Source organism: Bradyrhizobium sp. Arg816 (genome assembly GCF_029989365.1).
Lineage (GTDB): Bacteria > Pseudomonadota > Alphaproteobacteria > Rhizobiales > Xanthobacteraceae > Bradyrhizobium.
This window is the reverse complement of the sequence record NZ_JAPRAQ010000036.1, coordinates 1-56571: the sequence shown is the minus strand read 5'-3', so window position 1 is coordinate 56571 and position 56571 is coordinate 1. Positions and strand designations below refer to the sequence as shown.

At 65.5% G+C, this 56571-nt stretch carries 51 protein-coding genes and 1 other RNA gene (1 of these 52 only partly in view); 18 read left to right on the top strand and 34 right to left on the bottom strand.

Annotation, left to right across the window (positions count from 1 at the left end):
• The 13 genes from OWC48_RS42750 to rsmH form a co-directional block, all read right to left on the bottom strand.
• Positions 1-870: the 5' portion of a cell division protein FtsQ/DivIB gene (locus tag OWC48_RS42750; RefSeq protein ID WP_282525397.1), read on the bottom strand. It extends 159 nt beyond the left edge of the window; the window shows 870 of its 1029 coding nt (coding positions 1-870); the start codon lies at positions 868-870; the stop codon falls past the left edge of the window.
• A gap of 350 nt (positions 871-1220) precedes the next feature.
• Positions 1221-2207 carry a D-alanine--D-alanine ligase gene (locus OWC48_RS42745; protein WP_282525396.1) on the bottom strand — a complete coding sequence of 329 codons (987 nt, stop codon included), beginning with the start codon at positions 2205-2207 and terminating at the stop codon, positions 1221-1223.
• Between the two features lie 22 nt (positions 2208-2229).
• Positions 2230-3150 (bottom strand): UDP-N-acetylmuramate dehydrogenase, encoded by a 921-nt coding sequence (gene murB / locus OWC48_RS42740; RefSeq protein WP_282525395.1) that lies wholly within the window; start codon positions 3148-3150, stop codon positions 2230-2232.
• A 193-nt stretch (positions 3151-3343) separates the two neighbouring features.
• Positions 3344-4747 (bottom strand): UDP-N-acetylmuramate--L-alanine ligase, encoded by a 1404-nt coding sequence (murC, locus tag OWC48_RS42735; protein ID WP_282525394.1) that lies wholly within the window; start codon positions 4745-4747, stop codon positions 3344-3346.
• A 120-nt stretch (positions 4748-4867) separates the two neighbouring features.
• The gene (gene murG / locus OWC48_RS42730) at positions 4868-5968 is read right to left on the bottom strand and encodes an undecaprenyldiphospho-muramoylpentapeptide beta-N-acetylglucosaminyltransferase (protein ID WP_282525393.1); all 1101 of its coding nucleotides are present in this window, start codon (positions 5966-5968) and stop codon (positions 4868-4870) included.
• A 114-nt stretch (positions 5969-6082) separates the two neighbouring features.
• Positions 6083-7234: a putative lipid II flippase FtsW gene (gene ftsW, locus OWC48_RS42725; protein ID WP_282525392.1), complete on the bottom strand. Its 1152-nt coding sequence runs from the start codon at positions 7232-7234 to the stop codon at positions 6083-6085.
• A 234-nt stretch (positions 7235-7468) separates the two neighbouring features.
• Entirely contained in the window at positions 7469-8869 is a 1401-nt protein-coding gene (gene murD, locus OWC48_RS42720; RefSeq protein WP_282525391.1) for a UDP-N-acetylmuramoyl-L-alanine--D-glutamate ligase, read from the bottom strand.
• A 7-nt stretch (positions 8870-8876) separates the two neighbouring features.
• A complete protein-coding gene (gene mraY, locus OWC48_RS42715) occupies positions 8877-9980 on the bottom strand; it encodes a phospho-N-acetylmuramoyl-pentapeptide-transferase (RefSeq protein ID WP_028156369.1) in 1104 nt (367 codons plus the stop codon).
• A gap of 160 nt (positions 9981-10140) precedes the next feature.
• A complete protein-coding gene (murF, locus tag OWC48_RS42710; protein WP_282525390.1) occupies positions 10141-11520 on the bottom strand; it encodes a UDP-N-acetylmuramoyl-tripeptide--D-alanyl-D-alanine ligase in 1380 nt (459 codons plus the stop codon).
• Positions 11517-12989 carry a UDP-N-acetylmuramoyl-L-alanyl-D-glutamate--2,6-diaminopimelate ligase gene (locus OWC48_RS42705; RefSeq protein ID WP_282525389.1) on the bottom strand — a complete coding sequence of 491 codons (1473 nt, stop codon included), beginning with the start codon at positions 12987-12989 and terminating at the stop codon, positions 11517-11519. The genes murF and OWC48_RS42705 overlap by 4 nt, the downstream gene beginning before the upstream one ends.
• 84 nt (positions 12990-13073) lie before the next feature.
• Positions 13074-14828, bottom strand: a complete 1755-nt coding sequence (locus OWC48_RS42700; RefSeq protein ID WP_282525388.1) for a penicillin-binding protein 2 — start codon at positions 14826-14828, stop codon at positions 13074-13076.
• Positions 14825-15217 carry a hypothetical protein gene (locus OWC48_RS42695; protein ID WP_282525387.1) on the bottom strand — a complete coding sequence of 131 codons (393 nt, stop codon included), beginning with the start codon at positions 15215-15217 and terminating at the stop codon, positions 14825-14827. The genes OWC48_RS42700 and OWC48_RS42695 overlap by 4 nt, the downstream gene beginning before the upstream one ends.
• A 3-nt stretch (positions 15218-15220) precedes the next feature.
• The gene (gene rsmH, locus OWC48_RS42690; protein WP_282525386.1) at positions 15221-16210 is read right to left on the bottom strand and encodes a 16S rRNA (cytosine(1402)-N(4))-methyltransferase RsmH; all 990 of its coding nucleotides are present in this window, start codon (positions 16208-16210) and stop codon (positions 15221-15223) included.
• A gap of 426 nt (positions 16211-16636) precedes the next feature.
• Between rsmH and OWC48_RS42685 the strand changes: the two genes are divergently transcribed.
• A complete protein-coding gene (locus tag OWC48_RS42685) occupies positions 16637-17500 on the top strand; it encodes an N-acetylmuramoyl-L-alanine amidase (protein WP_282525385.1) in 864 nt (287 codons plus the stop codon).
• 106 nt (positions 17501-17606) lie between these two features.
• Here the strand turns inward: OWC48_RS42685 and OWC48_RS42680 are convergent, their stop codons facing one another.
• The 3 genes from OWC48_RS42680 to OWC48_RS42670 form a co-directional block, all read right to left on the bottom strand.
• Positions 17607-18842: an RNA polymerase sigma factor gene (locus OWC48_RS42680; protein ID WP_404979910.1), complete on the bottom strand. Its 1236-nt coding sequence runs from the start codon at positions 18840-18842 to the stop codon at positions 17607-17609.
• Positions 18839-19189, bottom strand: coding sequence for a YciI family protein (locus OWC48_RS42675; RefSeq protein WP_011089353.1), 351 nt, complete (start codon positions 19187-19189; stop codon positions 18839-18841). Before OWC48_RS42675 ends, OWC48_RS42680 begins: the two co-directional genes overlap by 4 nt.
• A gap of 100 nt (positions 19190-19289) precedes the next feature.
• The gene (locus tag OWC48_RS42670) at positions 19290-19640 is read right to left on the bottom strand and encodes a YciI family protein (protein WP_282525384.1); all 351 of its coding nucleotides are present in this window, start codon (positions 19638-19640) and stop codon (positions 19290-19292) included.
• Between the two features lie 148 nt (positions 19641-19788).
• Here OWC48_RS42670 and rnpB point away from each other — a divergent pair.
• Positions 19789-20205: RNase P RNA component class A (gene rnpB / locus OWC48_RS42665), an RNA gene on the top strand.
• Positions 20206-20428: 223 nt separating this feature from the next.
• Here the strand turns inward: rnpB and OWC48_RS42660 are convergent.
• Entirely contained in the window at positions 20429-21142 is a 714-nt protein-coding gene (locus OWC48_RS42660; RefSeq protein ID WP_282525383.1) for an alpha/beta fold hydrolase, read from the bottom strand.
• A 74-nt stretch (positions 21143-21216) separates the two neighbouring features.
• The gene (locus OWC48_RS42655) at positions 21217-21648 is read right to left on the bottom strand and encodes a DUF983 domain-containing protein (protein ID WP_282525382.1); all 432 of its coding nucleotides are present in this window, start codon (positions 21646-21648) and stop codon (positions 21217-21219) included.
• A 79-nt stretch (positions 21649-21727) separates the two neighbouring features.
• On the opposite strand from OWC48_RS42655, the gene OWC48_RS42650 reads away from it, so the two are divergent.
• A complete protein-coding gene (locus OWC48_RS42650; RefSeq protein ID WP_282525381.1) occupies positions 21728-23098 on the top strand; it encodes a PLP-dependent aminotransferase family protein in 1371 nt (456 codons plus the stop codon).
• 7 nt (positions 23099-23105) lie between these two features.
• On the opposite strand, the gene OWC48_RS42645 is transcribed toward OWC48_RS42650, so the two are convergent.
• Positions 23106-23366, bottom strand: coding sequence for a hypothetical protein (locus tag OWC48_RS42645; protein WP_282525380.1), 261 nt, complete (start codon positions 23364-23366; stop codon positions 23106-23108).
• A gap of 231 nt (positions 23367-23597) precedes the next feature.
• On the opposite strand from OWC48_RS42645, the gene OWC48_RS42640 reads away from it, so the two are divergent.
• Positions 23598-24341, top strand: a complete 744-nt coding sequence (locus tag OWC48_RS42640) for a sulfite exporter TauE/SafE family protein (RefSeq protein WP_282525379.1) — start codon at positions 23598-23600, stop codon at positions 24339-24341.
• On the opposite strand, the gene OWC48_RS42635 is transcribed toward OWC48_RS42640, so the two are convergent.
• From OWC48_RS42635 to OWC48_RS42615, 5 genes are all read right to left on the bottom strand, one after another.
• Positions 24338-25618: an O-antigen ligase gene (locus OWC48_RS42635; protein ID WP_282525378.1), complete on the bottom strand. Its 1281-nt coding sequence runs from the start codon at positions 25616-25618 to the stop codon at positions 24338-24340. The two genes, OWC48_RS42640 and OWC48_RS42635, sit on opposite strands and share 4 nt — an antisense overlap.
• A gap of 90 nt (positions 25619-25708) precedes the next feature.
• Positions 25709-27115, bottom strand: coding sequence for an MATE family efflux transporter (locus OWC48_RS42630; protein ID WP_282525377.1), 1407 nt, complete (start codon positions 27113-27115; stop codon positions 25709-25711).
• A 57-nt stretch (positions 27116-27172) separates the two neighbouring features.
• Positions 27173-28972, bottom strand: a complete 1800-nt coding sequence (locus OWC48_RS42625) for an ABC transporter ATP-binding protein (protein WP_282525376.1) — start codon at positions 28970-28972, stop codon at positions 27173-27175.
• A 500-nt stretch (positions 28973-29472) separates the two neighbouring features.
• A complete protein-coding gene (locus OWC48_RS42620; protein ID WP_282525375.1) occupies positions 29473-31056 on the bottom strand; it encodes a DHA2 family efflux MFS transporter permease subunit in 1584 nt (527 codons plus the stop codon).
• Between the two features lie 29 nt (positions 31057-31085).
• Positions 31086-32402 (bottom strand): HlyD family secretion protein, encoded by a 1317-nt coding sequence (locus OWC48_RS42615; RefSeq protein ID WP_282525374.1) that lies wholly within the window; start codon positions 32400-32402, stop codon positions 31086-31088.
• A 200-nt stretch (positions 32403-32602) separates the two neighbouring features.
• Here OWC48_RS42615 and OWC48_RS42610 point away from each other — a divergent pair, with 200 nt between their 5' ends.
• Positions 32603-33238 carry a TetR/AcrR family transcriptional regulator gene (locus OWC48_RS42610; RefSeq protein WP_282525373.1) on the top strand — a complete coding sequence of 212 codons (636 nt, stop codon included), beginning with the start codon at positions 32603-32605 and terminating at the stop codon, positions 33236-33238.
• A gap of 54 nt (positions 33239-33292) precedes the next feature.
• Positions 33293-33634 (top strand): DUF6665 family protein, encoded by a 342-nt coding sequence (locus tag OWC48_RS42605; RefSeq protein WP_282525372.1) that lies wholly within the window; start codon positions 33293-33295, stop codon positions 33632-33634.
• A gap of 18 nt (positions 33635-33652) precedes the next feature.
• Here OWC48_RS42605 and OWC48_RS42600 read toward each other — a convergent pair whose 3' ends face one another.
• From OWC48_RS42600 to OWC48_RS42590, 3 genes are all read right to left on the bottom strand, one after another.
• Positions 33653-34234 (bottom strand): histidine phosphatase family protein, encoded by a 582-nt coding sequence (locus OWC48_RS42600; protein ID WP_282525371.1) that lies wholly within the window; start codon positions 34232-34234, stop codon positions 33653-33655.
• A gap of 98 nt (positions 34235-34332) precedes the next feature.
• Complete coding sequence (locus tag OWC48_RS42595) at positions 34333-35538, bottom strand: extensin family protein (RefSeq protein WP_282525370.1); 1206 nt, start codon at positions 35536-35538, stop codon at positions 34333-34335.
• A gap of 342 nt (positions 35539-35880) precedes the next feature.
• Positions 35881-36165 (bottom strand): hypothetical protein, encoded by a 285-nt coding sequence (locus OWC48_RS42590; RefSeq protein ID WP_282525369.1) that lies wholly within the window; start codon positions 36163-36165, stop codon positions 35881-35883.
• Between the two features lie 463 nt (positions 36166-36628).
• Between OWC48_RS42590 and OWC48_RS42585 the strand changes: the two genes are divergently transcribed.
• Positions 36629-37363: a DUF2147 domain-containing protein gene (locus OWC48_RS42585; protein WP_282525368.1), complete on the top strand. Its 735-nt coding sequence runs from the start codon at positions 36629-36631 to the stop codon at positions 37361-37363.
• Between the two features lie 311 nt (positions 37364-37674).
• Entirely contained in the window at positions 37675-39135 is a 1461-nt protein-coding gene (locus OWC48_RS42580; RefSeq protein WP_282525403.1) for a FecR domain-containing protein, read from the top strand.
• 197 nt (positions 39136-39332) lie between these two features.
• Here OWC48_RS42580 and OWC48_RS42575 read toward each other — a convergent pair whose 3' ends face one another.
• Together OWC48_RS42575 and asd are read right to left on the bottom strand one after the other, a co-directional pair.
• Complete coding sequence (locus OWC48_RS42575; protein WP_282525367.1) at positions 39333-39890, bottom strand: NUDIX hydrolase; 558 nt, start codon at positions 39888-39890, stop codon at positions 39333-39335.
• A gap of 68 nt (positions 39891-39958) precedes the next feature.
• Positions 39959-40822, bottom strand: a complete 864-nt coding sequence (gene asd / locus OWC48_RS42570; protein ID WP_282525366.1) for an archaetidylserine decarboxylase — start codon at positions 40820-40822, stop codon at positions 39959-39961.
• A 35-nt stretch (positions 40823-40857) separates the two neighbouring features.
• Between asd and OWC48_RS42565 the strand changes: the two genes are divergently transcribed.
• The gene (locus tag OWC48_RS42565) at positions 40858-42522 is read left to right on the top strand and encodes an aminotransferase class III-fold pyridoxal phosphate-dependent enzyme (protein ID WP_282525365.1); all 1665 of its coding nucleotides are present in this window, start codon (positions 40858-40860) and stop codon (positions 42520-42522) included.
• A 344-nt stretch (positions 42523-42866) separates the two neighbouring features.
• On the opposite strand, the gene OWC48_RS42560 is transcribed toward OWC48_RS42565, so the two are convergent.
• The 3 genes from OWC48_RS42560 to OWC48_RS42550 all read right to left on the bottom strand — a co-directional run bounded on the left by OWC48_RS42560 (position 42867) and on the right by OWC48_RS42550 (position 45544).
• On the bottom strand, positions 42867-43526 hold the full coding sequence (locus tag OWC48_RS42560) for a hypothetical protein (RefSeq protein ID WP_282525364.1): 660 nt from the start codon (positions 43524-43526) through the stop codon (positions 42867-42869).
• Between the two features lie 240 nt (positions 43527-43766).
• Complete coding sequence (locus tag OWC48_RS42555; protein ID WP_282525363.1) at positions 43767-44456, bottom strand: class I SAM-dependent methyltransferase; 690 nt, start codon at positions 44454-44456, stop codon at positions 43767-43769.
• Between the two features lie 35 nt (positions 44457-44491).
• Complete coding sequence (locus OWC48_RS42550; RefSeq protein WP_282525362.1) at positions 44492-45544, bottom strand: glycosyltransferase family 1 protein; 1053 nt, start codon at positions 45542-45544, stop codon at positions 44492-44494.
• 275 nt (positions 45545-45819) lie between these two features.
• On the opposite strand from OWC48_RS42550, the gene OWC48_RS42545 reads away from it, so the two are divergent.
• Together OWC48_RS42545 and OWC48_RS42540 are read left to right on the top strand one after the other, a co-directional pair.
• Positions 45820-46530 (top strand): L,D-transpeptidase, encoded by a 711-nt coding sequence (locus OWC48_RS42545; protein WP_282525361.1) that lies wholly within the window; start codon positions 45820-45822, stop codon positions 46528-46530.
• A 110-nt stretch (positions 46531-46640) separates the two neighbouring features.
• Positions 46641-47060 (top strand): cytochrome c family protein, encoded by a 420-nt coding sequence (locus OWC48_RS42540; protein ID WP_282525360.1) that lies wholly within the window; start codon positions 46641-46643, stop codon positions 47058-47060.
• Between the two features lie 89 nt (positions 47061-47149).
• Here the strand turns inward: OWC48_RS42540 and OWC48_RS42535 are convergent, their stop codons facing one another.
• Positions 47150-47416, bottom strand: coding sequence for a hypothetical protein (locus OWC48_RS42535; protein WP_282525359.1), 267 nt, complete (start codon positions 47414-47416; stop codon positions 47150-47152).
• The gene (locus OWC48_RS42530; RefSeq protein WP_282525358.1) at positions 47409-48203 is read right to left on the bottom strand and encodes a DUF899 domain-containing protein; all 795 of its coding nucleotides are present in this window, start codon (positions 48201-48203) and stop codon (positions 47409-47411) included. The genes OWC48_RS42535 and OWC48_RS42530 overlap by 8 nt, the downstream gene beginning before the upstream one ends.
• 150 nt (positions 48204-48353) lie before the next feature.
• On the opposite strand from OWC48_RS42530, the gene OWC48_RS42525 reads away from it, so the two are divergent.
• From OWC48_RS42525 to OWC48_RS42495, 7 genes are all read left to right on the top strand, one after another.
• Complete coding sequence (locus OWC48_RS42525) at positions 48354-49574, top strand: helix-turn-helix domain-containing protein (protein ID WP_282525357.1); 1221 nt, start codon at positions 48354-48356, stop codon at positions 49572-49574.
• A gap of 28 nt (positions 49575-49602) precedes the next feature.
• Positions 49603-50241 (top strand): PQQ-binding-like beta-propeller repeat protein, encoded by a 639-nt coding sequence (locus OWC48_RS42520; RefSeq protein ID WP_282525356.1) that lies wholly within the window; start codon positions 49603-49605, stop codon positions 50239-50241.
• 137 nt (positions 50242-50378) lie between these two features.
• Entirely contained in the window at positions 50379-51947 is a 1569-nt protein-coding gene (locus OWC48_RS42515; protein WP_282525355.1) for a DUF4403 family protein, read from the top strand.
• A 128-nt stretch (positions 51948-52075) separates the two neighbouring features.
• Positions 52076-53200, top strand: coding sequence for an ABC transporter ATP-binding protein (locus OWC48_RS42510; RefSeq protein ID WP_282525354.1), 1125 nt, complete (start codon positions 52076-52078; stop codon positions 53198-53200).
• Between the two features lie 55 nt (positions 53201-53255).
• Positions 53256-54314, top strand: coding sequence for an ABC transporter substrate-binding protein (locus OWC48_RS42505; RefSeq protein ID WP_282525353.1), 1059 nt, complete (start codon positions 53256-53258; stop codon positions 54312-54314).
• Positions 54315-54348: 34 nt separating this feature from the next.
• On the top strand, positions 54349-55611 hold the full coding sequence (locus tag OWC48_RS42500) for an ABC transporter permease (protein WP_282525352.1): 1263 nt from the start codon (positions 54349-54351) through the stop codon (positions 55609-55611).
• Entirely contained in the window at positions 55608-56438 is an 831-nt protein-coding gene (locus OWC48_RS42495; protein ID WP_282525351.1) for an ABC transporter permease, read from the top strand. Before OWC48_RS42500 ends, OWC48_RS42495 begins: the two co-directional genes overlap by 4 nt.
• The last annotated feature ends 133 nt before the right edge of the window (positions 56439-56571 follow it).

The window sequence follows — 56571 nt, the reverse complement described above, 5'->3', positions numbered from 1 at the left end:
GGACAGCGTCGCGAGGGCGTTGCCGACGTCCTGCTCGGGCAGACGGATGTCGAGGCCATCCTTGAGCCTCAGGTTCCAGCGCCGCTCGCCGACATAGATCGCGGCCTTGGTCACCGAATTGATCTGCGGATAGCGCGCCAGCAGCGCCAGGAAATCGCGCGCCTGGGTGTCGGCGCCCTTGCCGACCACGAGCGGCAGCGACAGGAACCGGCGCGAGACGTAAGGCTCGAGTACGGCGCCGTCATCGGCGATGACGGAGAGCCGGCCGGCCTCCTGCCACAGCGCGAACGCCTGGCGCTCGGTGATGTCGATCATGAGCCGGCCCGGATAGAGCTTCAGTACGGTCGCATCCGCAATCCAGGGATTGGCCTTGAGCTTGTCGCGCACGACGTCGGCGTCGAGGAACAGCAGCGAGGAGCGGCCGCTGACGCCGCCGACCGCGAGGATCTCGTCCTGGCTGAGCTGCTTGCGGCCGTTGATCACGACCGAGGTGATGCGAAAGCCCGCGGAATTGGCCAGCGCGTTGCGGGCATCGCTGACCGCGGCGATGAAATCCTGGAGGTGGCCGCCCCTTACGATGCCGAAGCCGCAGCTTCCGACCAGCAGCAGAACGGTCATGGTGATCCCGACCCGGCGCGGCGCATAGCGCTCGACCAGCGCGACCACGCGCGGCGGCGGCTCGCGCTCGACGACGGGCTTGGCTTTGGTCTTGGACCTGATCTTGTTCTGGGCGACAGCGCGCTTCTGCTCACGTTTTTCTTGCACCCACTCGCGCAGAAGCACGACCGCTCCGATAGCGGCCGCCTTCAGGTCAGCTTGGGGCCTCAGCGATCTCAGAAACGACCGGGTGAGGCTTCCTGCACCATCCATTGCACGAGCTCGTCAACAGTTAGCCCGCGACATCGCGCGGGTCCTGGCGAACATGACGTCTCGGACTTGCCGGGCCGGGTGCTGGTCTTCAGAAGAAGAAAACCTCTCCCCTTCAAAGCGTTCGCTGGAGGTGACATCACCCGCAACAGCCCACGCGCCGGCAGCCAAAGCGTCATATGCGCCGCCAGCGTTAACCTTCGGACGTCCTGGTAAACAAAAGGTAAACTTCGTTAACGCCGGATGCGTTTTGCCCAGGCATGTGAGGCATTTATGCCGCGATGTCCGGCATTTTACCGGTTTTGGGTTCCAAAACCGGCCATTTCGCCGGTTCGGCCGTTAACCAGTCCTAATTATTTTCTTACGCCCCGACCGGCGAGCTCGACCAGGCCGCGCAGGAAGTCGACGAACTCGATGCCTTCGGCTTTCAGCGCCTTGGGGTAGAGCGAGGACTTCGTCAACCCGGGCAGCGTGTTGGTTTCGAGATAGATCAGGCCCCTGTCGGAGACGATGAAGTCCGAGCGGGAATAGCCGGTGCAGGACATCGCGCGATGCGCCAGCATCGCCTGCTCCTTCAGCGCAGCGGTGATCTCGGGCGAAAAACGGCCGGGGCAGATCTCCTGGGTCGACTTCAGGAGATATTTTGCGGCGTAGTCGAAATTGCCCTCGCCCGGAATGATCTCGATCGGCGGCAGCGACATGATCGAGCCGTCGGTGCGCTCCAGCACGCCGCAGGTGGCCTCGACGCCCGCGATGTAGGGCTCGATCACATAGTCTTCGTGCTTCGCCGCATTGCGGACGGCGACGAGATCCTGCCTGGCGTTGACGAAGATCAGGCCATAGCTCGAGCCGTCGCGCGCCGGCTTTGCGATCAGCCGGCCGTATTCGGCGAAGGCCTCGTCGATCTTGTCCAGCGCAACGTTGGCCGGCGGCGTCACGCCGCCGAGCGCGGCGAAATGCTTGGCCGCGATCTTGTCGAAGGCGAGATGCGAGGAGGCCGAGCCCGATCCGGTGAAAGGCACGCCACGCGCCTCGCACATCACCTGCAATTCGCCGTTCTCGGCGCGCCCGCCATGCAGGCCGAGCACCAGCACGCGGCCCTCCGCCTTGGCCTGGTCGAGCGCCTGCCCCAGCGGAATGCCTGATGTGCCGGGCTTGAACTCGTCCTCGAACGGACGGGCGTGTTCGAGCAGTTGCTTCGACTGCACGACATGCACCTTGTCCTCGACGTCCCACCACCAGAGATCGGCCTCGGGCAGCGCCTGATGGAGCGCCTGGGCTGAGGCGACCGAAACCAGACGCTCCCGGTTGGAGCCGCCGAAGAGGATGGTGATGCGCATGTTCTCTCGTCGCCTGTCCAGGTTAGCCGGGAATTCCAATCCGCTTGATTTCCCAATGTAGCTCAATTCCGGAGTTTGCCTTCACCCGTTCGCGCACGGTCTCGCCCAGCGTCTCGATGTCGTGCGCGGTGGCATCGCCCGTGTTGATCAGGAAATTGCAGTGCATCTCCGAGACCTGCGCACCGCCGACGCGCAGGCCGCGGCAGCCGGCGGCGTCGACCAGCTTCCAGGCGGAATGGCCGGGCGGGTTCTTGAAGGTCGAGCCGCCGGTCTTTTCGCGGATCGGCTGCGCGGTCTCGCGATGGCTCTGCACCTCCGCCATCCGCGCGCGGATCGCATCAGTATCCCTGATCTCGCCGCGAAAGCGCGCGGAGGTGAAGATGATGGAGGGATCGACGCCGCTGTTGCGGTAGACGAACTTCATGTCGGCATTCGAGAACACGTGCTTGCTGCCGTCCCTCGCAACGCCGGTCGCCTCGATCAACACGTCCTTGGTCTCGCCGCCATTGGCGCCCGCATTCATGCGCAGCGCACCGCCGATGGTGCCGGGAATGCCGAAGTAGAATTCGAGCCCGCCGATATTGGCGGAGGCCGCCACTTCCGCCACGCGCTTGTCGAGCGCGGCAGTTCCAGCGGTGACGACATCGCCGTTCGCGCTCGCCTCGCCAAAGGCGCGCGGCGCCAGCCGAATCACCACGCCCGCAATGCCACCGTCGCGCACGATCAGGTTGGAGCCGACGCCGACGACATAGACGGGAATGTCGGCTGCAAGATGCGCGAGGAAGTAAGCGAGATCGTCCTCATCCGCCGGCGTGAACAGCACCTGCGCGGGACCACCGACCCGAAACCAGGTGAGTTCGGCCAGCGACTGGTTGGCCAGCATCCGGCCGCGCAGCTCCGGCATCGCGGCTTTGAGTGAGGGTGTGATGTCGGGGAAGGTCATGCGGAGATGCTCGCTTCGCGTGAGGGGCGCACGCTGCCTCTGTTCCCTCCCCCCTTGCGGGGGAGGGTTAGGGAGAGGGGTGGCCCCAAGCGAGATCGGAGTTCGTGGCCACCCCTCTGCCCCGCCCTCCCCCGCAAGGGGGGAGGGAGCGCGGTGTGCCGTGTGGCAGCAGAGGAGTTACACAAGCGCATGTTCACCCCAGCGCCTTCAATTCGCCGGGCAGCGCATACGCCCATTGCGTGATGTTGCCGGCGCCCAGGCACACGACGAGATCGCCCGACTTCGCCAATCCCTTGACGATACCCGCGAGCTCCGGCGCTGCCGGCAGGCCGATCACCTCGCGGTGGCCATGGGCGCGCAGTCCCGCGACGAAATGATCGCGGTCGATGCCGTCGATCGGCGCCTCGCCGGCGGCGTAGACATCGGCGACAACAACCGCATCCGCATCGTTGAAGCAGGTGCAGAATTCCTCGAACAGCGATTGCAGGCGGGTGTAGCGATGCGGCTGCACCACGGCGACGATCTTGCCGTTGGTGGATTCCCGCGCCGCCTTCAGTACGGCTGCGATCTCGACGGGGTGATGACCGTAATCGTCGATCACCGTGACGCCGTTCCACTCGCCGGTCTTGGTGAAGCGGCGCTTGACGCCGCCGAAACCTGCGATCGCCTTGCGGATCGCCTCGTCCGACACGCCGAGCTCGCGCGCGACCGCAATCGCGGCCGTCGCGTTCGAGGCGTTGTGGCGTCCCGGCATCGGCAACATGAGATCGGCGATCTCGTGCACGGCGCCGGTCTTGCGGTCACGAAACTCGACCTTGAACTTGGAGCCACCGCCCATCGGGGTGAGATCGACGAGCCGCACATCGGCCTGCGGATTCTCGCCATAGGTGATGATGCGGCGATCCTCGATCCTGCCGATGAGGCTTTGCACGACGGGATGGTCGATGCACATCACGGCGAAGCCGTAGAACGGCAGGTTCTCGACGAAATGCCTAAACGCGTCCTGCACCGCCTCGAAGGTCTTGAAGTGATCGAGATGCTCGGGGTCGACATTGGTGACGATCGCGACATCGGTCGGCAGCTTCAGGAACGTACCGTCGCTCTCGTCCGCTTCGACCACCATCCAGTCGCCGGCACCGAGGCGCGCATTCGAGCCATAGGCATTGATGATGCCGCCATTGATCACGGTGGGATCGAGGCCGCCGGCATCGAGCAGCGTTGCGACCATCGTGGTCGTCGTGGTCTTGCCATGGGTGCCGGCGATGGCGACGCAGCTCTTCAGCCGCATCAGCTCGGCCAGCATCTCGGCGCGGCGCACCACGGGAATGCGGCGTTCGCGCGCCGCCATCAGTTCCGGATTGTCGCGCTTGATCGCGGTGGACACGACGACGACCGCAGCGCCGTCGACATTCTCGGCCTTGTGACCGACCGAGACCGTTGCGCCCGCCTTGCGCAGACGGTCGAGATTGTAATTGTCGGAGGCGTCCGAGCCCTGCACGGCGTAGCCGAGATTGACCAGCACCTCGGCGATGCCGCTCATGCCGATCCCGCCGATCCCGACGAAGTGGATGGGTCCGATCTCGCGCGGCAGTCTCATGCTCTGTTCCCTGACCTTGCCGCCGGAAAGGCGGCATCTGGCGAAGGTCACGGCCAAATCAGCCGCGCCGTTCTTACTGGATGCCCCGCTTTGGAAGGCCAAGACAAGGGCTTTTTCGCGTCAGATTCTCGCGACTTTGATCACCAGATCGGCCAAACGTTCGGCCGCATCGAGCCGCCCCGCCCCCTTCGCGGCTGCGGCCATGGAGGCAAGACGCGCGGGCTCTGCGGCGAAACCCGAGATCTCGGACGTCAGCCGGTCGGAGGTGAACTCGGTCTGCGGGATCCGGATCGCGCCGTCGACCTTGGCCAGCACGCCGGCATTGGCGAACTGGTCCTGGTCGATCGAGCCGGGCAGCGGCACCAGGATCGAGGGCCGTCCGATCGCGGCGAGTTCGGCGACCGTGCCGGCGCCGGAGCGCGACACCACCAGATGGTTGGAGGCGAGCCGCGCCGGCAGATCGGTGAAGAACGGCGCGAGCTCGGCATTGATCCTGAGCTTGTCGTAGACCGCGCGCACGCGCGCCATGTCCTCGTCGCGCACCTGCTGGGTGAGGACGAGCCGGCTCCACAGTGCCGGCTCGAGCCGCTCGATCGCACCCGGGACGATGTCGGCCATGATGCGCGCGCCCTGGCTGCCGCCGACGACGAGCAGGCGCAGCGGTCCGTTCGCTTCAGGCGCGACATAGGGCACGGCGGCTGCGGCGAGGATCGCCGGACGCATCGGCGTGCCCACGGTCGTGGTCTTGCCTGCCAGCGCCGGATCGCGGTCAAGCACGCCGGGCAAGGACGTCGCGATGGCGCAGACGCGGCGCGACAGGAACCGGTTGGCGCGGCCGAGCACCGCATTGGCGTCGTGGATGATGCCAGGGACGCCCGCAAACTTCGCCGCAACCAGCGGCGGCAGCGTCGGATAGCCGCCGAAGCCGACGACGGCGACTGGCTTGAGCCGCTTGATCAGGCGATACGCAGAGAGCGTGCCGGCGGCGAGCGTGAGGCCGGCATAGGCGAGCTGTAATGGATTGCGGCCACGCGCGGTCTCGCTCGAGACGACGTCGATCATGTCCTTGCTGAACAGCCCGCTATAGCGCAGCGCCCGCTCGTCCGTGACGAGGCGGACGCGAAAGCCGCGCCGGATTAGCTCGACACCGAGCGCCTCGGCCGGAAACAAATGGCCGCCGGTGCCGCCCGCGGCGAGAAGAATCAGGGGGGAAGGGTCCATGAAGACTGCTTTTACAAGGTCTTTCTCGTCATTGCGAGCGAAGCGAAGCAATCCAGACTGCCTCTGCGGAGACAGCCTGGATTGCTTCGTCGCTTCGCTCCTCGCAATGACGGCTTACGCGTAACTGCGCATCGCCTCGGCGTGGCCGCGTGCCTCGACTTCGGTGCGCGGGCGCAGCCGCGTCAGCGCCAGCATCATGCCGACACCATAGGCCAACGACACGATCGAGGAGCCTCCATAGGAGATGAAGGGCAGCGTCATGCCCTTGGCGGGGATGAGCTGGAGGTTGACCGACATGTTGATCGCGGCCTGCACGCCGAACAGGATCGCAAGGCCGGACGCCGCAAAGCGCGAGAACATGTCCTCATTGGCGTAGGCGCGCGACAGCGTGCGGATCACGACGAAGGCGAACAGCGCCAACATCGCAAGGCACAGGATGATGCCGAACTCTTCGGCGGCAACCGCGAACACGAAGTCGGTGTGACTGTCAGGCAGGCTGCGCTTGGCGATGCCCTCGCCCGGCCCGAGCCCGAACCATCCGCCGTTGTAGAAGGCTTCCATGGCGGTATCGACCTGGAAGGTGTCGCCGGAGGCCGGATTCATGAAGCGCTTGATGCGGCCGGCGACGTGTGGAACGAACAGATAAGCGCTGAACAGACCGGCCGCGGCGGCGCCAGCAAGACCGAATACCCAGATCATGCGCATGCCCGCGATGAAGAACAGCGAGCCCCACACCATCAGGACCAGCATGGTCTGGCCGAAATCGGGCTCCATCACCAGCAGCGAGACCAGCATCAAGAGCAGCACCAGCGCCATCGAGGTCGCCGGCATCTCCGGCCGCCTGGTCGATTCCGCGAACAGCCATGCGGCGACAACGACAAACGATGGTTTTGCGATTTCGGAGGCCTGGATGTTGACGCCGAGCAGCGTGATCCAGCGCCGCGATCCCTTCACTTCGGGGCCGATCGCGAGCGTCAGCACGATCAGGATGATACTGGCCGCGAAGATGATCAGGGCCGAGCGGCGGATCGCGCGCGGCGACAGGAAGGACACCCCGAGCAGCACCAGGCAGGACGGCGCCAGGAACATCACGTGGCGGCTGAAGAAGTGGAAGGGATCGAGCCCGATGCGGGTCGCAACCGGCGGGCTCGCCGCCAGCGACAGGATCACCCCGGTCAGCATCAGCGCCAGGATGGCGCCCATCAGCGGCTTGTCGACGGTCCACCACCACTCGGAAAAGGGGGTGCGTTCTTCACGGGAGAGCATGGGCGGCCGCTTTCGGACAGAGGTCGGTCCATTGGTCGCCGAGGTTGGTTTACGGGGGGTTAAGGAGATCGATAACTTTGGAGATAGCGACAACGCGACCACAAATGGTGGTCATGCCCCGGCTTGACCGGGGCATCCAGTACGCCGTGGCCTCCCGGCTCAAGCACCGCCTCTGGGATACTGGGTCGCCCGGTCAAGCCGGGCGACGACAGCGGAGCAAGGAGTAGCCGCGCCCTACACCACCGGCTTCACACCCGGCAGTGCCTGCACCAGCTCGCGGAACTTGGTGCCGCGGATCTCGAAGTTGCGGTACTGGTCAAAGGACGCGCAGGCGGGTGACAGCAGCACCACTGCATCCGCGAGGACTGAGGCTTCCGCATCGCGCGCGGCGTGCTCGACGGCGACGTCCAGCGTCTGGCTGATCTCGTGCGCCACTTGCGTGCCCAGCGTTCCCGAAAATTCCGGCGCGGCCTCGCCGATCAGATAGGCCTTGCGGATGCGCGGGAAGTAGCCGGTCAGGCCAGTGATGCCGCCCGCCTTGGGCTTGCCGCCGGCGATCCAGAAGATTTCCGAAAAGGACGACAGCGCATGCGCGGTGGCATCGGCATTGGTGCCCTTGGAGTCGTTGACGAACAGCACGTTGCCGCGGCGGCCGACCTGCTCCATGCGATGTGCAAGGCCCGGAAAGCTGCGCAGGCCGTTCTGCAGCACATCCAGGCTGATGCCCATCGCGAGCGCGGCGGCGGCGGCGCAGGCCGCGTTCTGCGCGTTGTGCTGGCCGCGGAGCGAGCCGATGCCGCCGAGCTTTGCGACCTCGCTCCGCGCGCCGCCCGCGGTGCGCACGATCGTGCCGTGCTCGACATGGATGCCGGAGGCCAGCGGGTTCCTGACGGAGATCCGCACCACGTTCTTGCCGGCGCGGTCGAGCCGGTCGGCGATGTCGCGGCAGAAGCCATCGTCGACGCCGACGATCGCGGTGCCGCCTGCCTGCACGCCCGCGACGAGACGCTCCTTGACCGCAGCGTAATGCGCGATGGTGCCGTGACGGTCGATGTGGTCCTCGCTGACATTGAGCAAAATGCCGACGGAGGGATCGAGCGAGGGCGTGAGGTCGATCTGGTAGGACGACATCTCGATGACGTGGACGCGACCCGTGCGCGGCGGCTCCAGCGACAGGATCGCGGTGCCGATATTGCCGCCCATCTGGGTGTCGTAGCCGGCGACCTTTGTGAGATGCGCAATCAGCGCCGTCGTGGTCGATTTGCCGTTGGTGCCGGTGATGGCGACGAACGGCGCGTTCGGCGCGTGACGGCGACGCTCGCGGCAGAACAGCTCGATATCGCCGATCACCTCACAGCCGGCCTCGCGCGCCTTCAGCACGCTCCAGTGCGGCACGGGATGCGTCAGTGGCACGCCGGGCGCGAGCACCAGCGCCGCGAAATTCACCCAGGAGACGTTGCGCAAATCGGCGGTGATGAAACCCGCTTGCGCGGCCTTGGCGACGTTCTCCGCATCGTCGTCGGCGGCGATCACCTCGGCGCCGCCCGCTTTCAACGCGTGACAGGACGCAAGCCCCGAACCGCCGAGGCCGAACACCGCGACCGTCTTGCCCGCGAAAGACGTGACCGGGATCATCGATCGATCACCGCAGCTTCAGCGTCGAGAGACCGGCAAGCGCCAGCATCACCGAGATGATCCAGAAGCGGATCACGATCTGCGGCTCGGTCCAGCCGAGCTGCTCGAAATGGTGATGGATCGGCGCCATGCGGAAGATGCGTTTTCCCGTCATCTTGAACGATACCACCTGCACAATGACGGAGACCGCCTCCAGCACGAACAGGCCGCCGATCACCGCGAGCACGATCTCGTGCTTCACCGCGACCGCGATTGCGCCGAGCATGCCGCCGAGCGCGAGCGAGCCGGTGTCGCCCATGAAGATCGAGGCCGGCGGCGCGTTGAACCAGAGGAACCCGAGACCGGCGCCCAGGAGCGCGCCGCAGAGCACCGCGAGCTCGCCGGTGCCGGCGACATATTTGATCTGGAGGTAGTCGGCGAACACCGCGTTGCCGGCGAGATAGGCGATCATCGCAAAGCTCGCGGTCGCGATCATCACGGGAACGATGGCGAGGCCGTCGAGACCGTCGGTGAGGTTCACCGCGTTGCCGGCGCCGACGATGACGAAAGCGCCGAACACGACGAAGAACCAGCCGAAATGCAGCACGGTGTCCTTGAGGAAGGGAATCGTCAGCGCGGTTGACGCGGGATCGCGGTTCAACCGCACCAGCGCATAGCAGGCGACCAGCGCAATGGCGGCCTCGATCAGCAGGCGCAGCTTGCTGCCGAAGCCCGTCGTGGTCTGCTTGGTCACCTTGAGGTAATCGTCATAGAAGCCGACGAAGCCGAAGCCGAGCGTCACCGCCAGCACGATCCAGACATAGGGGTTGAGCGGATTGGCCCACAACACGGTGCCGACCGTGAGGCCGGACAGGATCATCAGCCCGCCCATGGTGGGCGTGCCTTTCTTGGCGAGATGCGATTGCGGGCCGTCGGTCCGGATCGGCTGACCCTTGCCCTGACGGATGCGCAGATGGTCGATGATCCAGGGCCCGAACAGGAACACGAACAGCGCGCCGGTGACGACGGCGCCGCCGGTGCGGAAGGTGATGTAGCGGAAGACGTTCAGGAAGGTGCGAACGGCACCGAAGCCGGGAAATGTGTTGGAGAGCTCGATCAGCCAGTAAAACATTCAGACGATCCTATGGCGCCTTTGCACGCGGCCCTGGTATTGGCCTTGACTTGTCTCACGCGCATTCGCGGGTCTTCTTCATGGGTCGGGCGACCTCTGGGAAAACGGACGGCTTCGCGCCGCAAAGGGTGGGATTCGGGAACTGCGCCTTCCAAGCAGTTTACGCCTTTGCCTGCAAGGCGGCCACTAGGCCCGGCACAAACTTGTTGACCCAGAACATCTTCTTGCTGCCCTTGACAACCACGACATCGCCTGCCCTCAGCAGATTTGCGACCTCGCCCGGCTTCAGCGTGGCGGGGTCGTCGTGCCAGCCCAGGCCCTTGCCCGCCGGCAACACGTCGTAGAGATGGCGCATCAAGGGACCGACGCAGTAGACGCCGTCGATGCCGTCGAGATGCTTGGCGAGGGCCGTATGGTAGCTTGGTGCGTCATCGCCCAGTTCCAGCATGTCGCCGAGCACCGCAATGCGGCGGCCGGCGGTAACGTTGCGCGCCTGGAGGCTTTGCAGTGCAGCAGCCACGCTGGCCGGATTGCCGTTGAAGCTGTCGTCGATCACGGTGACGCCGCCGATCGCCTGCTCGACGCCACGGCCGGTCATGATGCCGACCCGGTCGAGCTTGATCGCGAGCGTCGCCGCATCGAGGTTCGCCGCGCGAATCGAGGCGAGCGCCGCGAGCGCATTCTGCACGCGGTGCGGTGCGCCCGGCGTCAGGCTGAACGCGATCTCCTTCTTGCCGAGCGCGGCCACGACCTGCCAGCTCTCGCCATGCGGCGCGTGCGCGACCTCGTGCACCTCGGCTTTCTCGCCGAACCGTACCACCTTGCCCTTCCAGTCCGGCGCCTTGATCCCGGCAGGCAGCACCAGCACGCCGTCCTCGCGCAGGCCGAGCGCGATCGACACCTTCTCGCGCCTGATGGCTTCGAGCGAGCCGAGCTTTTCCAGATGCACCGGCTGAACGTTGACGACGAGCGCGACGGTCGGCCGCGTGAGCTCGCTGAGCCGCGCGATCTCGCCGGTCTGGTTCATGCCCATCTCGACGACCCACAGACTGGCATCGGGCTTGGCGTTGCACAGCGTCAGCGGCACGCCCCAGAAATTGTTGAAGCTCGACGGGCTCGCATAGGCGCCGGGATAGGCCGCAAGGAATTCCTTCGTGCTGGTCTTGCCCGCACTGCCAGTGAGCCCGATCACAGGTCCGTTGAAACGAGCGCGTGCGGCGCGTGCGAGGCCCCAGAGACCGTCGATCAGCGTGTCCTTGACGACGATCTGGGGAATGCCGATGCCGGCGATCTCGTGCGGCACGATCATCGCGACCGCGCCCGACGCTTCCGCCTTGTCGGCGAACTCCCAGCCGTCACGCGCGCTGGCGAAGGCCGAGATGAAGCCGCCGCTCGGCGTGCCGCTGAGCGCGACGAACAGGCTGCCCGGCTTCACCAGGCGGCTGTCCTGGGTAACGAACTCGATCGGCGTGTCCGGAAATGATCCCGCAGCGCCCAGCGCACGCGCCACGTCGGCAACCGTCCATATTGGCGCGCTCATGCATTCCTCGACGCTAATGCGGCGGCGACCGCCTCGTGATCACTGAAGGGCAGCACCTCGCCGCCGACGATCTGCCCGGTCTCGTGGCCCTTGCCGGCGACGAGCAGCGCATCACCGTCTTCCAACTCCGCGATCGCAGTGCGGATCGCCGCGGCGCGGTCGCCGATTTCGCGGGCACCTTTTGCGGTGGCGAGGATTTCGGCGCGAATGGCTTCCGGCCTCTCGCTGCGCGGATTGTCGTCGGTGATGATGACGCGGTCGGCGTTCTCGGCCGCGATCTCGCCCATGATCGGGCGCTTGCCGGCATCGCGGTCGCCGCCGGCGCCGAACACGACGACCAGCCTGCGTTTTGCGTAAGGCCGCAAAGCCTGCAACGCCTTCTCCAACGCGTCGGGCTTGTGGGCGTAGTCGACGAAGATCGGCGCACCGTTGCGCTCGCCGACGCGCTCGAGCCGACCCTTGGCGCCTTCGAGATGTTCGAGGCTCGCAAACACGTTGGCCGGATCGCTGCCGGTACCGATCGCCAGACCGGCCGACACCAGTGCGTTCTCGATCTGGAATTCGCCGGCCAGCGGCAGCCGGACCGCATAACGCTTGCCGCGATGCTCGACGGCAAGGACTTGCGAAAAACCTTCGACCTCGGCGCCGGCGAGACGAATGCCCTCACCTGCCCCGTCGCCGTTGCGGCCGACCGCCATCACGCGCAGGCCGTGCGACCTCGCAGCATTGATTGCTTCCGCCGAGCAATCATGGTCGGCGGAGATCACCGCCGCGCCATCCGCCGGGACCAGCTCGCGGAACAGGCGCAGTTTTGCTGCGAGATAATGCGCGACGGTGGGATGGTAATCCATGTGGTCGCGCGAGAGATTGGTGAAGCCGCCGGCGGAGACACGGACGCCGTCGAGGCGGTACTGGTCGAGCCCGTGCGAGGACGCCTCGAAGGCGAGATGCGTCACGCCTTCGCGCGCGATCTCATCGAGCTGCCGGTGCAGCGCGATCGGATCCGGCGTCGTCAGCGAACCGTAGACGGTGCGCTTGGGCGAGACGAGACCAATGGTGCCGATGCTGGCGGAGGCATGCCCCAGCCGCTCCCAGATCTGGCGCGTGAACGCGGCGACCGAGGTCTTGCCGCTGGTGCCGGTCACCGCCACGATGGTCCCGGGCTGCGCGGGGAAGAATTTGGCCGCAGCCAGCGCCAGCGCGCGGCGCGGATTGGCCACGGTAACGAACGGCACCTTGCTGGCCGCTGGCGCATGGTCGCCGACGATCGCCACCGCGCCTGCCGCAATCGCGGCATCGATGAAGCGCGCGCCGTCGGTCTTGCTGCCCGCGAGCGCGAAGAAGAGATCGCCGGACTTGACCACACGGCTGTCGAGCGCAACGCCCGTCACATCGAGCGCCGCGACAGCGGGCTCGATTGCGGCATCATTGCCCAGAACGTCCTGACCTAGGAGGTCGCGCAGCTTCATGGTCTTCCAGTCGACATGCCGTGCCGGAAAGCCGAATCTTCGGAAAAGCCGCGACTCAGCAGCGGCGACGGCCTCCCCCGTTGATTACTGGGTTGTCCTGGATGCTGCAAGAATAAGGCGGTCGGACGGCGGCAGGTCAAATCGTGGCTCGATGCCCAGAAGCGGCGCGATCCGCTCGATCACCTTGCCGCCGGTCGGCACCGCGTTCCAGCCCGAGGTGATGAAACCATGCGTTTCGGGCAGCGCCTGCGGCTCGTCCAGCATGATCAGGATCTGATATTTTGGATTGTCGGAGGGCATGATCGCCGTGAAGGAATTGAGCACCCGCTTCTTGGCGTAGCGGCCATTGATGACTTTCTCGGACGTGCCGGTCTTGCCGCCGACATAATAGCCCTTGACGTCTGCCTGTTTCGCCGACCCGACCTCTGCGTTGAGCCGCATCAGATACCGCATCTTGTCGCTGGTCTCTTGCTTGATCACGCGCTTGGCCATCGCCGCCGCTTCGGACTCGCTTCGCTTCATGAAGGTCGGCGGAATCAAATAGCCACCGTTCATCAGCGCGTTGATGCCCATCACCGCCTGGAGGGGCGCCACCGACAGGCCCTGGCCGAACGCGATGGTCACCGTGTTCAGCTCACTCCAGCGGCGCGGCACCAACGGAGCCGCGCTCTCGGGCAGCTCGGTGCGCAGCCGCGTCAACTGGCCCATCTTGGCAAGGAACGCCTTGTGCGCCTCGACGCCCTGGCCGAGCGCGATCCGCGCAGCGCCGATGTTGGAGGAGTAATAGAACACTTCCTTGGTGTTGATGAAACGTCCGAGCGCATGACTGTCATGGATGGTGAACTTGCCGTAGTGCAGGTTTCCACGTGCATCCCACATCGAGTTCAGATTGATTTTGCCGGAGTCGAGCGCCATTGCCAGCGTGAACGCCTTGAAGGTCGAGCCCATCTCGTAGACGCCCGTGGTCAGGCGGTTGATGCGATCCGGGTCGTGCGCTTCCTTCGGATTGTTGGGATCGAAGTCCGGAAGCGAGACCATCGCCACGATCTCGCCGGTCTTGACATTCGAGACGATGCCGGAGGCGGCCTTGGTGTGGTACTTCTCCTTGGCCTTCAACAATTCGTCGCGCAGCGCGTGCTCGACGCGCAGGTCGATCGAGAGCTCGATCGGCTTCTGCAGCCGGTCGGTGGCAAAGCCGGCGCGGTGGAGATCGGCGAGCCCTTGATTGTCGAGCCACTTCTCCATGCCGGCGATGCCCTGATTGTCGATGTTGACCAGACCGATGAGGTGGGCGACCTCGTTGCCGGTCGGATAGACGCGCTTGTTCTCGCGCAGGAAACCGATGCCGGGAACGCCGAGCTTGTGGATGTCCTGCTGCTGCTTCGCGGTGACCTCGCGCTTGAGCCAGACGAAACCCTTGCGCGACGACAGGCGCTCGCGCACCTCGGCTTCGTCGAGGTCGGGCACGGTCGCGGTCAGAAGCTCGATCGCCTCGTCCTTGTCGATGATGCGGCGCGGCTCGCCGAACAGGCTCGCCGCCTTGACGTCGGTTGCGAGGATCGCGCCGTTGCGGTCGACGATGTCGGGCCGCGCGGTCGCGACCACCTCTTGCGCGGCAGCACGGCGCGCGCTGTGGGCATCGGCACCGATCGCGAACATCACGAGGCGGCCGCCGATCAGGACGTAGACCGAGGTAAAGGCGAGCATCGCGAGGCCGACGCGCGCGCGCGCCTTCGCGGCGCGGTCAACATTGCGCCCGTAGAGCAGGCTGCGGATCAGCCGCTGCCGCCAGGGCTCGGGCGGCTTTTGAGTTGGCTTGGCCGGGGTCACAGCGCTCATTGCTTGTCCTCGGGTTGAGGCACGGAGCCCGTCACCGTATCCGGATCGCTCGCGGCTTCGATGGTGTTGAGCATGGCCCCGATCGGATCCGTCTCGCCCGGCCTGAACATCCGCGGCGGACGCTCCGGCAGGTTCTTCAGCGAGTCATATTGCGTGCCGTTGACCGGTTTGAGCGGCAGATGCCGATCGGACAGGCCCTGCAGGCGCAAGGGCGCATCGAGCTTGGCCCATTCGGAGCGCAGCGCCGCGATCGCGTCGCGCTGCTCGCGGATCTCCGCATGCAGCCGCAGCACCTTTTCGGTGCGCGCCGTGGAGTCCATCTTGATCCGGTAGACATAGGCCGCCGCAAAGATCAGCGCGCCGATGACGAGGAGGTGGATGAAGCGCATGCGCTAGCCACCCCTCATCACGTCGGCGAGTTTTGGCCAGGACGAGGACTCATCATCCTTGTGCGCGGGCGCATCGGTACGTTCAGCGGCGCGCAGCTTTGCGGAGCGCGCGCGCGGATTATGCGCGACTTCCGCCTCACCCGCGATCACCGGCCGCCGGGTCAGCAGTTGGAAGCTCGGCGCGGCTTGCGCGACTTCCGGCAGATGCCGCGAGCCGCCGCCGGTCTTGCTACGCTCGGAGAGGAAATTCTTGACGATGCGGTCTTCCAGCGAGTGGAACGAGACCACCACGAGGCGGCCGTCCGGCTTGAGCACGCGCTCGGCCGCAGCGAGCGCGGTCTGGAGTTCCTCGAGCTCTTCATTGACGAAGATGCGCAGGGCCTGGAACGTTCGCGTCGCCGGATGAATATCGCCGGGTTTCGAGCGCACGACCCTGCCGACGAGATCGGCAAGCGCGCGCGTTGTCGTGAACGGCGTCTCCTGCCGGTCGGCAACGATGGCGCGGGCGATACGGCGCGACTGCCGCTCCTCACCAAAGAGATAGATGATGTCGGCGAGATCGCTCTCCGAGGCGCGCGCGACGATGTCGGCCGCCGTCGGCCCGGCCTGCCCCATCCGCATGTCGAGCGGACCGTCGAGACGAAAGGAGAAGCCGCGGCCGGCCTGGTCGAGCTGCATCGAGGAGACCCCGACATCCATCACGACGCCGTCGACGGCATCGACGCCTTGCGCCGCACAGACCTCGGCGAGATTGGAGAAGCGGTCCTCAACCAGTGTCAGCCGGCCCGCGGAGCGTTCGACCAGCTCGGCCCCGCCGGCGATCGCCGTGCGGTCGCGATCGATCGCAATCAGCCGGGTTCCCGACACGTCGAGAATGGCGCGGCTGTAGCCGCCGGCGCCGAAGGTGGCGTCGACATAGATCCCACCCGCGCGCGGCGCGAGATGATCGACCGCCTCACGGCCAAGAACGGGGATGTGCGGAACCGAACTCATGCGCCACACCCGCAGAGCGTCCATGCGAGATCTGGGACGAGCGAGTCCATAACGCCTCGAATAATTCCGCGTCGCGGCGGTTCCACGACCCAACCCTCGTCCAGCATGCTTACCGAGCCCGGTCATCCCGGGTCGCAAACCCGGAGTTCCCAGTGGAATTTGTCGGGCAGCCATGGGATTTCGAGCCAAAATACGCTTTGGCCGCCTCCGGACGCGGGTCGGCTCTTCAATCCTCAGTAACGGCCCTTAGCGTTAAGAAAGCGTTGATCGGCTTGTTACAAGTCGAAAAGGTGACGCGTCGGTGATGCTCCATCCACACACATGCGCCAAAATGCATCCGTTAACCGCGCCGCGCGATTGCGTGCGGCGGAGGGTAAAGGAATAGTAAAGAGAAGGGCTTGGCCCTCTCTCCGACTTGAGTTGTCTATGTCGTCCGGTCCGTCCACGCCGTCTGGATCTGATTCGAAGCGTCAACGCGTTCTCCCGGTTCCCAAGGCCGCGGCGAACACGCGGACGTTTGAGCCGGATTCCTCGATCGTCTCCGACATCATCCCTTCGCCGAACCATGGCGACCGCAACAAGGGACGGCAGCCGGATATGATCGTGCTGCACTACACCGGCATGCCCGACGTCGAGGGCGCGCTGGCGCGGCTGTGCACGGCGGGCACCGAAGTGTCGGCGCATTACGTCGTGCTGGAGGACGGCCGCATCGTGCAATGCGTGCCCGAGGCCAAGCGCGCTTGGCATGCGGGCGTCTCGTCCTGGGCCGGCGAGGACGACATCAACTCCTGCTCGATCGGCATCGAGATCATCAATCGCGGCCATGATTGGGGCTATCCGGAATATCCGCTGCGCCAGATCGCCGCCGTGATCGCGCTGTGCCGCGGCATCATGCTTCGCCGCAAGGTGGCCGCGCACCGGGTGCTTGGCCATTCCGACGTCGCGCCCGCGCGCAAGAAGGATCCCGGCGAGAAATTTCCGTGGCATTCGCTGGCCAATTCCGGTGTCGGACACTGGGTGACGCCCGCGCCGGTCGTGCGCGGCGAGAGCCTGATGCTCGGCACCATCAGCGACGAGGTGCTGAGCCTGCAGCAGGCGCTCGCCCGATACGGCTACGGCGTGCCGCTGACCGGCAAATACGACGCCGCGACGATGGAAGTCGTTACCGCCTTCCAACGCCATTTCCGCCCGGCGCGGCTCGATGGTGTCGCGGATCACTCGACGCTGTCGACATTGCAGGCGTTGCTCGCGAGCCTGCCGGCGGACGCAACGGCTGTCGCGGCGAAGTGACGGTGTTCGTCATTGCGAGCGCAGCGAAGCAATCCAGACCGTCTCCGTGGAAAGAGTCTGGATTGCTTCGTCGCTTCGCTCCTCGCAATGACGGAGTATGTGGCAGCTACTCCATCTCCCGCATCCGTCGCCCATAGAGCCGCCGCAACGGTTCGAGTTGCGTCGCCTCCGTCGCTGCGCGGTATGCCTCGCGCGCCTCGTCCTTGCGCCCCAATCTTCGCAGCAAATCCGCACGCACCGCCGGCAACAGCTCATAGCCACGAAGCCCGCCACGCGCGGCGGTCGCATCGACGAGATCGAGCGCGCGTCCCGGACCGTCGACCATCGACACCGCCGCGGCGTGGTTGAGCTCGATCACCGGAGACGGACTGATGCGCAGCAGCACCTCATAGAGTCCGGCGATCTGCGGCCAGTCGGTCTGCTCAAAACTCGGCGCACGCGCATGCAGCGCGGCGATCGCGGCCTGCACCGCATAGGCTTGTGGTGGGCCGGGCACGCGCAGCGCAACATCGACCAGACGCAGGCCCTCCTCGATTTGCGTGCGATTCCACAACGTGCGGTCCTGCTCTTCCAGCAGCACGATGTCACCCGCCGAGGTCTCGCGCCCGGCGCGACGCGCATCGTGCAGCAGCATCAGGGCCAGCAGGCCCTTGATCCCGGCGCGATCCGGCATCAGCCGGTCGAGCAGGCGACCGAGCCTGATCGCCTCGGCCGCGAGATCAGGCCGCATCAAATCCGCGCCCGAGGTCGCAACATAGCCTTCGGTGAAGACGAGATAGATCACGGCGAGCACGCCGTTGAGCCGCGGCGCAAGCGCGGCGTGCTCGGGCACTTCATAAGGAATGCCGGCGAGCCTGATCTTCTGCTTGGCGCGGACGAGGCGCTGCGCCATCGCATCCTCGCCGACGAGAAAGGCGCGCGCGACCTGCGCCATGGACAGCCCGCAGACGGTACGCAGCGTCAGCGCGACCTGGACCTCGATGGCGAAGGCTGGATGGCAGCACGTGAAGATCAGCCGCAGCATGTCGTCGTCGAGCATCGCCGGCGGCTCGTCCGGCGCTTGGGCGTTGAGCTCGAGCTCATGCACGAGCTCCTGCTGCTTGCCGCGGAACACGGCCTGCCGTCGGATGCGATCAATCGCCTTGTTGCGACCGACATTGACGAGCCAGGCGCGCGGATTATCGGGCACCTCGCCCGCCGACCAGCGTTCGAGCACGACCGCGAAGGCATCCTGGAGTGCGTCCTCGGCGAGATCGAAATCGCCGACGAGGCGGATCAGCGTGGCAAGCACCCGCCCCGCCTCGTCGCGAAAGATCCGAGCGATGTCGGCTGGAGAGATCACTTGTAGATCATGACCGGCCTGACCTCGATGGATCCCTCCTTGGCCCCGGGAATCCGCGCGGCCAGCCCAATGGCGGTGTCGAGATCCTTGGCCTCGACCAGATAGTAGCCGCCGAGTTGCTCGCGGGTCTCGGCGAACGGACCGTCGGTGGTCAGGGTCTTACCATCGCGCACGCGCACGGTGGTCGCGGTCGTGGTCGGCTGAAGCCCGTCGCCGGCCTTGAAATGGCCGCTCTGGACGATCGACTGCGTATAAGTGCCGTACTCCGCCGACATCGCCTGACGGTCTGCGGGGGTCATCTTGCTCAATTCCGCTTCGCTCCGGTAGATCAGCAGTAGGTACTGCATGGCTTACTCCTGTTGTTCGGCCTGATTGCCGACATCCAGTCGAACGGGGCCAACATCAAACGACATCCTCGGGATAATTATTCGATATCAGGGGACGAGATCATTTGTAGATCATCACGGGCCTGACTTCGATCGATCCGTCCCTGGCTCCGGGAATCCGCGCCGCCATTGCTATCGCGACGTCGAGGTCTCTCGCCTCGACGAGATAATAGCCGCCGAGTTGCTCGCGGGTCTCGGCGAACGGACCGTCGGTCGCGAGTATCTTGCCGTCGCGAACGCGAACGGTGGTCGCAGTCGAGGTCGGCTGGAGCCCGTCGCCGGCCTTGAAGTTGCCGCTCTGGACGATGGACTGGGTGTAGGCGGAATACTCCGCCGACAGCTTCTGGTAATCTGCGGGGTCCATCTTGCTCTGTTGAGCTTCGTTCCGGTAGATCAGCAGCAAATACTGCATCGCCTAACTCCTGTTGCTCGGCTGGATTGCCGGCATCCAGTCGAAGCGGGCCCACGCCCAACGACATGTTCAGGATAAATTATTCGCAGCCGGCGTGCGCGGCGATCTCTGCTTGACGAAACCGTCACAAATGCCCATGCGTAGGCCGTCAGTCGGCCGGACGGCCGCCCCTGCAAGTGCCGAAAGGCCGCCGGGGAGGAAAGTCCGGGCTCCCTTGACATACGGTGCCGGATAACGTCCGGCGGGGGCAACCCCAGGGAAAGTGCCACAGAGAACGAACCGCTTCCTCCTCGGAGGAAGTAAGGGTGAAAAGGTGCGGTAAGAGCGCACCGCGGCTCCGGCAACGGAGCCGGCATGGTAAACCCCACCGGGAGCAAAACCGAATAGGGACGGCGTAGCGGGCTGTTCGCGCAAGCGATAACGCCGCGGGGCGATGTCAGGCCCGCCGTCCGGGTAGGTTGCTCGAGGCCATGTGCAAACATGGTCCCAGAGGAATGGCCGTCACGTATCGTTCGCGCAAGCGGACGGTGCCTTACAGAACCCGGCTTACAGGCCGGCTGATATTCTAAAGCGTTTTCGAGCGAAGTGGTTTTCCGGTTCGCATGAAGAAAACGCGTCTTACTAAGAGAGTGACGAGGGGTTCGATGCTAGCACATCGGACCCCTCACCATTTTGGCCTCCGTCGTCATTCCGGGGCTCGCGAAGCGAGAGCCCGGAATCCATCGGGCGACAGAGTTGGTGGCGAAATGGATTCCGGGTTCGTGCTGCGCACGCCCCGGAATGACGAACTAAGCGACAATCTCGTTCAACACGTCCATCAAAGCCTCGGGCGCCGTCACGTTCGGCGCATGACTCGCATCGAGCTCGAAATAGCGCCAGCCATCCTCGCTCTTCGTGCGCTTCGCGAACTGCCCGAACACGTCGCCTGGCGGAATGCGCTTGCAATAGATGTAGCTGCGCGGCATCGCCGGCTCGCCATGCACGAGCTTCAGCTTCGTCTCGCAGCATTTGATCGGCATGTTGACGCGGCGCTCGTCCAGCCAGTCGAGATCGGCCTGCGGCGTATCCGGCGGCGGCGGATTCGGCGGGATGCGGTAGCCGTCTCCGGCGGCGGCTGCCTTGCGCATCGGCTCGCGCCCGCCTTCGTTGAGATCGAACAGCGATTGCCCGTCACGCGGCACGAAGGCATCGAGATAGATCAGCTGCCTCACGCGTTCGCGGGCGCGATCGGCCACACCGGTGGCGACCATGCCGCCATAGCTGTGGCCGATCAGCACGATGTCATTGAGATCCTCGAACCTGATGACGTTCAGGATATCCTGGATATGCGTGTCGAGATCGACACCGGGACTGGCGAGATGTTCACGCTCGCCGAGCCCGGTGTAGGTCGGCACGATCAGGCGGTGGCCGGCCTGTGCCATCAACGGATGCATCTTCTTCCAGGACCATCCGCCGGACCACGCGCCATGACAGAGTAGAAAAATCTTCGGGCATCCGGCCATCTACATTTTCCATCGTTAGTGTCGGTCCGATGGAGTGTAGTGGTGGGCCGCGCCAAATAAACTTCACGACTGCTTCAGGCGGCGCGCGAATCCTTCACAAGTGCCGGAGCAAACTCGGTGGCCTCGCGCCGCAGCTTGCCCGCCTCAAAACCATGCATGCCGATCTGCCATTGCAGCCCGACGATGGCGCCCTTGGTCGGCTGCAGCAGCGCGAGTGAAGCGAACAGCGTCACCGGCAGCCACACGGCCAGTTGCAACCAGACCGCCGGCGCATAGGCCGTCTCGACCGCGAGGATCGCCGGCACCACGAGGTGACCAACCACGACCATCACGAGATAGGCCGGGAAGTCATCGGCGCGCTGGTGAAACAGCTCCTCGCCGCAATGGTCGCAGCTGTCCGCGACCTTCAGGAAGCGCCCGAACATATGTCCTTCGCCGCAGTTCGGGCACTTGCCCAAGAAACCACGCCACATCGCCTTCGTGAGAGAGACTGAACCGGTTGCCATGACAGCACCTCTTCCTTTTCACCGATCCATACAATAATATCTTGCATCCATACATTCAAAGGATATGGGCCTAAATTGCATGGATTGGACCCCTACAATCTCGGAGCTGAGCGGGCCGCGCTACCAGCGCATCGTCGAGGCCATGGAGGCCGACATCGCCGCGGGCCGGCTGGTGCGCGGCCAGCAGCTGCCGACGCAGCGCGCGCTGGCCAAGGCGCTCGGCATCGACCTCACCACGGTGACGCGCGCCTACACCGAGGCGCGGCGACGCGGCATCATGGAAGCGCGCGTCGGCCAGGGATCGTTCGTGTCGGAGACCAGCGCGCGCCGCGCGGTTGACCTGCCGCATCCCGTGGCGATCGACCTGTCGATGAACGTACCGCCGCATCCGCTGGAAGCGCAGCTCGACGAGCGGATCATGGCCGGGATGGAAGCCATCCGCGCGCAATCGGGCCTGACGGCGCATCTCAACTATCAGCCGCCCGGCGGCAGCACGCATGAGCGCGAGGTCGCGGCCCGCTGGATGCGTGCCCGCGTTCCCCACGCGCACGCCGACAGGCTCGTGATCTTTCCGGGCGCGCAGACGATCCTGTTCAACCTGCTCGCGCATCTCGCACGGCCCGGCGACGTCGTGCTGACGGAAGCCCTCACCTTCCCCGGCATCAAGGCCGCCGCGGCGCGGCTCGGCGTCAAGCTCATTGGTGTCGCCATGGACGACGGCGGCATCCTGCCCGATGCGCTGGCGAAGGCCTGTCGCGCGCACAGGCCCAAGGCCGGCTATCTCATTCCGACACTGCACAATCCGACCACCGCGACGCTTTCCGCCGAGCGGCGCAACGCCATCGCAAAGATCATCTGCGATGCCGATACGATTCTGATCGAGGACGATGCCTACGGGCTGCTCGACCGTTCGGCATCGCCGATCGCAAACCTCATTCCGGAGCGGACCTATCTCGCGACCACGCTGTCGAAATGCATCGCGCCGGCGCTGCGCGTCGCCTATCTCGTGTCGCCCGACAACGCCGCGCAGCGCGACATGCGTGCCGGCCTGCAGGCCACCGTGCAGATGCCGGCGCCGCTGATGGTCGCGCTGGTGACGCATTGGATCGAGACCGGCATCGCCGATCGCATCATCACCGCCATCCGCAACGAGGCGATCGGCCGCCAGCAGCTTGCGCAGCGCGCGCTGAAAGGCATTCAGTTCCTGGCCAAGCCCGCCGCCCATCATCTCTGGCTGCGGCTGCCGGACGGCCGCCCCGACCTTGCCGCGCATCTGTTGCGGAATGGACTTGCGGTCGTCGCCGGCGACGCTTTCACTGTGGACGGAACACCGCCGCATGCCGCGCGCGTCTCGCTCGGCGCCGCCCGCAATCGATCGGAGCTGACGGAAGCGCTGCGCATCCTGGTCGGCGCCTTGCACAGGCCCGCCGACACAAGGCAGATCGTCTAGAGACTTCTTATTGGTGGTGACGGCGGTGGCGCGGGCGAACGACTGGCGCAACGGCTGACGGATAAGCCGCATAGGCCTCGCTCGGTGCCACTGTCTCGCCACGAGCCCCGCGCGCCGCAGGCGTGAGCCGGCCGCCGTTCAGCACATCGCGGTCGGGATGGGCGGCCTGATAGGCCGCGGGTTCGGAGAACTGCGCCTGCGCCATTGTCGGCATCAGGGCCGCCGCAGACAGCAGCGCGGCTGCAACGGCAATCTTCGTGCGGGTCATGGTCGTTCTCCATCATCTCGTTCGGGGAAAGGCCAATCGGAGCACGTCATGGCGTCGGGCAGGCCCCCGGATTGAAGTATGGTCGTCATGTAGGCCTGCCTTTGGCGAATGCCCGCGGTTCGGGATCACGCTTGCGTGCGGTTTTGGAATTGACCTGCACGGCCGCAGCCGTGCTATGCGGGCGTTGGCGATCAACAGTTCGGGATCGTCCGTTGCGACAAGGACAATCTGTTGGAAACGCTCACTTATGCGCTGCTGCTGTTCGGCGCGCTGGCCGGCGGCTTCGTCTCGGGACTGGCCGGCTTCGGGACCGCACTGATGGCGCTCGGCATCTGGCTCTACGTCCTGCCGCCCTCGCTCGCGGTGCCCCTGGTGCTGATCTGCTCGGTGATCGCGCAGACCTCGACGCTGCCGTCGATGTGGAAGAGTTTTGACCTGTCGCTGGTCTGGCCGTTCCTGATTGGGGGCCTGATCGGCGTGCCGCTCGGCACCATGCTGATCGCCTCCGCCGATCCAAAAGTGTTCAAGCTGAGCGTCGGGATGCTGATCCTGATCTTTTCGACCGCTCTCTATCTCAACAAGAGGCCGCTCGCCGTGACGTTCGGTGGCCGCATTGCCGACGGCGCGATCGGCTTTGCCGGCGGCATTCTCGGCGGCCTCGCCGGATTGTCCGGACCGCTGCCGATCCTCTGGGCCAATATCCGCGGCTGGAACAAGCACGAGCGGCGCGGCATCTTCCAGCTCTTCAATTTCACCGTGCTCGCTACCGCGCTGGTGTTGCAGACGGCATCAGGTCTCGTCGAATTCAAAGTGGTCTGGCTCGCGCTGGTCGCCTTTCCGGGCACGCTGATCGGCGCCTGGGCCGGCGCCCGCGTCTATCATGCGCTGAACGACAAGCATTTTGGCGACGTCGTGCTCGGCCTGTTGTTCCTGTCGGGCCTGACCCTCGTCTGGAACAGTATTGCCGCGCTCTAGCTCGATGCTCTCTTCGCGGCGAGCGCCATGCCGCCGGCGACGCCGACACCGAGCACGTAGATCCAGCCCGAGGTGAAATCGAACAGATGCGTGTTGAGCAGTGACGACAGCATGTTCTGCACCACGACCAGCATGCCGATCCAGCAGGCCAGCCCCTCGCCGCGAAACATCAAGAGGTGCGCGATCCACAGCGCGTAGAGGACCAGCACGCCGACCACGCCCCACTGCACGGCGTTGCTGAGGGTCTGATTGTGCGGGTTGCTGACGATCTCGCCGCGCAGCGGGTCGTCGTGCGGATTGGCAGCCACGCTGGCGAACAGACCGCGGATCGAGCCGGTGCCGTGGCCGATCAGCGGCGCGTCGGCGATGAACCCAAGGGACTTCCGCCAATATTCGAGACGCGAGCCCATACCGCTGATCGAATTGTTGTCGGCCTCCAGGCTCCTTTCATAATCGCTCTGGAACTTGCCGATGGTCGCGCGCAGATGCGGCGAGACGGCCCAGAGCGATACGGCGACCAACGCCGTCGCAGCGCCGGCGACGAGCGCCGCCCGCCAGCGCAGATGCAGCAGCGCAAACACCACGAGCAGGACCGGCAGCGTCACCAGTGCCGTGCGCGAGACCACGACGAACATCATGTTGGCGAGGAAGCCGAGCGCCAGTACGGCGAACAAGGCCGCGATCCGAACGCGGCCCTGCCGGACCAGTGTCACGATCGGGTACACCAGCGCGATCGCACAGAGCGCGAATTCCTGGCTCTGGTCGATATAGTTGCGCACGGCAATCCCGCTCTCGACCTGGTAGGGCCCGCGCGACAGATAGAGCTTTAGCGAGAGCCTGGGATCGATTGCGACAGCGAAGGAATACAGCATGAGCAGTGCGCAGGAGACCAGGAACGCCGCAAAAACCCATTTGCCGAAGGGCCAGCGCTCGAACTGGTAGATCAGCAGAGGGATCACCAGCAGTTTTGCCGGCGGCCCGAGCGCGTGCAGCCGCTCGGCCCAGGGCGCATCCGACCAGAGCATGCCGACGAGTGCCAGCGCGAACAGCGCAATCGGCAGCAGGCAGATCGGGCGCAGCAGCGAGCGCGGGAGCTCGCGTAGGTCGATGAAAGCAAAGGCGATCAGCCACGGCACGAGCGCAAAAGTCACGCCGGTGGTGCTCCAGGGCAGCAGCAACGCGACCAGCGCAACGAAGCGGGCCGGTGTGCGGTAGCGCGCCGCCCAGATCGGGGAGAGCCACTGCGCTCGTCCCTGCTCGTTCAACACCTCGGTCATTCCTATCCCCAGCAGATTCGCGGCCCACCCACGGCGCGGCAAACTAGCCGGAGCCGTGGGTGGGCGACAAGCGCGCGTCCGTTCAATGTGCTACGCGGGCTCACGCATGGGAGGCACAACCGGCTCGGGATTTGCCGGCTTCGCGACCTTCTCCTGTGCCGGCAGCGCAAGGCGTTTTCTGAACTCCCGGAGCAACAGCCACACGCTCATGGCGGCCTGTAGCGTGGTCGTCGCGATCGACAAATACCAGACATGCTCCATCCGGAAGCCCGGCCACGTCGAGAGCCAGATCGACGGCAGCGAATAGGTGAGGACCCGCGTCGCCGAGGCCCACAACACCGGCTTGGTGTTGCCAACCCCCTGAAACATGCTGGAGCAGGTGAAGATCAGCCCCTGCGCCACCATGTTGAGCGAGACGAGGCGCAGAAACAGCGACGCAACCGCCATCGTCTCCTGATCCCTTGAGAAGCCGGCAAGTAGCAGACCGGGCGCGAACTGCGCGAGGATCATGAAGACAATCATCACGGCGGTCGCGATAAGCGACGCCTTGACAAAAGTCTCCCGCACACGTGCTCCATTGCCGGCGCCGAAATTCTGGCCGGCGATGGGCCCTGCAGCAAGGGCGATGGCGAGCGCCGGCATCTGGATCAGCCCGAGGAGACGCGTCCCGATGCCAAACCCCGCCTGCGCCGCCGGGCCAAAAACGCTCAGCACGTAATAGCCCACGCCCATGATGATGAAGATCATCGCAAATTCCCCGCCCGCGGGCAGGCCGACATTGAGGATTCTCTTCCACTCCCGCAGCTGCGGCCGCCATTGCTCGGGGTGAAACGCGACGTAGCGCTCCAGCTTGAGGAAATAGCCGAGCAGCATCAGCACGCCGATGAAGACGGCGATCGAGCTGGCAAGGCCGGCACCGGCGACACCGAGCGCGTGCCCGGTGCCCCAGCCCGTGATCAGGACCGGCGCCAGCGCGATGTTGATGACCACGGCCAGCGCCTGCACCAGCATGCTCGGCCGCACGATGCCGGTCGCTCGCAATGCGGCCGCCATCACTTGCGTGGCGAATTGCAGCGCCAGCGCCGGCATGAACCAGAGCAGATAAACGGTACCGGCTTCGACCGTAGCTTCGTCGGCTGCAACCGCGCGCATGTAAGGGCGCGACAGCGCGAAGCCCGCGACCAATGTCAGGATCCCGAACAGCACCGACAGGACGACCGACTGGTTGAAGACCAGATTGGCGTCGCCGCGGTCCTTCCGCCCCACGGCGTGCGCCATCAGCGCAACCGTGCCGACGCCGAGCACCTGCATCAGCGCATTGACCAGAAAGCCGGCATTGCCGGCCGCCGCGACGCCGGCGATCGCCGCCTCGCCCAGTCCCGAGACGAAGTACAGATCGACGAGCTGGCAGATCATGATGGTGATCATGCCGACCACGATCGGAGGCGCCATGTGCAAGATGTGGCTCACGATGGAGCCGCGCGTCAGGTCCTTCATCTCATTCCATCCTTAACGGCGTGACCGCGGGATTTTCGTCCCGCTGTCGCGCGCCTCTCACTCCGCTGCTGCGATATGTCCGAGCTCCACCACCTGGCGCTCGAACAGGCCGCGATAGATGCCCCCTAGCTTGCCCGCGAGCATGGCATGGGTACCTTGCTCGACGATCTCGCCGCGGTCGAACACCAGGATCCGATCGAGGCTGCGCACCGTCGACAGCCGGTGTGCGATCACGATCGAGGTGCGGCCCTTCATCAGCCGCTCCATCGCCTGCTGGATCAGCGCCTCCGATTCCGAATCGAGGCTCGACGTCGCCTCGTCCAGGATCAGCACCGGCGCGTCCGCCAGGAAGGCGCGCGCCAGCGCCACGCGCTGCCGCTCGCCGCCCGACAGCTTCACGCCGCGCTCGCCAACCAGCGTGCCGTAGCCCTTCGGCAGGCGCAGGATGAAATCGTGTGCATTCGCCAGCCGCGCCGCGTGCTCGATGGCCTCCAGGCTGGCACCGGGCCGGCCATAGGCGATGTTCTCCGCAAGCGTGCGGTGGAACAGGATCGGCTCCTGCTGCACGATCGCGATCTGGCTGCGCAGTGATTGCTGCGTAGCCAGCGCGATGTCCTGCCCGTCGATCAGCACGCGGCCACCGGAGACGTCGTAGAGCCGCTGCACCAGCTTGACGAAGGTCGTCTTGCCGGAGCCGGAGCGGCCGACCAGGCCGACGCGCTCGCCGGCGCGGATCGTGACCGACAGCCCGTCATACAGTGGCGCGCGATGGCCGCCATAGTGGAACGTGACGTCGTCGAACACGATCTCGCCAGCCTCGATCGCGATCGGCCGCGCACCGGCCGCATCGGCGATCCCGATCGGCTCGCCATGGATCGCCACCAATTCGTCCATGTCGTTGACCGAGCGCTGGAGGTTGTTGATGTGCATGCCGACGTCACGCAGATAGGCGTGGATGACGTAGTAGCTCGTCAGCACATAGGTAACGTCGCCGGGCGAAGCGTGCCCGGACATCCACAGCAGCACCGCGCCGCCGATCACGGACGCACGCAGGCATAGCAGCAGCGAGAGCTGCGCCATGGCCGTGTAGTTGTAGCGAAACCAGGTCCGCCGCACGCGCACGCGCCAGCGGTTGATGACGCGGGCGAGCCGCGTATCCTCGCGCGCTTCGGCGCCGAAGGATTTCACCACGGCGTTGCAGGTCAGCGCGTCCGCCAGCGTGCCGCCGACCTTGGTGTCCCAGGCGTTGGAGACGCGCGCGGCCGGCGCGATGTAGCGCGTCGAGAACAGCACGGTGATGGCGACGTAGAAAAGCGCTCCCACCGCGATCACCGCGCCGAGCGACGCCCAGTGCAGGCCGATCAGGACCATGGAGCCGATCAACACCAGCAGAGACGGCGCCAACGCCATCAGGATGGTGTCGTTGAGCAGGTCGAGCGCCCACATGCCGCGGGTGATCTTGCGCACCGTGGAGCCGGCAAAGGAGTTGGCGTGCCAGTCGGTCGAGAAGCGCTGGACGCGCGTGAAAGCCTCCTGGGCGACATCCGACATGATCTTGAGCGTGAACGGGACGATCGCCTGGAGACCGATCAACCTCAGCACCACGGAGGCCGCGCCCAGCGCCACGATGGCGCCGAACGCAACCAGCGCCGCGCGGCGCGCGTCGGGATCGGACGAGCCGCGCGTCAGCGCGTCGACCAGATTTCCGGAGAATACCGGCATGAACAGGTCGGCGATGGTCGCGCCCAGCAGGCCGCCGGCCACGATCAGGCCGCGTCCGGGCTGCTTCAGCCAGTGCCGGAATACGAAGGGCAGCACCACGCGTATGGCCGCGGGCCTTTTTGACAGAGAGGTCATGACATTATCCGGCCGCTTTCGGCGCGGCCGGCTCCATTGACGGACGCAAGTCGGCCACGGAGGGCTGACCGGCATCACTCACAACTGATTTTGACTTGGGAAGTGGAGCGATCGGGACTCGTGACCCGATCGAATCTGGCGGAAGGGGCCTCTAACAGGCCGCGTACATACCGAACCAGGCGATCATCGAGCGCGGGCGTACGATCTGCGAGTGCGACGAAATCATGCAAATCTCTCCCTGGCTCGATTGAATGAGGTGCGCTTTATAGATGCGTCACGTGCGATTTGCAACGGGGCCCACGCGAGATCACGGACGAGTGTTGCAATTTGGTGCGGGGCGCCTATGTGCTCCGCCGCCGCCTCAATCTCCGCTGTCATGCCCCGCGAAGGCGGGGCATCCAGCACTCCGCGGCTTCTCGGTTCTAGCCGCGCCGTCTCGGCGTACTGGATCGCCCGGTCAAGCCTGGCGAAGAAGCCGGGCGAAGACGCCGTGCGTGGCGTCAATGCGCGTCGCCGCCACCGGTCATCGAGGCCGGTTTACTCAGCAGCGTGACCAGCAGGCTGAGGCCGAGATAGAACAGCGTCAGCACGAAGAAGGCGTCGCCAAAGCTCATCACCACGGCCTGGCGGTGCACGATCTGGCTGAGCTGCTTCATCGCCATCAGCGTGGAATCGCCGAGCCCCTGGAATTTCTGCATGAACATGGTCAGGGTTTCGGTCGCGGTCGCATTGCCCCAGGTCACCCGCTCCTGAAGGCGGGTGATGTGCAAATCGGTGCGGTTGTTGAGCACGGTGTTGATGACGGCAAGGCCGACCGCGCCGCCGAGATTGCGCATCAGGTTGAACAGGCCGGAGGCGTTCTTCACGCGGTCGGGCGCCAGCGTTCCGAGCGCGATGTTGTTGGTCGGCACCATCGCGAACATCATGCCGATGCCGCGCAGGATCTGCGGTATCAACAGCTCGTAGAAATCGTAGTCGCGCGTGATCCAGGTCATCTGGTAGGAGCCGATCGCGAACACGACGAGGCCGAACGCGATCATGTAGCGCATGTCGAGCTTGACCATGAGCCGGCCGACCAGCGGCGCGACCAGGAACATGGTGATGCCCGAGACGAACATGGTCTCGCCGATCATCAGCGCGCTGTAGCCGCGCACCTCGGCGAGATAGCGCGGATAGATGTAGGTCAGGCCGTAGAGCCCGATGCCGATGCAGAATTGCAGCACGCAGCCCACCGCGAAATTGCGGTTGGAGAATGTGCGCAAATTGACGATCGGCTCGGCCGCGGTGAAGACGCGCCAGAAGAAGGCGATCGCCGAGATCGCGCAGATCCAGACGCAGATGGCGACGGACGTGTCCTGCATCCATTCATGTTGCGGACCTTCCTCCAGCACATATTCGAGCGTGCCGAGGAAGCCGGCCATGAACAGGAGGCCCCACCAGTCGAAGCGGTCGAGCAGCTCGAAATGCGGCTCGTCGAAATCGACCAGCGCCAGCACGCCCAGGGTGATGCCGATGCCGGGCACGACGTTGATGAAGAACAGCCAGTTCCACGACATCAAATCGGTGATGTAGCCGCCGACCGTCGGGCCGATCGTGGGAGCCAGGGTCGCAACAAGCCCGATGATGGGACCGACGATGTGGAATTTGGAGCGCGGGAACACGGTGTAGGCCGAGGCGAACACCGTGGGGATCATGCCGGCGCCCAAAAAGCCCTGAAGCGCGCGCCAGAGGATCATCTCCTCGATCGTCGTGGCGAAGCCGCAGAGCAGGCTCGAGAAAGTGAAGCCGGCCGCCGAGATCGCGAACAGCAGCCGCGTGCCGAAAGCGCGCGACAAAAAGCCCGACAGCGGGATCGCGATCACTTCGGCGATCAGATAGGCGGTCTGGACCCAGGCGACTTCACTGGAGCTCGCCGACAGGCCGGCCTGGATTTCGCTGAGGGACGCCGAGACGATCTGGATGTCCAGGATCGACATGAACATCCCGAACACCATGATGATGAAGGCGAACAGCCGCTTCGGCGCGATGCGCTCCGAGGCGGGGTTCGCCATCATGGCGGGTGAAGCGGTGGTGGCGTTGGCCATGGTCTGACCTCGCAGCGCTCGATTTGTGGCTACTGCGGGTGGATCGCGGTGGGATCGTCGAGATCGATCTCGCTGTCGGCGTCGGCGGCGCCCTTGTTGGTATCGACGGTCGCATAGACCGACATGCCGGCGCGAAGCAGGTTCTGCTTCGCCACCGATTTCGGCACGCGGATGCGGACCGGCACGCGCTGCACGATCTTGGTGAAGTTGCCGGTGGCGTTGTCGGGCGGCAGCAACGTGAACACCGAGCCGGAGCCCGCTGCGATGCTGTCGACGATTCCGGAGAACTTGCGCATGCCGTAGGCATCGACTTTGATCGTCACCGGCTGGCCGGGACGAATGCGCTTGAGCTGGGTTTCCTTGAAATTGGCGTCGATATAGACGTCGTCGAGCGGGACGATGTTGCCGAGGCGCTGGCCGACCGCGACGAAGTCGCCGGCGCTGACCAGGCGGTTCGAGAACGTACCGTCGACCGGCGCGCGCACCGCGGTGAAGCTGAGGTCACGCTCGGCCTTGGCGAGCGAAGTCTTGAGCTCGGCGAGCTGCGCCTGCGCTTCGGCCTGCTGCGCCTTGGTGACGTCGACATTGCTGACCGCAACATCGTAGGCGGCCTGCGCGGCCTTGACCGCGGCGGCGCCCTGGTCGCGTCCGGCTTCCGAGCTTTCGAACGTGGCGCGCGAGGCGAAGCCCTTGCTACTCAGCGCCTGCTGGCGCTCATAATCGAGGTCGGCGCGCTTGAGGCCCGCTTCGGCCGAGACGAGCTGTGCCTTGGCCTGTGCAACCTGGCTCTCGAGCGCTGCAATCTGGCGGCCGATGCGATCGATGGTGGCCTGCTGGGTCGCGATTCTGGTCGCGGCGGCATCGACCGCGATCTTGTAGTCGCCGTCATCGATGCGGAAGACGACGTCGCCGGCGCGCACGACCGTGTTGTCGCCGGCGAGGATCGAAGAGATGTGCCCGGCAACGCGCGCGCCCAGCATGGTGTTGTTGGCGCGGACATAGGCGTCGTCGGTCGAGACGTAGAAGCGGCCGACCAGCGTGTAGTAGCCGGCATAGCTCGCGGCCGCGAGCGCCAGCACGAGGCCAACACCCATCAGCACGAATTTGCGCTTGCCGGGCTTCGGCGCGCCGGCGGCGGACGCATCCGGTGCGGCCGGCTTGTCGGTCACGGGCTTCTCCGGCGCCTCAGCGGTGCGGCGCTTGGTTTCCTCGGCCACATGAGAGCGCAACTGCTCGGCAAGGGCGACGGATTTCTCGGTCGCAGCTTCACTGCCGGCCTGCCCCGGCGTCGTCTCCACCGCTTCCTGGCGAATGACGCGCGCAGCCTGGTCTCTCGATACGGCCATAAAGGCCTCCCCAACAAAAAAAGCGGCGACCAGGGACGGCCGTCCTGCGGCCGGTTCCCTCTCGCCCATTCCAAATATCATTGACCGAACGGTTCGGTCAACATAGATAATATTCCCGGGCAGGAGCCTACTGGCCCGAATCCTTTATTTGGGTTTCATGGGTCGGGCCCGATCCAGAAACCTTCCGAGACGCTGAACCAATGGTTGTAGCCGGCCGCGAACATCTCCACGTCGTCCAGGAGGAGGACAGCTCCAAGCGCCGCCAGATCCTGGACGGAGCCCGCAAGGTGTTCATGGATCTCGGTTTCGACGGCGCCAGCATGGGCGAGATCGCGCGCGCGGCGCAGGTCTCCAAGGGCACGCTCTACGTCTACTTCGCCGACAAATGCGCGCTGTTCGAATCTATTCTCGAGGAGGAAGCGCTCCAGCACGGCCAGGTCGTTTTCAATTTCGATCCCACGCGCGATGCCGAGACCACGCTGAAGGATTTTGGCCGGGCCTATATCCACCTGCTGTGCCGGCCCGGCGGCGGTTCGGCGATCCGCACCGTGATGGCGATCGCCGAGCGCATGCCCGACGTCGGCCGCCGCTATTATCTGCGCGTGCTGGACAAGACCATCAACCGGCTCTCCGAATATCTCGAAATCCATGTCGCCTCCGGCGATCTCAAGATCGACGATTGCGACCTTGCGGCATCGCAGTTCATGGAGCTGTGCAAGGCCTCGCTCTTCTTGCCCTTCGTCTTCCAGGCCGCGCCTGCGCCGTCGGAAGAGCGCATGACCGAGGTCGTCGACAGTGCGACGCGGATGTTTCTGGCGGCGTACCGGGCGAAATAGCAGCGGCAGGCCACGCGTTGCGCAGGCCGCTGCCGCTGCACTATATTAATCGCCATGTCCCGTGATCTTCGCCCGCCTGTCGGTATCCTCCATTACGAGATCGTCCAGGAACAGGCCTCAGCGCTTGGACGGATGGGTAGCGCACTCGAACAGAGCCTTGCGCGATTGCGCGAATTCGACGCCGCTCACGTGCGCGCGGAGGCGCCGGCCTCAATGCAGGCGGCGCGGCGCAAGCTGGTGATGGAAGCCGGCCAGGCGCTCTGGATGTTCGTGGTGCAACGTGAGGCGTCCGGCTTGCGCGACAGCCGCCATATCATGCGGACCTACAACGTTCCGGGCGAGGTGCAGCGGTGCATGGGGCTGGTCCCCGTACCGTCGAAGCCGGCCTCGAAATGATTGTCCGGGCCCCTGGAGCTAGGCCCCGATCTCTTCCATCTTGCGCCACCCGTGCAGGACGCGGTGCCCCTCCCGGGTGCATGCGAAGCAGTTGCCGCCGCCGGCCGCCTGATCGTGAACGCGATCGATGGCATGACCGGCATGGTGGCAGAACAGCAGCGTGCCGACGGCACCGTGGCCGACGAAGAGAACGTCACCCGGGCGATGGCGGGCGAGCACCGCCTCGGTCTCGCGCACGATGCGCGCCTGCGCATCGACGGCACGCTCCCAGCCGCGGACGCTGAGATGCGGCTGCGCGAAAAACTGGTCGGCGACCTCCTCGAACTCGGCCGGTTTGAGGAAGCCGGTCGCCGAGCGATCGTTCTCATGCATGGCCTCGCGGATCTCGATCATGAGTCCGAGGCGGCCTGCGATGATCTCCGCGGTCTCGATCGCCTTGCGCTCGGCGCTCGAGACGATCTGCGTGGTGTTCGCGAGCCAGCCCGCATTCGCCGCGGTCTCAGTGCGCGCGCGACCGACCGAACTCAAGCCCCATTGCGGCACCGGCACGGCGGGATCGATTTGCACTTGCGGATGGGTGAGATAGCGGACGATGGCCATTCAGCTGACGCGATAGTAGCCCGCATGGAGCGAAGCGGAATGCGGGGGCACTTTTCCCGGATTGCGCTTCGCTCCATCCGGGCTACTGGCGAACTGGTCTACTCGTCGGCGTACTCGTCCTCTTCCTGCTTGCGCGTCGTGCTCTTGCGCGTTCCGAGCGAGCCCGTGACATAGGGATCGCGCCGACCGGCGTAAGGGTTGCGCTGCTGGGCGCGGCCGGCAACCTCTTCGCCGGAGGTAGCGGCGGGCTGGCAGATCAGGCGGCGGCTGGCGCGGCGCATCAGGTCCACATGGATATGATCGTAGTGATAGACGTTCGAGCCCGGCGCGAGCACCGTGGTGAAATGCACGCACGCGCCCGATTGCACGTCGCGCAGGAACCCCTGCTCTTCCGGCATGCCGCGCCAGCCGTCCTTCACGGTGACGCGGCGGCCGTCGGCGAGCACGAAGGCGGCGATGTCGAGCGCATTGCCGAAGGCGTGCTCGGAAATGTGGGCATGCGAGTTGCCGTTCATGCCGCGGCAGGAATAGGCGGAGATCTGCTTGATCTCGACGACGCGGGCGCCGAACCAGCGCATCGCCGATGGCTGCACGGTGTCGGCGAGCCAGCGGTCCAGTTCGGACACGATCGGACAGGCGAGCGTCGCGGTCGGCTTGATCGCGACGGGGCCGACGGCAACGACGGGATTGCCCTGCGCCGGACCAAGACGCGGCAAAGGTTGCTGCGCGGGCGCCTGCGAGTACGGCGCCGGCCGCGTCGGATAGCTCGGCGCATTCATGTAGCGCGCCGCGCCCGCGGCATCGGTGCCCTCGGGCGGCAGGTCGATCTCGTCCTCTTGCTGTGCCACGCCGGGCGCATTCAGTGACATCGGGGCGGGCCCGTTGCCATAGCCGGAGGGCTGGCGCACCGCGCTCTCGGGATAGTTCGACCGCTGCGGATAGGAGGATGACGGATAGTTCTGGCCCTGCGGAGCGTTCGATCGCGGCTGCGCCACCGGCCATCGCGGCTGGCCGCCGACATTCCCCGGCGGGCGCAGTTCCTCGTCGGCAAAGCCATAGCTGCCCGAGGCTTCACCGATGGCAGCGACCTTCAACGGGAACTCGGCGCCGCACATGCCGGGGCCCGAGATCGGGTCGATGCGGACGAGATCCGGCCCCTCTTTCACCGCGCCTGATTTCAGGCATGCGGCTTCGGCCTCGGCCCGCCACGGTTCACGTTCGGCCTGGAAAAAGCCGCGTCCGCAACCCGCAAGCGAAACAAGGACGATGGAGCCGACGAGATACAAACGAACTCCGCGCGTCATGCACGCACGTTCGGTGAATTTACTTAAAGACTCTTCAACGTGTTGATTTCAGTGTTCTTTAACCATACCGGCACGCACGCGCATACGCCGCCCGGCAGCAGCGGAAGCAAGGCTGACTTTTTCGAAGAGAGACTCTCTGTTAACCATGACGCGCTCGCACGGGGGACAACAGCGGGAGCGACCTTATGACGTTGGCCGGGAGACTGAGCGTTATCACCGCGTGCCTCGCCATGGCCTTTGTCGGCGCCATCGTGCTCGGCATGATCTAGAGACATCACCGACCGCATCACCGGCTTGCCCCGGCGGCGCCGGATCATCCGGCCGCCGGGCCTATTGCCGTGCTCAGAAATCCGAGCAGGACGATCCCGTGACGCCGCCGATTTTGAAGTCGTGGCAGACCAGACCGGGATTATCAGGATCGGGATAGCCGTCGTCCTTCTCGCGAACGGTATGACTGAAACGCCAGCCCCGCGTGCGCATGCAGCGCTTGTATTGCGCCGAAGTCGCCGTGCCGTTCTGCGGCGCGCCGAGTCGCGCATCGCAGAACGCGCTGTCGACATGCAGCGCATCGTCGCCGCGCTGCTGCTTCAGCATCGTAGGGTGGGCAAAGCGAAGCGTGCCCACCATTTCTATAGTAGTCTTGGATCGATGGTAGGCACGGCGCAAGTGCGCCTTTGCCCACCCTACGATTCCGAGCTGGCGGAGAGAGAATCTACGACCTCGCTCCCCACTGCCGTGATGTCGTCATCATTTTCTCCCGCCGCTCCTCGACGCGCGTCCAGTCGTTGCCGGAGCACCAGAAGCGGCCGAGCGCGCAGGCTTCGACGCGAAGCCTGCCGGGGGAGACGCCATCGCCACCAAAGCGATCAATGTGCCAAGCGATGTCGCAAGCCGCTTCATCGGCGCCTCCCTCTGTGTCGCCACGAGGTTACGTGGGACGACCCGCCGCTGAATGTGGGCTGCCTCACCCAGCCGGCGCGAACCGTTGTGACGTCCATCACAGAAGTCAGGACAGGCCCGGCGTAGGGTCGAACCACGCTTCATCCACCAGCGACACCAGTTCAGACCGGCACAATTTTCGGAGGTTGTCATGAACAAGCTCACCATCGCCGCCACCGCGCTCTTCCTCGCTTCGACCGCCGCCGCGCATGCCGGCAATTCGATTGCGTTCCAGATCGAAGGCCAGCACATCCGCATCGAGACGCCGCGCAACTGCGCCTCGCTCGATTGCGTCACCATCGTGGCGCCTGGCCTGTCGAACAAACCGATCAAGCTGAACAACATCAATCTCAACGGCCTTGGCGGCTCCAAGGACGATGACGACACCACGCCGGCGACGACGACGGCAAAGCCCGCGCCGGCTCCGGTGCAGCAGCAGCCCGTGCAACAGGCGCCGGTGAAGGCGACCGCGCCGGCAGCGCCTGCTGTCGCCGCCCCCGCGGCTCCCGCCACGATTGTTGCCGCCGCTCCGGCCGCCGGCTACGACAACACCGCGCAGACCGCGCCCGTCGCGGCTCCCGTTGCCGCGCCGGCGCCGGCCGCCAATACGCCGATCGGCGTCTGGGCGACCGAAGAGAACAAGGGCAATGTCCGCGTCGAACAGTGCGGCGCCAATCTCTGCGGTTACGCCGTGAACTCCAACGAGCGCATCCTGATCAACATGAAGCCCGACGGCGCGAAGTGGAGCGGCCGCATCCACGATCCCGATTCCGACCGCAACTACGACTCCACGATCGCGATGAAGGGCCCGAATGCGATGCGCGTGCAGGGCTGCGCCTTCGGCGGCATGTTCTGCGGCGGCCAGACCTGGAAGCGCGTGAGCTGACACCGAAGCTGCCGTCTCCAAACATACACACTCTTCGTCATGCCCGGGCTTGTCCCGCCTGCGCGGCCGAAGCCGCTTCGGCGAGGCGAAGGCCCGGGCATCCACGTTCTTTGTGCCGCACATCAAGGCGTGGATGGCCGGGACAAGCCCGGCCATGACGGCATGGAGCGGCTTGGCCACAAGCCAGCATCGCGCACCGTTTGCACGTTCGCCCCTCCCATGCGACACATGTTCATCCGCCATTCAGCTAGCCCCAGTTGATATCGGCCGATCTCGCCTCGCGTTCTCACCGGGACTTCCTCGTGACATCAATGGTGGCTTGGCGCCGCTTCGTCTTCGCGCTTCCGTTGCTGGCGTTGCCGCTGGCCGGCGCGAGCGTGGCGCTCGCATCCGATGCAATCGAGCTTGCGCAGGCCCAGCCCCAAGCGCAGCCGACGCCCGCCCCCTCCCCGACGCCGTCGGCTTCACCTGCGCCCGCCACGGACGCGCAACCCGCCGCCGTCGAGCCGATCGGCAACGTCGCGACGGTCACAGGGATCGCAACCGTGGTCCGCGACAGGAACTCGTATCCGCTGCGCGTGCGCGACGACATCTATCTCAACGACGTCGTGCAGACCTCGTCCAACTCCTCGCTCGGCATCACCTTCAACGACGCCACCACGTTCAACCTCTCCGCCAGCGCGAAGATCACCATCGACAATTACGTCTATGAGGACGGCGGCAAGCAGAACTCGGCGATCTTCGACATCGGCAAGGGCACCGTTGCCTTCGTTGCAGCAGCCGTGGCGAAGACCGGCGACATGAAGATCGCGACGCCGACCGCAACGCTCGGCATCCGCGGCACCACCGGCGTCGTCGACGTTCCCGAAGGCGCGGCGGCGAGTAGCGCGAACAACGTCAACATCAAGCTCTATCCCGACGCCGACGGCCGTGTCGGCCACATCGAGGTCAACGACCGCAGCAGCGGCACGCGACTCGGCGCGCTGACGCAGGCCGCAAGCGGTTTTGCGATCCGCCCGGGCGCAAGCGGCACAGGCGGCATGCGCTTTGCCGCCGTGCCGATCACGATTGCCCCGCAGCAGATCGCGCGCGACCGTGGCTTCGTCAGCCAGGTGCATCTGGCGCAGACCACGGGCCGGCAGATCGTCACCGAGCAGCGCGACTTCCGCCGCGCGAATCCGGCCGCGATCAGCCGCATTCCGCGGCCGACCCAGCCGCCGCAGCAGCAGCAATTGCGGCCGACGACAGCGCCCGGCCAACAGCCGCAGCGCCCGAACGGCCAGCCCGGCCAGAACAATCGTCCAGGTCAGCAGCAGCCGGGCACGCCGGGCCGCCAAGGAACACAGCAAGGCGCGCAGCCGCCGCAGCGGCAAGGACAAGGCGGCGCCGTGCAGCCGGGCACGCCGCGCGCGGGCCAGGGTCAGCAGCAGCGAGGCCAGCAGCAACCCGGTCAGCAGCAAGGTGCGGGACAAGCGACAGGTGCGCCGCGTACTGGACAAGGAACGCAGCCCGGCGGCGCACGGCAGACGCAGCCACAGCGAAGCGGACAGACCCCGGCGCAGCCCGGCGGAGTTGTGCCGTCGCAGCCGGGCACGGCGCCGCAGCCACAAACGCCGCGCACCGGATTGCAGCCGGGCCAGCCGCCCGCGGCTCAGCAGCCAGGCGGCATCCAGCGACCGGGCGGATTCCAGCAGCGCCTCCCCGCCGCGCAACGTCCCGCAGCACCGCGCAGACCGGCGCCCCTTCCGAAGGAGAAGAAAGAGCGGCGGTGATTCTTCCTTCTCCCCTTGTGGGGGAAGGTGGCGCGAAGCGCCGGATGAGGGGTTGCTTCAGCGAGTTCAAATGCGAGAGGCTCACGCGCGGAGAGTGACCCCTCACCCGTCTCGCCGCTACGCGGCGAGCCACCCTCTCCCACAAGGGGAGAGGGATGCACCGTCAACGCCGCCCTATAATTCCTTCGCCGGACAACTCACGCTTCGCCGCGCAGCCAGGCCTTCACCTTCTGCAACAGCCCATGAGGCAGTTCGCCAACTGACGCGGCTTCGGCGGGCGTCAGCGTCTGCAAGGCTGTATCGATGTCATCGGTCGCCGGCTCGGGCACTGGCACAGGCGCCAGTCCTGCCGCTGCAAGCGCGATCGGACCGACCTGCACCAGGAACGCGCGCTCATATTCGCGCGACAGGCGCGCGAGTGCATCTTCCAGCGTCAGCCAGTCGACCGCCTTGATGTCGTTCATCAGCTTGCGAACGGGACCGCCCTCGGCCTCCATGCGCCAGAAATGCACGACCTTGGAGCGCCCTCCCGACTGGTAGACGAGCGTGCCGAGGAATTCGTGGAAGGCCACATCGTGGCCGGTCTCTTCCAACACCTCGCGGTGCGCGGCTTCTTTGGGCGTCTCGCCGTCGTCGAGCTTGCCCTTGGGCAAAACCCATTCGTTGCGCTTGCGCTGGCGCACGACCGCAACCAGCGGCGGCGCGCCACGCCGCAGCACGATACCACCCGCCGCCATCACCGGCGCTCGCGCCATCACAAAATTCCGCGTCGATCCAATCGTCCCCGCGGACGATATAGGCTGCCGACGCGGCGGATTGAAGGCTAGTTTTTCTTCAACAGCGCTTGACCTGCACGAATGCGGGTGCCCTCGCCGATGCCGTCGCAGAAGTTGAAATCGCCGGGCGCCAGGATGATGATGGTGGAGCCGTGCTCGAACCAGCCGAGCTCCTCGCCCTTGGTCACGTTGACGTCGCAGGGGAAATTGACCGGGCCGCGGGTCTGCGCGTTCAGCACCATGTCGAGGAAGTGCAGGCGGATGCTCGCGACCAGGATCGCGGCGACCGGCACCAGCGTCACGGCCTCGCCCGTCGACAAACGCGTGCGGATCACCGCGCGCTCGTTCTTGCAGAACAGGCGCTCGACCCGCTTCAGCGCGATCGGGTTGACGTTCCAGACGTCGCCATGGATCAGCGTGACGCGTTCGATGTGTGCGTCATGGGGCGCATGGAAGCGGTGATACATGCTCGACGTCAGCCGCAGCGTGACGAAGCTGCCGTTGCGGTGCTGGTCGACGAGCGCGGAATCACCGAGCAGGTCGAGCAGCGAATAGGGCGCGCCCTTGACCTGGAACAGCTCGGTGTCGGCGATCCGGCCATGGGCGCCGACGATGCCGTCCGAGGGGCTGGCGACAATGGAAGGGTCGGGATCAAAGGGGCGCAGCCCCGGCTTGAGCTCCCGGGTGAAACAATCGTGCAGGCTCTTGAAGTGGGTCTTGCGTGCCTCCGACAGATCGAGGTCGGAGAACAGCTTCCACAGCGCGATCGAGAAGTCCCTGACGAGCGGGTTTTCGATCTTGGAAAACCAGCCCATGAAGCGGGTCAGGGCCGCCCGGGGGATGCGGTTGGTCAACAGGAAGTTGAGGTCTTCCTGCTGGGTGAAAGAGGCGATGAGGGCTTTGACTGTCATGAATCTGTCAGCTCGCAGTATTAGCGCTTGTTGTCATGGAAACGACACTCCCGATTCTCTCATTTTCCGTGGCCGCCGCAGCGTCCGCTGCCGCCGTCTTCCCGAAGCTCAAGGCGCGGGTCGAACTGTCCCGCGCCAAACACCGGTCGCTCGCCGGACACTCCAAGATGTCGCGCCGGGTGGCAAAGCTGCTCCCGTTCTACGAGTTCGAGGGTGATCAATACTTCGGCTGCGACGGCGCGCCCGCGAACATCGTGGCTCAGCGCAAGGACGCCTTCTTCCGCCTCGCCCGCCTTTACGCCGAGCGCTTCCCCAAAGGCCGCGCGATGACGAAGGAAGCGGCGGAAAAGATCTCCGACCTGCACTTCACCGAAACCTACCGCGTGCCGTTCCAGTTCTCGCGCCTCGTCCGCGAGCATCTGGGCACCTCGACCTTCATGGAATCGTCCAGCGGCGTCACCGTCACGGATGTCGACGGCAACACCTCCTACGACCTCACCGGGTCCTACGGCGTCAACATCTTCGGCAACGACTTCTACAAGGAGTGCATCGAGGGCTCGGAGAAGCGCGCGCACGCGCTCGGCCCGGTGCTCGGGCCCTACCACCCCGTCATCCTTGAGAACGTGCAGCGGCTCTGCCAGATCTCGGGCCTCGACGAGGTCTCGTTCCACATGTCCGGCACCGAAGCCGTGATGCAGGCGGTGCGGCTGGCGCGCTACCACACCAAGCGCACGCATCTGGTTCGTTTCGCCGGCGCTTATCACGGCTGGTGGGGCGACGTGCAGCCCGGCGTCGGCAATCCGATTCCCGCGCACGAGACCTACACCCTCGCCGAGATGTCGGAGAAGACGCTGCACGTGCTGCGCACGCGCAAGGACATCGCCTGCGTGCTGGTCAATCCGTTGCAGGGCCTGCATCCGAACGGCAACGCGCCCGGCGATTCCTCGCTGGTCGATTCCTCCCGCGGCGGCAACTTTGACCGCGCGGCGTATACCGAGTGGCTCAAGAAGCTGCGCGAAGTCTGCACCGAGCGCGGCATCGCGCTGATCTTCGACGAGGTCTTCGTCGGCTTCCGTCTCGCCGCCGGCGGCGCCCAGGAGTACTTTGGCGTCAAGGCCGACATGGTGACCTACGGCAAGAGCCTTGCCGGCGGCCTGCCGGTCGGCGTCGTCTGCGGCAAGAAGGAATTGATGCGCCGCTTCCGCGACGATCGTCCCGCCGACATCTGCTTCGCCCGCGGCACCTTCAACTCGCATCCCTACGTCATGACGGCGATGGACGAGTTCTTGAGCCGGCTCGCCAGCCCGAACTTCCGCGCCATCTATGACGGCCTGGACGCGACCTGGAACGGCCGCGCGCAAAAGCTCAACCAGATGATGACGGACGCCGACCTCCCGGTGCGGTTCGCCAACTTCTCGTCGATCTGGACGGTGAAATACACCACCCCGTCCCGTTACAACTGGATGCTGCAATATTACCTGCGCGCCGAAGGCCTGTCGCTGAGCTGGGTCGGCACCGGCCGGCTGATCTTCAGCCTGAACTACACCGACGCCGATTTCACCGAAGTCGCCGAGCGCTTCGTCCGGGCGGCCGAGAAGATGAAAGCCGACGGGTTCTGGTGGCACGACGGCGTGCTCACCAACAAGAACATCAAGCGGCAGATTTTGAAAGAGATGCTGGCCAAGCGTTTTGGGCGCTGAGGTCTTCTCACACTCAGCCCCGGTCACCGCCCGCTCTTCTCCCTCGCCCCGCCCTTGTCCGCCGAAGCCTTGGCGAAGGCGGATGCGGGGCCGCGACGAGCTACGCTCGCGCTGAGAGGGCCGGGGTGAGGGGGATTCTCCGCGAGTGCGGTGAAAGTTGGTGGACACCCCGCTAGCAACGCCCCCGCGGAGAGCCCCCCTCACCCGAATTCGCGCTGCGCGCAAATTCGGCCTCTCCCCGCACGCGGGGGGAGGCGAAAGAGCCCCCAAGACGTGGATGCCCGGCACGAGGCCGGGCATGACGTAGCAAACTGACATCGGAGTGCTTTGTGTGCGCGGCGCGCTCAGGCGTGCTGCTCTTCGAGCGTGGGCTCGGAGATGAGGCCCAGCGTGTGCTCGGGGTTGAGATGCAGGCCGGGGTCCATCAGCTCGCCGCGCATCAAAGCGAGCGGCGCGCTGCGATAGAGCATCAGGTCGTGGAAGGGGTCGGTCAGGATCTTGGTCATCCAGACGAGGCCGGTCTCGACGTCGCGGATGAAGAACAGGTGCACGGTACGGAACAACAGACCGCCACCGCCGATCACCAGCCAGATTTTCGCGACCTGCCGCATGAAATCGGTCGCGCTCGCCCAGGGCGTGAACAGGCCGAACAGCGTCGGATCGACAACCAGCACCAGCGGCGACAGCGCCCAGATCGCCATCAGCACCACCTTGCGCTGAAGGTTGTAGCCGACCTTGATGTCTTCCTTGTACTCGTGCGTCGCCTGGTTGATGTGGTCGTAATCGTGCGGCTCGAAGAAGAAGTGACCGGCCTGGCGCGAGGTCATCGAGACCAGCCAGCCGACCAGCGCCGAGAGCATGGGATCGATGAACAGCCAGACATAGGCAAAGAGAAAGCTCAGCGCGCTGACGAAGTGCAGGCTCTGATTGATGCGGCTGTGGTGATAGTAGCGATGGTCGTCCCAGCGCTGGATCCGCAGCTGCTCGAGATAATTCTTGATCATGCTCTCCCCCAAAATGCTTTCGGGTTCAGGATTTACAGGGATTCGATGTACGCCATGTGACATCATCATTTTGTCATGTGACGATGTGCAGCGGCGCGATGACGCACGGGTTACTCTCTCTCCTCATCCTGAGGAGCGCGGAACGCGCGTCTCGAAGGATGAAGGCCGAGGTGCATCAGCACGGGCCTTCGTGGTTCGAGACGGCGCTTACCGCGCCTCCTCACCATGAGGAGCAGCAGCTCAAGCCGCCTTGGCGACGTCGACCTTGCGGAAGCGCACCAGCGAGAAATGGCCGAGCGGCGGAATCAGGCGGCGCTCGGCGAGCTCGATGCCCTTGGCACCGGAGAGCCACTTCGCATAACGCGACCAGGCGAACTCGGCGGTGCGGAAGCCGAGCGGACGCACCACCGGCTGGAGCCTCTGCTCGATGAAGCGGCGCATGCCGGTGTCGGCGCTGACGCGGGTCAGGATGATCAGCTCGCCGCCCGGGCGCAGCACGCGGGCGAATTCGTCGAGCGCCACTTCCGGGTTCGGCACGGCGGTGACGACATATTGCGCCATCACCACGTCGAAGGAATTGTCGGGGAATTCGAGCTTCTCGGCGTCCATCACCGCGAGGCCCTCGACATTCTTCAGATTGCCCTCGGTGACGCGCTGGCGCGCCTTGTCGAGCATCGCTTCCGAAATGTCGGTGCCGAAGATGCGCAGATGCGGCGCGTAGAGCGGCAACGAGATGCCGGTGCCGACGCCGACTTCGAGCACACGGCCGCCGATCTTGTTGGTGGCCGCGATCGCGGCCTGCCGGCCCTTGGCGAATACGCCGCCGAACACGAGATCGTAGACGGGCGCCCAGCGGTCATAGGCCTGCTCAACCGTGCCACGCGTGAGGTCGAGCTGCTGGGTGCCGTCAAGGTTCATGATCTTAGCCATCGATGAGGTTCTCGCTGTGGGTCAAACGTTGCAGATCAACCGCGCACCGGCCGCCGCGCCATGACCGGCGAGGCGCGCAGGATGCGGCTGGGCTGAAGTGAGGTGAGATTTCCGACGAACTGACGCGCGCTGTTTTCCCAGGAGCGCTCGAGCGCGAAGTTACGGCAGGTCTCGCGCGACATGGTGAGCGCGCGGAGGCACGCGGTACGCAGATCATGGTCGATCGCGCCGATCGGATGATCGGCGATGACGTCCTTGGGACCCGTTACCGGAAACGCCGCCACCGGCGTGCCGCAGGCGAGCGCCTCGAGCTGCACCACACCGAATGTGTCGGTGAGACTGGGGAAGACGAAGACATCGGCCGCGGCGAGATGCGCGGTGAGGTCCGCGCCCTTCTTCTCGCCGAGGAAGACCACGTCCGGATATTTCTTCTCGAGCGCCGCCTTCTGCGGACCGTCGCCGACGACGACCTTGGTGCCGGGCAAATCGAGCGAGAGGAACGCTTCGAGATTCTTCTCCACCGCGACGCGGCCCATGGTCATGAAGATCGGGCCCGGCAAATCGAGCTTGGCCGGGGTGTCGGGATGGAACAGCTCGGTATTGACGCCGCGCGTCCAGAAGCCGAGCCGCTTGAAGCCGCGCTCGGAAAGCTCCTGCCGCAGCGAAGGCGTCGCCACCATGGTCATCGCGGCGGCATCGTGGAAGTGGCGGAGCACGGCATAGCCGACGGCATCGGGGATACCGGTCCGCACCGAGACGTATTCGGGAAAGCGCGTCGTGTAGGAGGTGGTGAAGGCAAGGCGGTTGCGGCGGCAATAGGCCCGCGCGGCCCAGCCGATCGGCCCCTCGGTCGCGATGTGCAACGCTTCCGGCGCCGCCTTCTCGATCCGCCGCGCGATCTCCTTTCCGCTCGGCAGCGCGATGCGCAGGCCCGGATAGGTCGGCAGCGGCCAGGACCGAAAGCCGTCCGGGGTGAGGAAGTCGATCTCGACGTCGAGCGCCTTGGCCGCGTTCGCCAACGAGGTCAGCGTCCGGACCACACCGTTAACCTGCGGATGCCAGGCGTCAGTCGCGATTAATACCCGCATGGGGAAATCCCGAGAGTTTGATGATTCTCGGCTTAGGACCATCAACCACGGATATTTCAGGCGTGTGACGTCACAGAAGTGTCGGCCCGCTGTTTTGTTGGTTAACGGGTCCGCGCCGCCACGAAACCGTCATGAAACAAATCCTTTCCGCCATGAAACCGTTTTCGATTTTCCGCGCAAAGCTCCCGAAACGTTTTGCCGTTAGTGATCTGGGCAACGGAGCACCGCAACGGTGCCGCGGTGGTCAAGAAACACCGATCAAACAGGGGCGATCAATGATCAATCTGGACACGTTCAAGACGTATTCGCGCGCCGTTGCGCTCAGCGCCGTCGCGATCTCCGCAATCGCATTTGCCGGTCCGGCGAAGGCTGCGCCCGTGCAACTCTTCCCCTTCTTCCAGCCGCTGCCGCCGATGGCCGCGCCGCAGCCCTACCAGCAGCCCTATCAGGCGACGCCTTACCAGGTCGCGCCGTCCGAGGATCAGGACGCGGTCGAGATGCCGGCCCGCTTCCGCCGCCAGACGGTTTCCTACGCGACGCGCGAGGCGCCGGGCACCATCATCATCGATACGCCCAACACCTATCTCTATTACGTGCTCGGCAACGGCCAGGCCGTTCGCTACGGCATCGGCGTCGGCCGCGACGGCTTCACCTGGTCCGGCGTGCAGTCAGTGACCAAGAAGGCCGAGTGGCCGGATTGGACCCCGCCGCCGGAAATGATCGCCCGCCAGCCCTATCTGCCGCGCCACATGGCCGGCGGCCCCGGCAACCCGCTCGGCGCGCGCGCCATGTATCTCGGCGGCACCATCTACCGCATCCACGGCACCAACGCGCCCGACACGATCGGCAAGCACGTCTCGTCCGGCTGCATCCGCCTGACCAACAACGACGTCACCGACCTCTACTCCCGCGTCAACGTCGGCACCAAGGTGATCGTGCTGCCGATGACGGAACGCCGCGCGGACCTCGGCGCCGCGACGCGCTAACGCGGCAGGACATTGTGACGCAAACGGCCCCGGAACCCACCGGGGCCGTTTTCGTTGGCATCATGCTCTCCGGACGACCTCGCTTGGAGAAGCACAGTTCGGAGGCGCAGATGCGATCACGCCTGCAAATGTCGCCAGGCACATGGCTGCGCCCGATCGCAACTGCCGGCGCATTGACGCTGCTCCTGTCTGCGCCCCCTTCGCTCGCCCAGCAGCCGGCGAGCGACGAGGCGGCTCAGCAGGCTTTCAACAATTCCTGTCGCACCTGCCACTCCGTAAAGGACGGCGACAATCGCCTCGGTCCCAATCTCAGCAAGATCGTGGGACGCAAGGCCGGCTCGCTGCCGAACTACAACTACTCTCCGTCGATGAAGGACGCCGGCTTCGTCTGGGATCCGGACAAGCTGACCCGCTTCATGGTCAAGCCGGATGAGGTCGTGTCCGGCAACAAGATGCAGCCATATGGCGGCGTCTCCGCGGAGGACGCGGCCAAGGTGGTTGCTTATCTGCAGGCGGCGGGCGGGCAGTAGCAGGACAGAGATTTATCGTAAGCCTCATCCTGCGGAGCCGCGGAACGCGGCGTCTCGAAGGACGAGGCGTTTACACCGGCGGAAACACTTTACCGCCGCCGCTCCGCGATCAGCCTCAGCCACGCCGCTGAATGAAACGCGCTCATCAGCAGATACATCGGCACCATCCCGCCGAGCACCGCCCCGTGCCCGGCGGCACACAGCATGTCCGCCGGGCCGCCGCCGGGCACGGCCGTCAGCACGGCCATGATCGCGAAGGTCGGCGTCGCCGCCAGAGCCAGCCATCTGGCGAGGTGGCGTGCGGCCACCACGCCATCGCCTCTCGCGCCGGTGGCCACGTTGGCGGGACTAGTCACGGCCTTCCGCGGCCTCCTCGCGAAAAGCCTTCTCGCCGGCTGTCGAGATCTCCACCCATTTCTTGTCGGGCGCAGCGCCGTCCGTGTAGCTGTCGTGCCAGTTCCACCATTTGTAGGTCGGCGTCTGCGGATAGCCCTTTGGCGAGTCCTCCCAGACCTCCTGCCGGCCGAGGGGCGTGATGTCGAGATAGTTCCAGGTGCCGCCCATCTGCTCGTCGCCGCGGCTCTTGACGAAGTAGGTGCGGAAGATGCGGTCGCCGTCGCGGTAGAACACGTTGGTGCCGTGCCATTCGTCCACGCCGAAATCGGCGTCGAAACTGTCGGTGACGGTGACCCAGGGCATGGTCCAGCCCATCCGCTGCTTCAGCCTGATGATGTCGGCCTGCGGCGCGCGCGAGGCGAACACGAGCGTGGTGTCGCGGGCGTTCAGGTGCGAGACATGGGCGACCTGGTCGGCCACCATCGAGCAGCCACGGCAGGCATGATCGGGCCAGCCGAACACGCCCGGCTCGAAGAAGGCCCGGTAGACGACCAGCTGCCGCCGGCCCTGGAACAGATCCACCAGACTGATCTTGCCGCCGGGCCCCTCGAACGCATAGGTTTTGGTGACGTCCATCCACGGCATGCGCCGGCGCTCGGCGGCGAGGGCGTCGCGGGCACGGGTATGCGCCTTTTCCTTCACGAGCAGTTGCTGACGGGCGGCCTCCCAGTCCTGCGGCGACACCACCGGCGGTGTTTGCATGGCGGCCTGTCCGTTAGTTCCTGCGTTGTCTGCTGATGTCATCATGGCTCTCCATTCCTCTTGTCCGGGCGGTCATTCCGCGTCGCGCTACGACAGACGCGGAACCGCTCGACCCTCACCGCACATTGTCGGTCGTCAACGATTTCTGGCACCAAGCGGTTGCGCGGTGGGAGTAACAAGTGTGGCGGGATTTGAATGGAGTCGCTGATCACGGCCGCCGCGCGCGCGTTGGAGGCCGGCGATCCGCTCGGCGCGTTGAACCGCGTTGCGCTGCGCAACGATGCGCCGTCGCTGGCGCTGCGCGGCATCGCGATGGCGCAACTCGGCGATCTCGCGAAAGCGAAGACGCTGCTGCGGAGCGCCGCGCGCGCGTTCGGTCCAAGAGAGGCGGTGGCGCGCGCGAGATGCGTGGTGGCCGAAGCGGAGATCGCGCTCGTCTCGCGCGACCTGAGCTGGCCGGTGAAAACGCTCGCGGCGGCCCGCGCGACGCTCGAACAGCACGGCGATCTCGCCAATGCAGCCCATGCGGGCCACATCGAGGCGCGCCGCCTCCTCCTCGTCGGGCAGCTCGACGAAGCCGAGCGCACGCTCACCGAACTCATCCCCTCCCCGCTCCCGCCTGCCTCGCAAGTCGTCCGCGAGCTCGTGGTCGCCGGTATCGCCATCAGACGATTGAGAGCGAAAGATGCGCGCGCGGCGCTCAACCGCGCGGCTCTCGCAGCGCGGCAGGCGAAGATCCCGGCGCTGGTGGCCGAGGTCGACAGCGCGAACCTCATCCTCGACACGCCGGCGGCGCGCCTGATCGCGCGCGGCAGCGAACACCCGTTGTTGCTCGGGGAGGTCGAGAGGCTGGCGACCTCGACGGCGCTCGTCGTGGACACCTTTCATCATGCCCTGCGCAGGCAAGGCCGCATCGTATCGCTCGGAACGCGGCCGGTGCTGTTCGCGCTCGCCCGCCTTCTGGCGCAGGCATGGCCCGCGGACGTCTCGCGAGAGGCGCTGATATCAGGCGCGTTCCGGGCGAAGCACGCCGACGAATCGCATCGCGCGCGGTTGCGCGTGGAGATCGGGCGGCTCCGCACCCAGCTCAGGCCGCTGGCCGACATCAGCGCAACGAAGCAGGGTTTTGTGCTGTCGCCGCGGAAGACGCGCGACGTCCTCGTGCTCGCACGTCCCGTCGAGGAGAAGCACGCCGCGGTGCTCGCCTTCCTCAACGACGGCGAGCCCTGGTCGAGCTCGGCGCTCGCGCTGGCACTGGGGACGAGCGCCCGCACCTTGCAGCGGGCCCTCGAAGAGCTGGCGCGGTCGAACAAGGTGCAATCGTTCGGACACGGCCGGGCACGGCGCTGGATGACCCCGCCCGTCCCGGGTTTCCCGACAGGCTTGTTACTCCCCGGACCGCTCCTGAGGGGGTAGGATGGATCGCATCACAGGGATCAAGCACATGAAGCGTTCCGCCGCCGAGATCGTCAGGGAATACGGACCTTTTGCAGGTGTCGAGGCCGTGCATGGCGTCACCTATGACGGCACCCATGTCTGGTTCGCATCCGGCGACAAGCTGAATGCGGTCGATCCGGCCAACGGCAAGATCGCACGCTCGATCGATGTCTCCGCGCATGCGGGGACGGCGTTCGACGGCCGGCACCTGTTCCAGATCGCCGAGGATCGCATCCAGAAGATCGACGCCGCCACCGGCAAGGTGATCAGCACGATTCCGGCTCCGGGCGGCGGCGGCGATTCCGGATTGGCCTGGGCGGAGGGCTCGCTGTGGGTCGGCCAGTATCGCGAGCGCAAGATCCATCAGGTCGATCCGGAAACGGGGAAGATCCTCCGCACCATCGAAAGCAAGCGCTTCGTGACCGGCGTCACCTGGGTCGACGGCGAGCTCTGGCATGGCACCTGGGAGGGCGAGGAAAGTGATTTGCGCCGGATCGATCCTGAGACCGGCAAGGTGCTGGAGCAGCTCGACCTGCCCGCCGGGACGATGGTTTCAGGATTGGAGTCCGACGGCGGCGACCGCTTCTTCTGCGGCGGCGGCGATCGCGGCAATGTGAGGGCGGTTCGCCGCCCGAGGCGCGGCTAGGTGCGCGATGACGGATGCGCGGCACCGATGCTGCCGCAACCGTTAATCTGTTCGCCCCAATTCCACCCCACCGGTGCGCTCTAGCGCCCCCCTCGCCTGCCCTGTAGACTTCCGGCCCTGGGTGGCTTGGGGGATTGATGCGACTGACGCTGAACTTGAAGACTGTCTTGATCGCCGTGGCGGTGCTCGCGGCGTCGTTTTTCGTCAGCCTGAAGGCGATGGACTGGCTGTCACCGCGCGCGACGATGACTGCGCCGCCGGTCGTGCAATTGCCACCGCTGCCGCCGGTCGCGAAGAGCTCGATCGTGGTGGCGCCGGTTGCGATCGCGCTATCGGCGATCCGCGAACAGGCCGAGAAGGCCGCGCCGCGCAATTTCGCCGGCAAGGCCGATAATCCAATCTCGCAGATCCTGGAGAATGCCGACATCGGCTGGTCCGCCGTGCGCGGGCCGATGGCGGCTACCGGCGACAAGGACGTGCTGACGATCTCGACGCCGCTCAATGGCAAGCTCAACGTGACGGGCTCGCTGTCGTCGAAAGCCACCGGCGCGCTCGGCGACGCGCTCGGCAGCGTGCTCGGCGGCGACGCAGCGAAACGGATCGGCGCGGTCAACATCAAGAATTTGAACGCCAGCGCCGAGATCAAGGGCAACGTGGTCGTCACCTCGCGCCCGAAGCTCGCGGCCAACTGGCATCTCGAGCCCAATCTCGGCGCCCAGGTCAATCTCGGCGACACCAACCTCAATGTCTCCGGCGCCAAGGTCAACGTGCCGGCGCAGGTGAAGCCGCTGATCGACAAGAATGTCGGCGAGCAGATCAACATCGTCTCCGAGCGCATCCGCAACGATCCATCGCTGCGCGAGAATGCGAAGCTGCAATGGGCCAAGGCCTGCCGCTCGATCCCGCTGCAGGGCTCGGGTTCCTCGGGCGCGCTGCCGCCGCTCTGGCTCGAGATGAAACCGACCCGTGCCATCGCGGCGCAGCCGCGCGTCGACGCGCAGAACGTGACGTTGCTGCTCGGCCTCGAGCTGGAGACGCGCGTGACCTCGACGTCGACCAAGCCGGACTGTCCCTTCCCCGACAAGATCTCGATCGTGCCGCCGACCGGCACCGGCGTGAACATCGGCGTGCCGATCGACGTGCCCTTCACCGAGATCAACAAGCTGATCGCGGCGCAGATGGTCGGCCACACCTATCCCGAGGACGGCTCCGGCCCGGTCGACGTCACCGTGAAAAGCGTCAACGTGGTCCCGTCGGGCGATCGTCTCCTGATCTCGCTGCTGGTGCGTGCCAAGGAGAAGAAGAGCTGGCTCGGTCTCGGCGCCGAAGCGACCGTGCACATCTGGGGCCGGCCGATGCTCGACCAGGCGCAGCAGACGCTGCGGCTCGCCGACATCCAGCTCGCGGTGGAGTCCGAGGCCGCCTTCGGCCTGCTCGGCGCGGCCGCACGCGCGGTGGTGCCGCAGATGCAGCAGGCATTGGTGCAGAAAGCGACGCTCGATCTGAAGCCGATCGCCGCCAATGCGCGCGAGAAGATCGCGGCCGCGATCGCCGACTACCAGAAGAGCGAGGACGGCCTCAAGGTCGACGCCAAGATCGACAGCCTGACCCTCGCCGACATCGCCTTCGATTCCAAGACGCTGCGCATCGTCGCGGAAGCCGGCGGCTCGCTGAACGTCTACGTGACGAAGCTGTCGGGGATGTAGCGCGTCTTCACTCGCCGGACCCGCGCGCCTCGCTTGCGCCGCTGGCGTTCTCGTCGGAGGATGCTAAGCTGTTTCCCGCAACCTCGAACGAGGTGCCGACAGCACTGCAGGGACAACGCGAGGACAACATGGAAGCCGGCATGGTCACGCCTGCGCCGGCGCTGGTGCGCTTTTCCGGCATTCAGAAGACCTACGATGGCGAGCACCTCGTGGTGAAGAACCTCGATCTCGAAATCAGGAAGGGCGAGTTCGTCACCCTGCTCGGTCCGTCGGGCTCGGGCAAGACGACCACGCTGATGATGCTGGCCGGCTTCGAGGTTCCGACCCATGGCGAAATCTACCTCGCGGAACGGCCGATCAAGAACGTGCCGCCGCATAAGCGCGACATCGGCATGGTGTTCCAGAACTACGCCTTGTTCCCGCACCTGACGATCGCGGAGAACATCGCCTTCCCGCTATCCGTTCGCAACACGACCAAGGCCGAGGCGCAGGAGCGCGTCAGCGCGGCGTTGCGCATGATCAAGATGGAAACCCTGGCGCACCGGCGGCCCGGGCAGCTGTCCGGCGGTCAGCAGCAGCGCGTGGCGCTGGCCCGCGCGCTGGTTTTCAATCCGCAGCTCGTGCTGATGGACGAGCCTCTGGGCGCCCTCGACAAGCGCCTGCGGGAGCAGATGCAACTGGAGATCAAGCAGCTGCACGAGACGATGGGCATCACCGTCGTCTACGTCACCCACGATCAGAGCGAAGCGCTCACCATGTCGGATCGCATCGCCGTGTTCAACGACGGCATCGTGCAGCAGATCGACAGGCCCGACGCGCTGTATGAGCATCCGGTGAACAGTTTCGTCGCTCACTTCATCGGTGAGAACAACGTGCTGGCCGGCACCGTCGAGACGATCGAGAAGGACTATTGCCGCGTCACGCTGGCTGGTGGCGGCGCCGTGACCGCACGGGCAGTCAATGTATCGGGCGCGGGCGCATCGACCTCCCTGTCGGTGCGGCCGGAGCGGATCGCCATCATCCCGGACGGCACCTCCAGCGAGGGACCGAACCGACTGCCGGCCAAGGTGCAGAACACCATCTATCTCGGCGACCACGCACTGGCCGTGCTCGATGTCGTCGGCAATGGGGAGTTCATGGTCAAGCTTCAGCCGGGGGCGCATGACGAAAAGAGACATGGCAACCTCAAACCTGGTGAAAGCGTATTCATCACCTTCCGTCCCGAGGACTGCCTGGCCCTCGATCCCGTCTGATCCGGACCAACATCGATCAACCTCAACGCAACGCACATGAAGAAGGAACAAGACCATGCTGAAGCGCAAGACTGGCAAGATTGCTCTGGGGTTCGCCGTGGCGTTCAGCGCCAGCGCCGCGCTGGCCACGGTCGCGCAGGCGCGTGACCTCACCGTCGTGTCGTGGGGCGGCGCCTATCAGGATGCCCAGAAGAAGGTCTATTTCGAGCCGTTCAAGAAAGCAGCCGGCGTTGCGATGAACGACGAGTCCTGGGACGGCGGCGTCGGCGTGTTGCGCGCCAAGGTGCAGGGTGGTGCCACCAGCTGGGATCTCGTCCAGGTCGAGAGCGACGAACTCGCGGTCGGCTGCGAGGAAGGCCTGTTCGAGAAGATGGATTACTCCAAGATCGGCGGCGAGGCCGCCTACATACCGCCGTCGGTCAATCCCTGCGGCGTCGGTGCCATCCTCTACGATTTCGTTCTCGGCTACGACAAGGACAAGCTGAAGCAGGCCCCGAACGGCTGGGCCGACTTCTTCGACACCAAAAAGATCCCGGGCAAGCGCGCCTTGCGTCAGGGCCCGAAGACCACGCTGGAGATCGCCCTCATGGCCGACGGCGTCGCACCGAAGGACGTCTACAAGGTGCTGGCGACCGACGAGGGCGTCGAGCGCGCGTTCAAGAAGCTGGACACCATCAAGGGCGACATCGTCTGGTGGAAGGCCGGCGCCCAGCCGCCGCAATTGCTCGCCTCCGGCGAGGTGGCGATGACCTCGGTCTACAATGGCCGCATCGACACCGCGAACAAGAACGACAAGAAGAATTTTGGCATCGTATGGGACGGAGCGCTCTTCACCCTCGACAGCTGGGTCATCCTGAAGGGCAGCCCGAACAAGGACGCGGCCTACAAGTTCCTCGACTTCGCGGGCAAGGCGGAGAACCAGTCAAAGTTGTCGCAGAACATTGCCTATGGCACCTCGAACAAGGACGCAGCCGCCCTGCTCGCGCCCGCCGTTCTGAAGGACCTGCCGACAGCGCCTGACAACATCAAGAACGCGGTCGAGATCAACGTTGGCTTCTGGCTCGAGAACATCGACCGCCTGACCGAACGCTTCAACAAATGGGCCGCGAAATAGCGCGCCCCGCAAGACTCGATCCAAGGCTCGACCAATGACGGATGCGCTCTTGACCGGCGCCAATGCGTCGACCGAGGTGCCGCTCAAGCGCCGATTGAGGCGTGCGGAGCGGACACGCCAGGTCAAGGCATTGGCGCTGGTGCTGCCGCTTCTCGTCTTCCTGCTCTTCACCTTCGCAGGCCCGATCGCCGGCATGCTGTGGCGCGCCGTCGATGACAGGGAGGTGCGTCAGGTTCTGCCTCAAACCATCGCGGCTCTCGCCACTTGGGACGGCAAGGACCTGCCGGACGAAAAGGCCTTTGCAGCGGTGGCAAGCGACATCCTGGCGGCGCGCGCTTCCGGCACCATCGCCGTCGCGGCCAAGCGCCTCAACTACGCACTGAACGGTTTTCGTACGATCCTGACCAGCACTTCACGCAATCTGAAGGCGGCGCCGGAGCCCGGCACCGCCAGGGAGACACTGGAAAAGATCAACCCGGCCTGGCGCGAACGAGCGACCTGGACGACGATCAAGGACGCCAGTGGCCCGGTGACCGGCTTCTATCTGCTGGCGGCGCTCGACCTGACGCGGAATGTCGATGGTGCGATCGTCGCGGCCGCACCAGACCAGGCGATCTACCGCAACGTATTTACCCGAACCTTCATCATCAGCCTGGGCGTCACGGCACTCTGCCTGATCCTCGGCTTCCCGGTCGCCTATTTGCTGGCGGCGCTGCCGCCCGGCCGGTCGAACCTGCTGATGATCTTCGTCCTGCTGCCGTTCTGGACGTCGCTTCTGGTCCGCACCTGCGCCTGGATCGTCTTGCTGCAGAGCAAGGGCGTCGTGAACGACAGCCTGCACTGGCTTGGCATCATCGACGAGCCGTTGCGCCTGATCTACAACCGCTTCGGTGTCTGCGTGGCCATGACCCACGTGCTCCTGCCGTTCATGATCCTGCCGCTGTACAGCAGCATGAAGGCGATCTCGCCTGCTTACATGCGTGCCGCCGCCTCGCTCGGCGCGCCACCGACCACTGCCTTCCTGCGGATCTACCTGCCTCAGACCCTGCCCGGCATCGGCGCGGGAAGCCTGCTCGTCTTCATCCTGGCGCTCGGCTACTACATCACGCCGGCCCTCGTCGGCGGCGCCGCCGATCAGATGATCAGCTACTTCATCGCGCTCTACACGACGGAGACGGCCAATTGGGGCCTTGCTTCGGCGTTGGGCGCGGTGCTGCTGCTCGCCACTCTTTTGCTCGCTCTCGTCTACGGCAAGCTGGTGCAGGGACAGCAGGTCACGGGAGGAATGAAGAATTGAGCGATCATTCTTCCCTCCGCACGCCCAGCCAGCGCATCGCGTGGACCGCGACCATCGTCATCTCCACGCTGGTGTTCATCTTCCTGATCGCGCCGATCCTTGCGATCATGCCGCTGTCCTTCAGCTCGGGCTCGTACCTCACCTATCCGCTGCCGGGCCTCTCCTTGCGCTGGTACGACGACTTCATCAATTCGCCGCGCTGGATGAATTCGCTGAAGAACAGCATGATCATCGGCGTCGCCTCGACCCTGCTGTCGATGGTGCTTGGCACGCTGGCCGCGCTGGGGCTGGCGCAGTGGAAGAGCCGGTTCAAACCGCTCGTGCTGGCTTTCGTGCTGTCGCCGGTCGTCGTGCCCGGCGTCATCACCGCGGTCGGCCTGTATTTCTTCTTCGCGCCGCTCGGACTGACCGGCAGTTATCTCGGCTTGATCCTGGCCCACACCGCGCTGGCGACGCCCTTTGTGGTGATCACCGTCGGCGCGACACTGCAAAGCTTCGACACCAATCTGGCACGCGCCGCCGCCTCACTCGGCGCCTCGCCGCTTTATGCGTTCCGCCGCGTGATCCTGCCGCTGATCCTGCCCGGCCTGGCATCGGGTGCGCTGTTCGCCTTCGCGACCAGCTTCGACGAGGTGGTGATCGTGCTGTTCATGGCGGGCCCGGAGCAGCGCACGCTGCCGCGCGAGATGTTCAGCGGCATCCGCGAGAACATCAGTCCGACCATCACGGCAGCGGCGGTGATTCTGACAACGGTATCGGTCATCCTCCTCGCCACCCTGGAGGGCCTGCGCCGACGCAACGAACGACTCAAGGGCAGCAGCGCCTGAAACGCGTCTTTCTTCCTTCTCCCCTTGTGGGCCTGTTGCGTTATCGGCTCTTGAGGCTGAAGACGTCAGGAGAGAAGGCCTTGGTCCCGGTAATTTCCTGCCAAGATCTGTAGTTGTCGCCCTCGGCGGGCGG

Excerpts from the sequence above, each read along its gene's own strand:
- OWC48_RS42675 (WP_011089353.1), bottom strand. The coding sequence starts at position 19,189 with ATGCAGTACCTACTGCTGATCTACCGGAGCGAAGCGGAATTGAGCAAG.
- OWC48_RS42630 (WP_282525377.1), bottom strand. The coding sequence starts at position 27,115 with ATGAAGGACCTGACGCGCGGCTCCATCGTGAGCCACATCTTGCACATG.
- OWC48_RS42670 (WP_282525384.1), bottom strand. The coding sequence starts at position 19,640 with ATGCAGTATTTGCTGCTGATCTACCGGAACGAAGCTCAACAGAGCAAG.
- OWC48_RS42540 (WP_282525360.1), top strand. The coding sequence starts at position 46,641 with ATGCGATCACGCCTGCAAATGTCGCCAGGCACATGGCTGCGCCCGATC.
- rsmH (WP_282525386.1), bottom strand. The coding sequence starts at position 16,210 with ATGAGTTCGGTTCCGCACATCCCCGTTCTTGGCCGTGAGGCGGTCGAT.
- OWC48_RS42655 (WP_282525382.1), bottom strand. The coding sequence starts at position 21,648 with ATGGCAACCGGTTCAGTCTCTCTCACGAAGGCGATGTGGCGTGGTTTC.
- murC (WP_282525394.1), bottom strand. The coding sequence starts at position 4,747 with ATGAGACTGCCGCGCGAGATCGGACCCATCCACTTCGTCGGGATCGGC.
- ftsW (WP_282525392.1), bottom strand. The coding sequence starts at position 7,234 with ATGCTCTCCCGTGAAGAACGCACCCCCTTTTCCGAGTGGTGGTGGACC.
- OWC48_RS42705 (WP_282525389.1), bottom strand. The coding sequence starts at position 12,989 with ATGAAGCTGCGCGACCTCCTAGGTCAGGACGTTCTGGGCAATGATGCC.
- asd (WP_282525366.1), bottom strand. The coding sequence starts at position 40,822 with ATGACAGTCAAAGCCCTCATCGCCTCTTTCACCCAGCAGGAAGACCTC.
- OWC48_RS42650 (WP_282525381.1), top strand. The coding sequence starts at position 21,728 with ATGGATTGGACCCCTACAATCTCGGAGCTGAGCGGGCCGCGCTACCAG.
- OWC48_RS42610 (WP_282525373.1), top strand. The coding sequence starts at position 32,603 with ATGGTTGTAGCCGGCCGCGAACATCTCCACGTCGTCCAGGAGGAGGAC.
- OWC48_RS42585 (WP_282525368.1), top strand. The coding sequence starts at position 36,629 with ATGAACAAGCTCACCATCGCCGCCACCGCGCTCTTCCTCGCTTCGACC.
- OWC48_RS42550 (WP_282525362.1), bottom strand. The coding sequence starts at position 45,544 with ATGCGGGTATTAATCGCGACTGACGCCTGGCATCCGCAGGTTAACGGT.
- murG (WP_282525393.1), bottom strand. The coding sequence starts at position 5,968 with ATGGACCCTTCCCCCCTGATTCTTCTCGCCGCGGGCGGCACCGGCGGC.
- OWC48_RS42590 (WP_282525369.1), bottom strand. The coding sequence starts at position 36,165 with ATGGTGGGCACGCTTCGCTTTGCCCACCCTACGATGCTGAAGCAGCAG.
- OWC48_RS42575 (WP_282525367.1), bottom strand. The coding sequence starts at position 39,890 with ATGGCGCGAGCGCCGGTGATGGCGGCGGGTGGTATCGTGCTGCGGCGT.
- OWC48_RS42700 (WP_282525388.1), bottom strand. The coding sequence starts at position 14,828 with ATGAGCGCTGTGACCCCGGCCAAGCCAACTCAAAAGCCGCCCGAGCCC.
- OWC48_RS42520 (WP_282525356.1), top strand. The coding sequence starts at position 49,603 with ATGAAGCGTTCCGCCGCCGAGATCGTCAGGGAATACGGACCTTTTGCA.
- OWC48_RS42500 (WP_282525352.1), top strand. The coding sequence starts at position 54,349 with ATGACGGATGCGCTCTTGACCGGCGCCAATGCGTCGACCGAGGTGCCG.
- OWC48_RS42525 (WP_282525357.1), top strand. The coding sequence starts at position 48,354 with ATGGAGTCGCTGATCACGGCCGCCGCGCGCGCGTTGGAGGCCGGCGAT.
- OWC48_RS42620 (WP_282525375.1), bottom strand. The coding sequence starts at position 31,056 with ATGGCCAACGCCACCACCGCTTCACCCGCCATGATGGCGAACCCCGCC.
- OWC48_RS42580 (WP_282525403.1), top strand. The coding sequence starts at position 37,675 with ATGGTGGCTTGGCGCCGCTTCGTCTTCGCGCTTCCGTTGCTGGCGTTG.
- OWC48_RS42645 (WP_282525380.1), bottom strand. The coding sequence starts at position 23,366 with ATGACCCGCACGAAGATTGCCGTTGCAGCCGCGCTGCTGTCTGCGGCG.
- OWC48_RS42565 (WP_282525365.1), top strand. The coding sequence starts at position 40,858 with ATGGAAACGACACTCCCGATTCTCTCATTTTCCGTGGCCGCCGCAGCG.
- mraY (WP_028156369.1), bottom strand. The coding sequence starts at position 9,980 with ATGTTTTACTGGCTGATCGAGCTCTCCAACACATTTCCCGGCTTCGGT.
- murB (WP_282525395.1), bottom strand. The coding sequence starts at position 3,150 with ATGACCTTCCCCGACATCACACCCTCACTCAAAGCCGCGATGCCGGAG.
- OWC48_RS42615 (WP_282525374.1), bottom strand. The coding sequence starts at position 32,402 with ATGGCCGTATCGAGAGACCAGGCTGCGCGCGTCATTCGCCAGGAAGCG.
- OWC48_RS42555 (WP_282525363.1), bottom strand. The coding sequence starts at position 44,456 with ATGGCTAAGATCATGAACCTTGACGGCACCCAGCAGCTCGACCTCACG.
- OWC48_RS42600 (WP_282525371.1), bottom strand. The coding sequence starts at position 34,234 with ATGGCCATCGTCCGCTATCTCACCCATCCGCAAGTGCAAATCGATCCC.
- OWC48_RS42505 (WP_282525353.1), top strand. The coding sequence starts at position 53,256 with ATGCTGAAGCGCAAGACTGGCAAGATTGCTCTGGGGTTCGCCGTGGCG.
- murD (WP_282525391.1), bottom strand. The coding sequence starts at position 8,869 with ATGATCCCGGTCACGTCTTTCGCGGGCAAGACGGTCGCGGTGTTCGGC.
- OWC48_RS42530 (WP_282525358.1), bottom strand. The coding sequence starts at position 48,203 with ATGATGACATCAGCAGACAACGCAGGAACTAACGGACAGGCCGCCATG.
- OWC48_RS42745 (WP_282525396.1), bottom strand. The coding sequence starts at position 2,207 with ATGCGCATCACCATCCTCTTCGGCGGCTCCAACCGGGAGCGTCTGGTT.
- OWC48_RS42685 (WP_282525385.1), top strand. The coding sequence starts at position 16,637 with ATGTCGTCCGGTCCGTCCACGCCGTCTGGATCTGATTCGAAGCGTCAA.
- OWC48_RS42605 (WP_282525372.1), top strand. The coding sequence starts at position 33,293 with ATGTCCCGTGATCTTCGCCCGCCTGTCGGTATCCTCCATTACGAGATC.
- OWC48_RS42545 (WP_282525361.1), top strand. The coding sequence starts at position 45,820 with ATGATCAATCTGGACACGTTCAAGACGTATTCGCGCGCCGTTGCGCTC.
- OWC48_RS42515 (WP_282525355.1), top strand. The coding sequence starts at position 50,379 with ATGCGACTGACGCTGAACTTGAAGACTGTCTTGATCGCCGTGGCGGTG.
- OWC48_RS42635 (WP_282525378.1), bottom strand. The coding sequence starts at position 25,618 with ATGACCGAGGTGTTGAACGAGCAGGGACGAGCGCAGTGGCTCTCCCCG.
- OWC48_RS42595 (WP_282525370.1), bottom strand. The coding sequence starts at position 35,538 with ATGACGCGCGGAGTTCGTTTGTATCTCGTCGGCTCCATCGTCCTTGTT.
- OWC48_RS42560 (WP_282525364.1), bottom strand. The coding sequence starts at position 43,526 with ATGATCAAGAATTATCTCGAGCAGCTGCGGATCCAGCGCTGGGACGAC.
- OWC48_RS42695 (WP_282525387.1), bottom strand. The coding sequence starts at position 15,217 with ATGCGCTTCATCCACCTCCTCGTCATCGGCGCGCTGATCTTTGCGGCG.
- OWC48_RS42660 (WP_282525383.1), bottom strand. The coding sequence starts at position 21,142 with ATGGCCGGATGCCCGAAGATTTTTCTACTCTGTCATGGCGCGTGGTCC.
- murF (WP_282525390.1), bottom strand. The coding sequence starts at position 11,520 with ATGAGCGCGCCAATATGGACGGTTGCCGACGTGGCGCGTGCGCTGGGC.
- OWC48_RS42510 (WP_282525354.1), top strand. The coding sequence starts at position 52,076 with ATGGAAGCCGGCATGGTCACGCCTGCGCCGGCGCTGGTGCGCTTTTCC.
- OWC48_RS42625 (WP_282525376.1), bottom strand. The coding sequence starts at position 28,972 with ATGACCTCTCTGTCAAAAAGGCCCGCGGCCATACGCGTGGTGCTGCCC.